General features: G+C 63.1%; 38 protein-coding genes, 1 tRNA gene and 1 pseudogene. 27 read left to right on the forward strand and 13 right to left on the reverse strand.

From position 1 onward, the window contains the following. Window positions 1-128: 128 nt before the first annotated feature. Entirely contained in the window at window positions 129-866 is a 738-nt protein-coding gene (gene phbB / locus ACEN8I_RS11075; protein ID WP_007866947.1) for an acetoacetyl-CoA reductase, read from the forward strand. Window positions 867-948: 82 nt separating this feature from the next. On the opposite strand, the gene ACEN8I_RS11080 is transcribed toward phbB, so the two are convergent. Continuing rightward, window positions 949-1,791, reverse strand: coding sequence for a hypothetical protein (locus ACEN8I_RS11080; RefSeq protein WP_413328481.1), 843 nt, complete (start codon window positions 1,789-1,791; stop codon window positions 949-951). Between the two features lie 263 nt (window positions 1,792-2,054). Here ACEN8I_RS11080 and ybaL point away from each other — a divergent pair, with 263 nt between their 5' ends. Further along, window positions 2,055-3,764 carry a YbaL family putative K(+) efflux transporter gene (ybaL, locus tag ACEN8I_RS11085; RefSeq protein ID WP_413328482.1) on the forward strand — a complete coding sequence of 570 codons (1,710 nt, stop codon included), beginning with the start codon at window positions 2,055-2,057 and terminating at the stop codon, window positions 3,762-3,764. Between the two features lie 4 nt (window positions 3,765-3,768). On the opposite strand, the gene ACEN8I_RS11090 is transcribed toward ybaL, so the two are convergent. From ACEN8I_RS11090 to ACEN8I_RS11115, 6 genes are all read right to left on the reverse strand, one after another. Further along, window positions 3,769-4,386 (reverse strand): DJ-1/PfpI family protein, encoded by a 618-nt coding sequence (locus tag ACEN8I_RS11090; RefSeq protein ID WP_413328483.1) that lies wholly within the window; start codon window positions 4,384-4,386, stop codon window positions 3,769-3,771. 35 nt (window positions 4,387-4,421) lie between these two features. Beyond that, window positions 4,422-5,048 carry a 2-hydroxychromene-2-carboxylate isomerase gene (locus ACEN8I_RS11095; RefSeq protein ID WP_413328484.1) on the reverse strand — a complete coding sequence of 209 codons (627 nt, stop codon included), beginning with the start codon at window positions 5,046-5,048 and terminating at the stop codon, window positions 4,422-4,424. Window positions 5,049-5,084: 36 nt separating this feature from the next. Beyond that, window positions 5,085-5,804 (reverse strand): glutathione binding-like protein, encoded by a 720-nt coding sequence (locus ACEN8I_RS11100; RefSeq protein WP_413328485.1) that lies wholly within the window; start codon window positions 5,802-5,804, stop codon window positions 5,085-5,087. A gap of 24 nt (window positions 5,805-5,828) precedes the next feature. Beyond that, window positions 5,829-6,356 carry a cupin domain-containing protein gene (locus ACEN8I_RS11105; RefSeq protein WP_413328486.1) on the reverse strand — a complete coding sequence of 176 codons (528 nt, stop codon included), beginning with the start codon at window positions 6,354-6,356 and terminating at the stop codon, window positions 5,829-5,831. 75 nt (window positions 6,357-6,431) lie between these two features. Next, a complete protein-coding gene (locus ACEN8I_RS11110) occupies window positions 6,432-6,827 on the reverse strand; it encodes an RNA-binding protein (protein WP_413328487.1) in 396 nt (131 codons plus the stop codon). Between the two features lie 346 nt (window positions 6,828-7,173). Further along, window positions 7,174-8,988 (reverse strand): M14 family metallopeptidase, encoded by a 1,815-nt coding sequence (locus tag ACEN8I_RS11115; RefSeq protein WP_413328529.1) that lies wholly within the window; start codon window positions 8,986-8,988, stop codon window positions 7,174-7,176. A 185-nt stretch (window positions 8,989-9,173) separates the two neighbouring features. On the opposite strand from ACEN8I_RS11115, the gene dusA reads away from it, so the two are divergent. The 5 genes from dusA (at window position 9,174) to ACEN8I_RS11140 (ending at window position 16,454) form a co-directional block, all read left to right on the forward strand. Continuing rightward, a complete protein-coding gene (gene dusA / locus ACEN8I_RS11120; RefSeq protein WP_413328488.1) occupies window positions 9,174-10,232 on the forward strand; it encodes a tRNA dihydrouridine(20/20a) synthase DusA in 1,059 nt (352 codons plus the stop codon). Continuing rightward, entirely contained in the window at window positions 10,225-11,172 is a 948-nt protein-coding gene (locus ACEN8I_RS11125; protein ID WP_413328489.1) for a DMT family transporter, read from the forward strand. Before dusA ends, ACEN8I_RS11125 begins: the two co-directional genes overlap by 8 nt. A 453-nt stretch (window positions 11,173-11,625) precedes the next feature. After that, window positions 11,626-13,548, forward strand: coding sequence for a PrkA family serine protein kinase (locus ACEN8I_RS11130; protein ID WP_413328491.1), 1,923 nt, complete (start codon window positions 11,626-11,628; stop codon window positions 13,546-13,548). 66 nt (window positions 13,549-13,614) lie between these two features. Further along, entirely contained in the window at window positions 13,615-14,883 is a 1,269-nt protein-coding gene (locus ACEN8I_RS11135) for a YeaH/YhbH family protein (protein WP_413328493.1), read from the forward strand. Beyond that, window positions 14,880-16,454 (forward strand): SpoVR family protein, encoded by a 1,575-nt coding sequence (locus tag ACEN8I_RS11140; protein WP_413328494.1) that lies wholly within the window; start codon window positions 14,880-14,882, stop codon window positions 16,452-16,454. Before ACEN8I_RS11135 ends, ACEN8I_RS11140 begins: the two co-directional genes overlap by 4 nt. Before the next feature lie 19 nt (window positions 16,455-16,473). Here ACEN8I_RS11140 and ACEN8I_RS11145 read toward each other — a convergent pair whose 3' ends face one another. Then, window positions 16,474-17,109: a GntR family transcriptional regulator gene (locus ACEN8I_RS11145; RefSeq protein ID WP_413328531.1), complete on the reverse strand. Its 636-nt coding sequence runs from the start codon at window positions 17,107-17,109 to the stop codon at window positions 16,474-16,476. A gap of 211 nt (window positions 17,110-17,320) precedes the next feature. On the opposite strand from ACEN8I_RS11145, the gene scpA reads away from it, so the two are divergent. From scpA to ACEN8I_RS11190, 9 genes and pseudogenes are all read left to right on the forward strand, one after another. Continuing rightward, window positions 17,321-19,483 carry a methylmalonyl-CoA mutase gene (gene scpA / locus ACEN8I_RS11150; protein ID WP_413328496.1) on the forward strand — a complete coding sequence of 721 codons (2,163 nt, stop codon included), beginning with the start codon at window positions 17,321-17,323 and terminating at the stop codon, window positions 19,481-19,483. Between the two features lie 73 nt (window positions 19,484-19,556). Further along, window positions 19,557-19,766: pseudogene (locus ACEN8I_RS11155) on the forward strand (GIY-YIG nuclease family protein); the annotation flags it as partial. 201 nt (window positions 19,767-19,967) lie between these two features. Beyond that, the gene (locus ACEN8I_RS11160) at window positions 19,968-20,459 is read left to right on the forward strand and encodes a GNAT family N-acetyltransferase (protein WP_413328533.1); all 492 of its coding nucleotides are present in this window, start codon (window positions 19,968-19,970) and stop codon (window positions 20,457-20,459) included. After that, on the forward strand, window positions 20,459-21,487 hold the full coding sequence (meaB, locus tag ACEN8I_RS11165) for a methylmalonyl Co-A mutase-associated GTPase MeaB (RefSeq protein WP_413328497.1): 1,029 nt from the start codon (window positions 20,459-20,461) through the stop codon (window positions 21,485-21,487). The genes ACEN8I_RS11160 and meaB overlap by 1 nt, the downstream gene beginning before the upstream one ends. Next, the gene (locus tag ACEN8I_RS11170; RefSeq protein WP_413328498.1) at window positions 21,484-22,356 is read left to right on the forward strand and encodes a hypothetical protein; all 873 of its coding nucleotides are present in this window, start codon (window positions 21,484-21,486) and stop codon (window positions 22,354-22,356) included. Before meaB ends, ACEN8I_RS11170 begins: the two co-directional genes overlap by 4 nt. A 29-nt stretch (window positions 22,357-22,385) precedes the next feature. Then, on the forward strand, window positions 22,386-23,918 hold the full coding sequence (locus tag ACEN8I_RS11175) for an acyl-CoA carboxylase subunit beta (protein WP_007866994.1): 1,533 nt from the start codon (window positions 22,386-22,388) through the stop codon (window positions 23,916-23,918). Window positions 23,919-23,925: 7 nt separating this feature from the next. Beyond that, a complete protein-coding gene (locus tag ACEN8I_RS11180) occupies window positions 23,926-24,612 on the forward strand; it encodes a hypothetical protein (RefSeq protein WP_413328500.1) in 687 nt (228 codons plus the stop codon). Window positions 24,613-24,638: 26 nt separating this feature from the next. Then, entirely contained in the window at window positions 24,639-26,687 is a 2,049-nt protein-coding gene (locus tag ACEN8I_RS11185; protein ID WP_413328535.1) for an acetyl-CoA carboxylase biotin carboxylase subunit, read from the forward strand. Further along, a complete protein-coding gene (locus ACEN8I_RS11190) occupies window positions 26,687-27,163 on the forward strand; it encodes a VOC family protein (RefSeq protein ID WP_413328502.1) in 477 nt (158 codons plus the stop codon). Before ACEN8I_RS11185 ends, ACEN8I_RS11190 begins: the two co-directional genes overlap by 1 nt. A 16-nt stretch (window positions 27,164-27,179) precedes the next feature. Here ACEN8I_RS11190 and rsxB read toward each other — a convergent pair whose 3' ends face one another. Next, window positions 27,180-27,863 carry an electron transport complex subunit RsxB gene (rsxB, locus tag ACEN8I_RS11195; RefSeq protein ID WP_413328505.1) on the reverse strand — a complete coding sequence of 228 codons (684 nt, stop codon included), beginning with the start codon at window positions 27,861-27,863 and terminating at the stop codon, window positions 27,180-27,182. Between the two features lie 55 nt (window positions 27,864-27,918). Then, window positions 27,919-29,292, reverse strand: a complete 1,374-nt coding sequence (phaZ, locus tag ACEN8I_RS11200) for a polyhydroxyalkanoate depolymerase (RefSeq protein ID WP_413328507.1) — start codon at window positions 29,290-29,292, stop codon at window positions 27,919-27,921. A gap of 281 nt (window positions 29,293-29,573) precedes the next feature. On the opposite strand from phaZ, the gene ygiD reads away from it, so the two are divergent. Continuing rightward, window positions 29,574-30,428, forward strand: coding sequence for a 4,5-DOPA dioxygenase extradiol (ygiD, locus tag ACEN8I_RS11205; RefSeq protein ID WP_413328508.1), 855 nt, complete (start codon window positions 29,574-29,576; stop codon window positions 30,426-30,428). Between the two features lie 10 nt (window positions 30,429-30,438). On the opposite strand, the gene ACEN8I_RS11210 is transcribed toward ygiD, so the two are convergent. After that, window positions 30,439-31,017 carry a nucleotidyltransferase family protein gene (locus tag ACEN8I_RS11210; RefSeq protein WP_413328536.1) on the reverse strand — a complete coding sequence of 193 codons (579 nt, stop codon included), beginning with the start codon at window positions 31,015-31,017 and terminating at the stop codon, window positions 30,439-30,441. A gap of 5 nt (window positions 31,018-31,022) precedes the next feature. After that, window positions 31,023-32,219 (reverse strand): amino acid aminotransferase, encoded by a 1,197-nt coding sequence (locus tag ACEN8I_RS11215; protein ID WP_413328510.1) that lies wholly within the window; start codon window positions 32,217-32,219, stop codon window positions 31,023-31,025. A gap of 208 nt (window positions 32,220-32,427) precedes the next feature. Between ACEN8I_RS11215 and uvrB the strand changes: the two genes are divergently transcribed. The 10 genes from uvrB (at window position 32,428) to ACEN8I_RS11265 (ending at window position 41,231) form a co-directional block, all read left to right on the forward strand. Then, complete coding sequence (gene uvrB / locus ACEN8I_RS11220; protein ID WP_413328512.1) at window positions 32,428-34,551, forward strand: excinuclease ABC subunit UvrB; 2,124 nt, start codon at window positions 32,428-32,430, stop codon at window positions 34,549-34,551. Window positions 34,552-34,815: 264 nt separating this feature from the next. Beyond that, a complete protein-coding gene (gene iscR / locus ACEN8I_RS11225; RefSeq protein WP_007867011.1) occupies window positions 34,816-35,352 on the forward strand; it encodes a Fe-S cluster assembly transcriptional regulator IscR in 537 nt (178 codons plus the stop codon). Window positions 35,353-35,454: 102 nt separating this feature from the next. Beyond that, on the forward strand, window positions 35,455-36,672 hold the full coding sequence (locus ACEN8I_RS11230; RefSeq protein WP_007867012.1) for an IscS subfamily cysteine desulfurase: 1,218 nt from the start codon (window positions 35,455-35,457) through the stop codon (window positions 36,670-36,672). 34 nt (window positions 36,673-36,706) lie between these two features. Continuing rightward, the gene (iscU, locus tag ACEN8I_RS11235; protein ID WP_007867013.1) at window positions 36,707-37,093 is read left to right on the forward strand and encodes a Fe-S cluster assembly scaffold IscU; all 387 of its coding nucleotides are present in this window, start codon (window positions 36,707-36,709) and stop codon (window positions 37,091-37,093) included. A 46-nt stretch (window positions 37,094-37,139) separates the two neighbouring features. Further along, window positions 37,140-37,463, forward strand: coding sequence for an iron-sulfur cluster assembly protein IscA (gene iscA / locus ACEN8I_RS11240; RefSeq protein WP_413328515.1), 324 nt, complete (start codon window positions 37,140-37,142; stop codon window positions 37,461-37,463). A gap of 76 nt (window positions 37,464-37,539) precedes the next feature. Then, window positions 37,540-38,058, forward strand: a complete 519-nt coding sequence (hscB, locus tag ACEN8I_RS11245) for a Fe-S protein assembly co-chaperone HscB (protein WP_413328517.1) — start codon at window positions 37,540-37,542, stop codon at window positions 38,056-38,058. 42 nt (window positions 38,059-38,100) lie between these two features. Then, complete coding sequence (gene hscA / locus ACEN8I_RS11250; protein ID WP_413328520.1) at window positions 38,101-39,963, forward strand: Fe-S protein assembly chaperone HscA; 1,863 nt, start codon at window positions 38,101-38,103, stop codon at window positions 39,961-39,963. A gap of 20 nt (window positions 39,964-39,983) precedes the next feature. Next, window positions 39,984-40,322, forward strand: a complete 339-nt coding sequence (gene fdx / locus ACEN8I_RS11255; RefSeq protein WP_007867024.1) for an ISC system 2Fe-2S type ferredoxin — start codon at window positions 39,984-39,986, stop codon at window positions 40,320-40,322. Between the two features lie 54 nt (window positions 40,323-40,376). Further along, on the forward strand, window positions 40,377-41,084 hold the full coding sequence (gene dnaQ, locus ACEN8I_RS11260; RefSeq protein ID WP_413328522.1) for a DNA polymerase III subunit epsilon: 708 nt from the start codon (window positions 40,377-40,379) through the stop codon (window positions 41,082-41,084). Window positions 41,085-41,156: 72 nt separating this feature from the next. Then, window positions 41,157-41,231, forward strand: a tRNA-Val gene (locus ACEN8I_RS11265). 72 nt (window positions 41,232-41,303) lie between these two features. Here ACEN8I_RS11265 and ACEN8I_RS11270 read toward each other — a convergent pair. After that, window positions 41,304-42,969 (reverse strand): PhoH family protein (locus ACEN8I_RS11270; protein WP_413328525.1); only part of this gene is annotated, 1,666 nt, incomplete at its 5' end.

The following is a 42,969-nucleotide window of genomic DNA, read 5'->3' on the forward strand; positions in this document are numbered from 1 at the left end:
CAATGTTCCAACCGGCACACATCGTGCATATGCAGTGACAGGCGCTGTGGCACGCGTTGGGACATTCAACGGTATTCAGGCAGTAAAAAAGTCAAAGACAGTTCACAAAATCAATCAAGGAGATCGCAATGGCAAAAAAAGTAGCGTACGTCACGGGCGGCATGGGCGGCATTGGTACCGCCATCTGCCAGCGCCTGGCTAAAGACGGTTTCACGGTGATCGCGGGCTGCGGCCCCACGCGCGACTATGCCAAGTGGCTCGATGAGCAGAAGGCGCTGGGCCACACCTTTTACGCCTCGGTGGGCAATGTCGGCGACTGGGACTCCACCGTCGCGGCCTTCGACAAGGTCAAGGCCGAACACGGCCCGGTGTCGGTGCTGGTCAATAACGCCGGCATCACGCGCGACGGCCAGTTCCGCAAGATGAGCAAGGCCGACTGGGACGCGGTGATTTCCACCAATCTCAACAGCATGTTCAACGTGACCAAGCAGGTCATTGAGGGCATGATAGAAGCGGGCTTCGGCCGCATCATCAACATCTCCTCGGTCAACGGCCAGAAGGGCCAGTTTGGCCAGGTCAATTACTCCACCGCCAAGGCCGGCCTGCACGGCTTCACCATGGCGCTGGCGCAGGAGGTCGCGGCCAAGGGCGTGACGGTCAACACGGTCAGCCCGGGCTACATCGGCACCGACATGGTGAAAGCTATCCGCCCCGATGTGCTGGAAAAAATCGTCGCGGGTGTTCCGGCCAAACGCCTGGGCCAGCCCGAGGAAATCGCCTCCATCATTGCGTGGATCGCATCCGAAGAGGGCGGCTATGCGACCGGCGCCGACTTCTCGCTCAACGGCGGCCTGCACATGGGTTGATCGCCTTCCGGGCGCTTGGTAAAAAACCCGCCTCGGCGGGTTTTTTTATGGCTCAGCGGAAAGAGGTAAGGACGCGAAAAACTCAGGGCAGAGGCTCGAAAGAAACATAGCGTCCCTTCACGTCCAGCACGGTGCCGGGCTTCTCGGCCGCTTCCGCCGCCTGCTGGAATCCCAGCGACAGGAAGATGCCGTGCTCCGGCAGCCAGACATAGTCCGAGCGGCGCTCGGCGGACTGCTCGCTGGTATGGCTGGTGCAACTGACCTTGGCGTAGGAGCCGGTGAAGCCGGTGCCTATCGCCGCACCGTCCACCTGCCCGGAGCGTTCGCAGTGCCGGCTGCTCTGGTAGCGCGTGGTCTGCAGCGTCAGGCTCTTGCCGTCGGTGTCGGACAGTCTGTCCATGACGAGATCCAGCTTCCAGGCGGCTGCGTCGGGCGTTCCGCCTTCCAGCGTGCTTTTGAGGCCTTGCACCGAGTCGTTGTACCAGCCGACCCGGCCCATGAGGTCGTGCACCAGCGGCGCGACTTCCCTGCTTCGTGTGTGCACCGAAAACAGGTTGCGAAACAGCACGTAGCGCTCCTGGTAGACCACGCTGCGGCCCCCCAGGTCGAACCAGTCGTCCTGGCGCATGACCAGGCCGCTGCCCATGGGTTGCAGGGTCACGCGAATCTCCACCTCCAGCTGGCCGGACGGCGAGGAATAGCTGCGCCGGGTGGCGTACTTGAATGAGCGTGTGACGGGTTTGCCGAACGAAGCGTCCAGCGCGGCGGCGTTGGTGACCACCTGGGGCGAGAGATCCGAGAGCGCCAGCGGCTGGTAGGGATGCAGGTAGGCGATCACCGCCAGCACCAGGGCGACCAGCGTCAACGGCGCCCACCAGTAGCCGATCCACCGGTTTCGCATGACGGATGACGTGGGGTTCGGCATGCGGCCATTGTAGGCAGGGGTGTGCGGCCGGGCCCCTGGTTTTACCCTTGATGATGGGTTTGCCGGCCTCGCCCGCGGTCCGCCAGAGCCTCTTACGGCAAACACCCTGTAAAGCTGTGGGGACTTGGCGGGTGAGCACCCAGGCGACTGTAGTAAATTAAACCAACATGTTCTACGGGGACAGCCCGCCTGCCGGGCTGCGTCGCAGGCCTTCCTTGGAGTCTTGACGGGCTCTTAACCCTCTCAGAAGGAATCCCTCTCGCATGCCCCATAGCGTCTCCCTGATCAGCACCATCGCCGCCGGCCTGGGCCTGGCCCTCATTTTTGGTTTTCTTGCGGTGCGGCTGCGTTTGCCCGCGCTGGTGGGTTACCTGCTGGCCGGCGTGATCATCGGGCCTTTCACGCCCGGCTTTGTGGCCGACGCGGAGATCGCGAGCCAGCTCGCCGAAATCGGCGTGATGTTGCTGATGTTCGGCGTGGGCCTGCATTTTTCGCTCGACGACCTGCTGGCGGTGCGCAAGATCGCCGTGCCCGGCGCCGTCGTGCAGATGACGGTGGCCACCGCCCTGGGTATGGGTCTCGCGCACTGGTGGGGCTGGAACCTGGGCGGCGCACTGGTGTTCGGCCTCTCGCTTTCTGTGGCCAGCACCGTGGTGCTGCTGCGCGCGCTCGAAAGCCGCGGCATCCTCGACTCGGTCAACGGACGCATCGCCGTGGGCTGGCTGGTCGTCGAAGACCTGGCCATGGTGCTCGTGCTGGTGCTGCTGCCGCCGCTGGGCGGCTGGCTGTCGGGCAAGGTCGATGCCGACGTCAACGCGCTATGGAAAACGCTGGGCATCACACTGCTGCAAGTGGGCGGCTTTGTGGCGCTGATGCTGGTGGTGGGGCGGCGCTTTTTTCCGTGGGTGCTGTGGCAGGTGCAGCGCACCGGCTCGCGCGAGCTGTTCACACTGTGCGTGGTGGCCGCCGCCGTGAGCATCGCCTTCGGCGCCACGGCGCTGTTCGGCGTGTCCTTCGCGCTGGGCGCCTTCTTCGCGGGCATGGTGATGCGCGAGTCCGAGTTCAGCCACCGGGCCGCCGAAGAGTCGCTGCCCCTGCGCGACGCTTTCGCTGTGCTGTTCTTTGTGTCGGTGGGCATGCTCTTCGACCCCTGGGTGCTACTCGAGCGGCCGCTGCAGGTGCTGGCCGTGGTGGCCATCATCATCGTCGGCAAGACGCTCGCGGCCGGCGTGCTGGTGCTGGCCTTTCGTTACCCGCTCAACACGGCGCTCACGGTCTCGGCCAGCCTGGCGCAGATCGGCGAGTTTTCCTTCATCCTGGTCGGCCTGGGCGCTTCGCTGGGCCTGCTGCCGCCCGAGGGGCAAAGCCTGGTGCTGGCCGGTGCGCTGATCTCCATCGCGCTCAACCAACTGGTGTTCAAGGCGGTGCAGCCGCTGCAGCAATGGATACTGGCGAAGTCGCCGCTGGCGCGCAAGCTCGAGGCGCGCGACGACCCGACCGCCGAACTGCCTGCCAGCACCGACGAAAAATATTTGTCCAATCACGTGGTGCTGGTGGGCTATGGGCGGGTGGGGCGGCGCATTGCCGAGGCGCTCAAGGCGCATCACGTCCCCTTTGTGGTGGCCGAGCAGAACCGCGAGGCGGTGGAGCGGCTGCGGGCCGAGGGCACGGCCGCCGTGTCCGGTGATGCCGTGGAGGCCGAAGTGATGGTGCAGGCCCACATCGCGCAGGCGCGCATGCTGGTCATCGCCACGCCCGACACGCTGGACGTGCGGCAGATGGTGGCGACGGCGCGCGCGCTCAACCCTGCGATTGAAATCGTGGTGCGCACCCACAACGAGGCCGAAGCGCGGCTGCTCGACAGCGAGAAGGCCGGCAAGGTTTTCCTCGGCGAGCAGGAGCTGGCGCAGTCCATGACGCGCCATGTGCTGGAGCGCTCCGGCGCTGCCGCAGCACCGGGCGCAAGCCACTAGTGCCTCAGGCTGTGGCAAGCGGCGTGTCGATGAACGGCGTGATGTTGCGCATCGCGCGCGAGACGTAATCTTCCTTTTCTCCCACGGGGGCGACGTAATGCATCGCGCTGCGGGCCTCCTCAATGCCCACCAGGCGGGCGATGACCCAGGCGGCCAGGTATTGCGAAGCCAGGCAGCCGCCCGCCGTCGCCACATTGCCCCTGGCCACAAAAGGCTGGTTCAGCACGGTGACGCCGGCTTCCTCAACCCAGGGTTTGGTCGTCAGGTCGGTGCAGGCAGGCACACCGGCAATCAGCCCGAGTTTTGCCAGTACCAGCGTGCCCGAGCACTGCGCGCCCAGCAGCTGCCGCGAGGGGGCCAGCCGCAGTTGCGCCATCAAGGCCGTATCGGCTACCACCTCGCGCGTACGCATGCCGCTGCCGACGATGACCGCGTCGGCGGCGCTCGCCTCGGCAAGCGATGCCTGCGCCTCGAGCACCACGCCGTTCATGGACTTCACGCGCGCCGAAGGGCTGGCGATTGACACCCGCCAACCCGGCTTCTTGACGCGGTTGAGGATGCCGAGCGCGATCAGCGAGTCAAGTTCATTAAAGCCTTCAAAAGTGAGGATGGCGATGTGCATGGTGGCGGTTTCTCCGTGCCGGGTTGAGGTTCAGTTCAGCCAATCGCAGTCGCCCTGGCCCGCAGCACGGCTGAGCGCACCAGTGCCAGCCTGTCGTTGCCGAAGTACATGTCTTCGCCCACAAAAAAGGTGGGCGAGCCGAAGGCGCCGCGGCGTATGGCTTCGTCGGTATTGGCTTTGAGTTGTTCCTTGACGTCGGGCCGGGCGATGCCTGCCAGGAATGCTTCGGCATCAATGCCTACCTGCCGGCAAATCGCAGCCAAGACCTCGTCCTGCGAGATGTCTTCCTCGCGCGTGAAATAGGCCGCGAAAGTGGCTTCGATGAAGGCGAGGTAGTGCGGCTGCGCCGCGGCATCCTGCGCGATCCACAGGCAGCCGCGCATGGCCTTGACGCTGTTGACCGGGAATATCCTGGGCGGGAAGGCGATCTTCAGCCCGGCTTCGCGCGCGTTGTCGCGCACGTCCTTGAGCATGTAGCGATTTTTCGGCGAGTCCATGTCTTCGCGCGCCGCGTAAATGCCCTTGTTGACGCTGTTGAAGATACCGCCCACCAGCACGGGCTTCCAGTTGATGGTCTCCTGGAGTTCGGCCGCCAGCGGCTGGATGTTGCGAAAGGCGATATAGGTCCAGGGACTGGAGCAGTCGAAGAAAAATTCAATCATGGTGTGTCTCTTGGGGCTGTTTCTTTGTTGGGAAGGTCAGGGCATCTTGTGCACGCCGTCACGCACGCTTTGCGCGGTCTGGCCGAACAGGGCTTTGCGCGCCTCTTCGGTCAGGGCCGGCGCGCGCAGCTCCTTGCCCAGATCCAGCCCGCGTTTGACGGCCAGCCTCTCAAACAAGGCGTCGTACCAGCGCTGCACATGCGGAAACTTTTGCAGCTCCACCTGCTGCGCCTTGTGGGTGCGCACCCAGGGAAAGATGGCCATGTCGGCAATGGAATAGTCGGCGCCGGCCACAAACGCGCCCGTGCGCGCCAGCTGCGCATCGAGCACGCCGTAAAGCCGGTCCACCTCCTTGCCGTAGCGGTCTATGGCGTAGGGAATCTTTTCGGGCGCGTATAAAAGAAAGTGGCCGTTTTGCCCGGCCATGGGGCCCAGCCCGCCCATCTGCCACATCAGCCATTGCAGGGCCTGGTAGCGCTCGCGCAAGCCCGTGGGCAGGAAACGGCCGCTTTTTTCTGCCAGGTAAAGCAGGATGGCACCGCTTTCAAATATCGCCACGGGTGCGCCGCCGCCGACGGGTGCGTGGTCGACGATGGCCGGCATGCGGTTGTTGGGGCTGATGGCCAGGAAGTCCGGCGCGAACTGCTCGCCCTTGCCGATGTTGACGGGGTGCAGGCGGTAGGGCAGGCCGCATTCCTCCAGCATGATGGAGATCTTCCATCCGTTGGGTGTGGGCCAGTAGTGCAGGTCAATCATGGGAATCCTCAAAAGTGAAATGCGTCAGATCAGGTAGGCCAGCTGCGGGTGGTCGGCGGCCAGACGCCGCGCTTCGCTGCCGCCTGGCGCCATCATGCTGAAGTCCGAAAAATCAAAGCCCGGCCCGACCATGCAGGCCACCAGTGTGTAGCCCGCGGCGTCGCTCGGCAGAGGCTTGGCGGCTTGCCACAAGCCGGCCGCCACGACATGCTGGGGCAGGGTGGCGGTGCTCACGGGGCCCAGGACCGTGCTGTGCAGGCGGCTGTCCGCCGCGTCCCAGGTCAAGAGATCCAGCGGCGCGCCTTCCAGGTGCACCCACACCTCGTCGGACAGCACGCGGTGCCAGCGCGAGTGCTGCGCGGTCTCGATCAGGAAATAAATAGAGGTCAGGGCGCTGCGCTCGGGCCTGCCGTCCTGCGGCGCCACCTGGCCCACGGAGCGGAACACTTCGCGGTACCAGCCGCCTTCCGGGTGGGGCTGCAGTTGCAGCTGTTCAATCAGTCGCCGGGCACGGGGCGGGGGAGTGGATACGGGATGGCTGGGCTGGGGCATGAGGCGCAGTGTGCCTCAAACCCGCCAGGGTTTTCAATCGGCAAGGATTGCCCCCCGCATCTTGCGGGGCAGCCTCTATTCCAGGTCTTCGATGGCCAGGCTGTGGTACTTCTGTGCGTAAGAGAAAGGCACTTTGCGCACCACCTCCATGATGCGCTCCGTGGCGTCCTTGTTGGGCACGGGAATCATAAGCGCATGGTGGCCTTCGCGGGCCAGGTCCACGTATTTGTGGACCGTGGCGCCCTCGGTGCCGACGCGCGGCAGGTACACGTCCGAATGGCCGTCGGCGCGGCTGAGGTCGGCGATGATGTCTTCCGGCGTCAGCAGCATGACGCCGTCGCTGCCCACTTCCAGCTCATGTGCCACCTGTTTGGCGTCTTCGGCGTCCGGGAACATGATGAAGGCGTATCCGGTGGGGTAAAACACACCGCCCATACTGAGCATTTTTTTGGTCAGCTCAAAGTGCTTCATGGCGAGTCCTTTCATGCATTGCGTTGCAACAACGAATCATTAAGGCGCGGAAACTGGGTATTTCCGGTCAGCGCTTACATCCTCTTCCTGTAAGACATGAACGTCAAGGCCCCCACGGTCGCTCACTGCGTGTAGCTCCCGAGGCCTTGCAGGCCGCGGCTCGCGAAACGCTTCGCCTCTGTCGCCCGTCCACGCCTGCGCAAGCAGACTTGGAGCCGCGGGCTCCAGCCCCTCGGGGACCGCCCGCCTGTGGCCCGGCAAAGCCGGTTCCACGGCTCATGCTTGCATGAAGAGTTTCAGTAGTGCAATGAGCTGCACGCTACCTGCAGTCATGTGGCCGTAGGAGCTAGTTCAGCTCTTCAAGCTTGATGGTGGGGTCTGCCATTACCCGCACCGTGCTTTGCAGCCCCTGCAGGATCTGGTTGGCAAAAAAACTGCTCTGGGTGTCGGGCTCCAGCGCCGCCATCACGAGGTTGGCCATGGGCTGGTTGAGCGGCACGTAGTAGCTGCCGCGCGGCACGTCGACCACGCCGCGCGCCAGGCTGACCTGCACCTTGATGATGGCGTTGCCGTCGGCGATGGCCCCGCGCACATCCAGGCGTTCGCCCGAGGTGCTGGCCGTTTCGCGGTAGCTATCGCCCAGCATGGAGCCTTGTTCGGCAACGCGCATGACCTGCACGCCGTGCAGGCGCAGCCTGTCGACGGCCACGGTGGACGCAGCCGACAGCCAGTAGCCGCAGGGGCGGGCCCGGGCCTTCAGGGTGCGCAGCGCCAGTGCTGAATCCCAGTCCACGCTGACAGCCTTGTCGGCGCCGGTGACCGGGTCCAGCATCAGCAGTTCGTACTGGGCGGCGGTGGGGGCGGCTTCGACGATGGCCTGCTCCTTGCAGGCCTGGGCGCTGACTTCCTTGTCGAGGTAGGGGCGCAGCTGCTGCAATTCATTGGCGCGCTGGGCGGTGCTGGCCAGCACGCTGGTGATGGCGGTGACCTGGGTGTGCACGCGTCGCTGGATATGCAGCCGGCCTATGCCGACACCGCGCGTCTCGATCAGCAGGCTGATGGCGTTTTTCAGCCCGTTCACGTTGCGGCCGGTGTCTGGCTGGGTGCCGCCCATGGAGATTTTTTTGTCGGCCAAGTCGCTGGAAGTGGTGTAGTACCACTCGCTGCTGAGGTTCTGGCCTTTGAGCGCGACCAGCAGCGGACGGCGGTACCACTCCTCGGCGGCCTTGGTCAAAAATTCGGGCAGGTTGGCGGTGGTGGCGTACTGGAACAGCGCGTCGAACTTCTGCACCGTGCCGAATTTCTGCAGGTAGCGGCCCACCACCGTGTATTCATGGGCATCGACCACCACGGTCGGGTTGTAGTCGCGGGCCAGCCTGGCCAGCGCCTGGGCTTCGGGCGTGTTGAGCAGCAGGTGGTCGCGGTTCATGTCCAGCCCGCCGCTGGTGGCGCGCTGGTCGATGGCGGCACCGTCGGGATTGCCGCGCGGAACGATCACCACATTGATGCGCTCCAGCACCGGCTGCAGCAGGCCCTGCGCGAGTTCACGCGCGATCACCAGCAGCGCCTCGCTGCCTGCCGGCTCGTCGCCATGCTGCTGGCCGACCAGCAGCACCGTGGGTTTGCCGGCGGCCTGCATGAGGGCCGGGTCCGTGCCGCCGGCGCGCGTGAGCACCAGCGCCTCCAGCGTTTCGCCGCGCTGCGAGCGGCCTATCGGCAGCACGCTGGCCCGTATGCCGGGCGTGCGCGTGGCGGCTGCCGCCTGTTCGCGCAGCCAGGCCTGGATTTCGGCCTGGGTGGTGAAGCTGCTGCGGCCTGCCTGCAGGCCGGGCGTGTTGTAAGTCACCGAAGGTGCCGGGAAGCGGGCGGCTACGGCGGCGCTGTAAGGTGCGGGTGCCTCGGCCTGAGCGGCGGGCGAGGAGGGCAGCGTTGCCGGGGCGACGGGTGTTACCTGCACGGCTACCGGCGGGGCGGGGCGCGGCGCGGTGGGTGCCGGAGCGACAGCGGCAGGCTGCGCCGAAGGCGGTGTCCATGGCGGCAGCGGAACCGAGGTACAGGCGGCCAATAAGGCCAGCGGCACCAGCAAGGCCAGCGGCCGCGGGCGATGAGCGTAGGGGGCGGGGCGTTGCGTTGTCTGGGTTCGCGGCATGGTGGTCGTCATGGATTTTTGCGTCTCAAGCATGGCCTGGTGCTACAAAGAATGGAGCGCTCATATTACCCGCCTTGTCGCCCCGGCAGCATGGCGGGTTGACGAAAATCGCGGGTGTGCGCACATGTAACGGCCGCGCCGCCGCGCTGCAAAACCCTTGTCGCCGCGGGCAGCGGCCTTTCTGGGAAAATGCGGCCATGCCTCTTGCGGTTTCCACTACCCCTTTCTCGCACCCTCCGGGCGCAGGCCATCCCTGGCGCCTGAGCGTGGCCCCCATGATGGACTGGACCGACCGGCATTGCCGCCACTTTCACCGCCTGCTGTCGCGCCATGCCCTGCTTTACACCGAGATGGTGACCACGGGCGCGCTGATCCACGGCGACGTGGAGCGCCACCTGCGCTTCAATGCCGAAGAACATCCCGTGGCTCTGCAGCTGGGCGGCAGCGAGCCGGCCGACCTCGCGCAATGCGCCAGGCTGGGCGAGCAGTGGGGTTATGACGAAATCAACCTTAATTGCGGCTGCCCCAGCGAACGCGTGCAGCGAGGCGCCTTCGGCGCCTGCCTGATGGCCGAGCCCAAACTGGTGGCCGATTGCGTGAAAGCCATGGTCGATGTGGTCGCCGTGCCGGTCACGGTGAAGCACCGCATCGGCATCGACAAGGGCGAGAGCTATGAATTTGTGCGCGACTTTGTGGGCACGGTCAGCGAGGCTGGTTGCAAGGTCTTTATCGTGCATGCGCGCAACGCCTGGCTCAAGGGCTTGTCGCCGAAGGAAAACCGCGAGGTGCCGCCGCTGCGCTATGAGCTGGTGCACCGCCTCAAGAAGGAATTCCCGCAACTGGTGATCTGCATCAACGGCGGCATCAACACGCAGGAAGAGGTGGCCGGGCATCTGGCCGCGCTTGACGGCGTGATGATAGGCCGCGAGGCCTACCACAACCCCTGGTGGCTGGCTTCCTGGGACAGCGCCTTCTTCGGCGCCGCCGAATCCCCGCTGAGCCGTGAGGACGTGGAGGCCCAGATGTGCGACTACATGGTGCGTGAGGCCGCCGAGCACGGCACGCCCAAGAGCGCCATCGCGCGCCACATGCTGGGCCTGCGCAACGGCCTGCCCGGCGCGCGGCGCTGGCGCCAGGTCTGGAGCGACCATCGCCTGCGCGACATGCCGCCGCACGCCGTGATGGCGCTGGCGCATGAAATGCCGGCTTCATCGCCATCGGTGTCCGCCGATGCCACCGCCATGGCCCATGCCTGATTCCGCGCAAAAACAGGCACGCCGGGCGCTGGCCCTGCTCTGGCTGGTGCCGGCGCTCTGGACGGTCAACTACATCGTGGCGCGCAAGGCGCCGGGCGTGATCGGGCCCTACCTGCTGGCCTTTGGCCGCTGGGGCCTGGCGGCGCTGCTTTTGCTGTTGCTGACCCGGTCGGAGCTGTGGCGCCAGCGGGAGCACATCGCCAAGGTCTGGTGGCAGTACCTGGTATTGGGCGCCCTGGGCATGATGATCTGCGGCGCCTGGGTTTACCAGGGGGCACGCTCTACGGGCGCGATGAACATCGCGCTGATTTATTCGGCCTCGCCGGTGCTGATAGGCCTGGGCGCGGTGATCTGGCTGGGGGAGCGACTGAGCTTGCGCCAGGGTCTGGGCGTGGTGTTGGCCATTGCCGGCGTAGTACACGTGGTGGTCAAGGGCCAGTGGACCGCGCTGGCCGGCGTGCAGTTCTCAGCCGGAGACCTGTGGATCGTGGCCGCCACGGTGTCCTGGGCGGCTTATGCCTTGCTGCAAAAGCAGTGGCCCAGCCCGCTGGGTGCCACGGCCCACCTGGCTGCCATCTGCATAGGCGGCACCTTGGTGCTGCTCCCCTTGACGGTGTGGGAAATGTCACAGCCAGAAGCCTTGCCGCTGAGCGGGTACGGCCTGTGGCTGATCGTGGTCGCCGCGATTGTGCCGGGGCTGGGTGCTTACTGGATTTACGGCTGGGCGCAAAAAATCCTCGGCGCCAGCCGCGTGGCGGTGTCGCTGTATCTTGGGCCTCTGTATGCGGGGCTGGCCGCCTGGGGTGTGTTGGGCGAACCGTTGGGCTGGCACCACGCGGTGGGCGCTGCATTGATCTTGCCTGGCGTATTTTTTGTAACGGGCGCCGGCAAGGGGCTGACGAAAAAACATTCAAGGCCCATACTGACAGAAGGAACTTGAAATTCCTGACACGCGTTGGCGACTTCAGCTTGCGTTCTGCTGTTTGTTCGTGCAACGCGTGTGCACGAGTTTTGTCTTTTGAATGCGGCCGGGCCTTGAAATCGATCGCAGCCAGCGAATCGCATTCTTCAATGAGACCTCCCGGAGCTGTCTGATCGCCTGTGCAATCAGCTATTGAAAAGATAGCAAATTCAACGGCAGGCATGACTCAGGTGCACCGCTACCGGCATGTGCACACACGCATACACATCGGTCGCATTCGTTAAAAAATACGCTGTACCTATTCGCGCATTTGGAAAATAATGGAGTCGATAGTTCGTTGGAACTTTCCATTGAAGTCTCGATCTATCAGTCACCTGGTGTGAGATAAAAGTTCGATGCATAGCGCGGAATCTGGAGCAGGTTTCCATCTCGAGTCGGGGTTCTTCGGTACCCGCGCGCAAAGGAGGATTTATGGATGTCGTCCGTAATTTTCTGACGCGTTATGAACAGACGCGAGAAGAGGAACTGTCCATCGAGGACTACCTCGATGCCTGCAAGCGCGATCCTCTCGTCTATGCCACCGCGGCCGAGCGCATGCTCGCCGCCATCGGCGAGCCGGAGCTGCTGGACACCCGGCATGACCAGCGCCTGTCGCGCGTGTTCGGCAACAAGGTCATCAAGATCTACCCGGCCTTCAAGGACTTCTACGGGCTGGAGGATCCCATCGAGCAGGTGGTTTCCTACTTCCGCCATGCTGCGCAGGGCCTCGAAGAGAAAAAACAAATCCTGTATCTGCTAGGCCCCGTGGGCGGCGGCAAGTCGTCGATCGCCGAGCGGCTTAAACAGCTGATGGAGCAGGTGCCTTTTTATGCGCTGAAAGGCTCACCGGTCAATGAGTCGCCGCTCAGCCTGTTCAACAATACCGAGGACGCTCCCCTGCTTGAAGCGCAGTACGGCATCGCGCCGCGCTACCTGCAGCGGGTGATGTCGCCATGGGCGGTCAAGCGTCTTGAGGAGTACGGTGGTGACATACGGCGCTTTCGCGTAGTCAAGCGTTTTCCTTCCATCCTGAAACAATGCGCCATCTCCAAGACCGAGCCCGGGGACGAGAACAATCAGGACATTTCCTCGCTGGTTGGCAAGATCGACATCCGCAAACTGGAAACCTATGCCCAGGACGATCCCGACGCCTACAGCTATTCCGGCGGCCTGTGCCTGGCCAACCAGGGTTTGCTGGAGTTTGTCGAGATGTTCAAGGCGCCCATCAAGGTGCTGCACCCCTTGCTGACCGCTACGCAGGAGGGCAACTTCAAGGGCACGGAAGGCTTCGGCGCCATTCCCTTCGACGGCATCGTGATGGCGCACTCCAACGAAAGCGAGTGGAAGGCCTTCAAGAACAACAGGAACAACGAGGCTTTCCTGGACCGGATCTACATCGTCAAGATTCCGTACTGCCTGCGCGTGTCGGAGGAAATCCGGATTTATGAAAAGCTGATCCACAACTCCTCGCTGCACGAGGCCATCTGCGCGCCCGGCACCCTGAAGATGATGGCGCAGTTTGCCGTGCTGACGCGCCTGAAGGAGCCCGAGAGTTCCAGCATCTTCAGCAAGCTGCAGGTGTACGACGGTGAGAACCTCAAGGACACCGACCCGAAAGCCAAGAGCTATCAGGAATACCGCGACTACGCGGGTGTGGACGAGGGCATGAACGGCATCTCGACGCGTTTTGCGTTCAAGATTCTGTCCAAGGTGTTCAACTTCGACTCCACTGAAATCGCGGCCAACCCGGTGCACCTGATGTATGTGCTGGAGCAGCAGATAGAGCGCGAGCAATTCCCGCCGGAGACCGAGCAGAAGTACCTGGCCTACATCAAGGAAATCCTGGCCATGCGTTATGCCGAGTTCATCGGCAAGGAAATCCAGACGGCCTACCTGGAGTCCTATTCGGAATACGGCCAGAATATTTTCGACCGCTACGTGACCTACGCCGACTTCTGGATCCAGGACCAGGAATACCGCGACACCGATACCGGGGAAATCTTCGACCGCTCGGCGCTCAATGCCGAGCTCGAAAAAATCGAGAAGCCGGCCGGCATCAGCAACCCGAAAGACTTCCGCAACGAGATTGTCAATTTTGTGCTGCGCGCGCGTGCAAACAACGCCGGCAAGAACCCCTTGTGGACCAGCTATGAAAAGCTGCGGACCGTGATCGAGAAAAAAATGTTCTCGAATACCGAGGACCTGCTGCCGGTGATTTCCTTCAATGCCAAGGCCAGCGCGGACGAGCAGCAAAAGCACGAGGACTTCGTCAACCGCATGGTCGCCAAGGGATACACCACACGCCAGGTCCGCCTGCTGTGCGACTGGTACCTGCGGGTGCGCAAGAGTTCCTGAGTCGACGGCGCGCCGCGGCGGGCGCGCCATGTGTCATGTGTCATGTGTATGTGACCGGAGATCAACGTGCTCCAGCAAGTCATTGACAGGCGGTTGTCGGGCAAGAACAAGTCCATAGGCAACCGCGAGCGTTTCCTGCGGCGCTTTCGCGAGCAGATACGCGATACCGTGCGCCGCGCCGTCGCCGGGCGCAGCATCCACGACATCGAACAGGGCGAAGACGTCACTCTGCCTCGGCGCGACGTTTACCAGCCGGTGTTCGAACATACCGGCGGCACGCGCGAGAGCGTGCATCCCGGCAACCGTGAATACGTGCGCGGCGACCGCATCGCAAAGCCGCAGGGCGGCCGCGGCGGCGGCTCGGGCGGCGAGGCCAGCCCCGATGGCGTGGGTGAAGACGACTTTGTCTTCCGCATCACGCGCGAAGAGTTCATGCAGTACTTCTTTGACGACCTTGCTCTGCCCGACCTGATTCGCACCCAGCTCTTGCCCGATGCGCCGGAATGGAAGTCGCGCCGCGCCGGGTTCATCTCGGACGGAACGCCGACCAACCTGCACATCGTGCGTTCGCTGCGGGTTGCGCTGAGCCGGCGCATCGCCATCGGCGGGGAAACCCGGCGGCAATTGCATGAGCTGGAGGCGCAGCTGGCGCTGGCCGAGCGCGGGGCGCCTGGCTTGCCGGGTGAGATTCTGGCCCTGAAAACGCAGATCGACACGCTTCGCCGGCGGCTCAAGACCATTCCGTTTTTTGATCCCTTCGACCTGCGTTACCGCAATCGAGTCAGGGTGCCGCAGCCCAGCGCTAAGGCGGTTATGTTCTGCCTGATGGATGTCTCGGGTTCCATGGACGAAACGCGCAAGGATATCGCCAAACGGTTTTTTATCCTGCTCTACCTGTTCCTCAAAAAGCATTACGAGAGGACGGATGTCGTCTTCATTCGCCACCACACCCAGGCGACCGAGGTGTCCGAAGAAGAGTTCTTTCAGTCGACCGAGACCGGCGGCACCGTGGTGTCCAGCGCCTTGGCCCTGATGCACCAGATCATCCAGGAGCGTTACCCGCCCGGCGACTGGAACATTTATGGCGCCCAGGCCTCGGACGGCGACAACTGGCACCAGGATTCGGCCCGCTGCCGCGAGCTGCTGGTCGGCAAGCTGCTGCCGGTGTCGCGGTATTTCGCTTATGTCCAGGTCGGTGAAGAAGACCAGAACCTCTGGGAGGAGTACACCCAGGTGCAGGAGGAGAACCGGAACTTCGCGATGCGCAAGGTCGGCGCTGCCGACGAGATCTTTCCGGTGTTCAGGGAACTGTTCAAAAAAGGCGTGAAGCCATGACAAAGACCAGCGCGAAAAAGCCTGCCGAAGTCGCGGCCCCCGGTTTATCCGGTTTGCCTGGCGCGGGGCGCCGGCGCGCCTGCCTGCCCAGTCCGTCCGACTGGTCCTTCGAGTTGATCGAGCTCTACCACGGCGAAATTGCGCGGACCGCGAAGTCTTTCGGCCTGGACACTTACCCGGTGCAGCTCGAAGTCATCACCGCCGAGCAGATGATTGATGCCTATGCGTCGGTGGGCATGCCGGTCAACTACCGGCACTGGTCCTTCGGCAAGCAATTCATCTCGACGGAGAAAAATTACCGCCGCGGCCAGATGGGGCTGGCTTACGAAGTCGTGATCAATTCCAACCCCTGCATCGCCTACCTGATGGAAGAAAACACCATGCCCATGCAGGCGCTGGTGATGGCCCATGCCTGCTACGGCCACAACTCCTTCTTCAAGGGCAACTACCTGTTCCAGATGTGGACCGATGCCGCCGCCATCATCGACTACCTGGTCTACGCGCGGGCCTACATCAGCGAATGCGAGGAGCGCCACGGCTGGGAGCCCGTCGAGCAGTTGCTGGACTCCTGCCATGCGCTGATGAGTCATGGTGTGGACCGCTACCAGCGTTCGCAGAAGCTGTCGCTCGCGGAGGAAGAGAGCCGGCGCAAGGACCGCGAGGCCTATTTGCAGCAGCAGCTCAACGACTTGTGGCGCACGGTGCCCAGGTCAGCCGACAAGCCGGCCGAAAAGCCCAATCGCCGCTTCCCGCCGGAGCCGCAGGAAAACATCCTGTACTTCATCGAAAAAAATGCGCCCCTGCTGGAGCCCTGGCAGCGCGAGGTGATCCGCATCGTGCGCAAGATAGGCCAGTATTTTTACCCGCAGCGCCAGACCCAGATCATGAACGAGGGCTGGGCCACGTTCTGGCATTACACGCTGCTCAATACCATGTACGAAGAGGGCTTGCTGACCGACGGTTTCATGATCGAATGCCTGCGCTCCCACACCAACGTCATTTACCAGCCGCCGGTGACGCACCCGGCCTATAGCGGCGTCAACCCCTATGCACTGGGTTTTGCCATGTTCACCGACCTCAAGCGTATTTGCCAGTCGCCCACGGATGAAGACCGGCTGTGGCTGCCGGACGTCGCGGGCTCGGACTGGCGGGAGACGCTGGACTACGCGATGCGGCATTTCCGCGATGAGAGTTTCATCGGGCAGTACCTGTCGCCCCATTTGATACGCGAATTCCGCCTTTTTTCCGTGGTGGATGATGCCGGCCAGCCTGAGCTAGAGGTGGCCGCCATTCATGACGCCGACGGCTATCGGCATGTGCGCGAGGCGCTGTCGCGCCAGCATGACCTGAACTACCGTGAGCCCAACATCCAGGTCTGGGACGTCGACGTGCGCGGGAACCGCTCTTTGACCCTGCGCCACAGCCGCCATAACGACCGGACGCTCACCGACGACGTCCAGGAAGTGATCAAGCATGTCGCGCGCCTCTGGGGTTTCCGCGTGCTGCTTGAAAGCGTGGACAAGCACGGCAAGGTGGTGCAGCACTGGGAGGCGCAGCCGCCGCACGCCTGACGCAGGTCGGGCCTGTTGTTCAGGCCGCCGCTTCCAGCCCGTTCCTGAAATGCTCGCGCATGCGCTGCGCGGTGGCCTCGGCGTCGCGCGCGGCCAAGGCCTGCATGATGGCGCGGTGCTCGGCCAGGGATTCTTCGATGCGGCCGCTCTTGAGCAGCGAGTTATGGCGGTTGAGCTTCATCACCTTGCGCAGGTCGGCCACCATCTGGTCGCGCCAGCGGTTATTGGCGATTTCGAGCAGGCGCATGTGAAAGGCCTCGTTGATCTCGAAAAAGCGCTCGCGGTTGCCGACGGCTTTTTCAAGTTCCTCGTGCAGGCCCTGCAGCTCCTTGAGCTGGGATGGCGTCGCCTGGGTGGCCACCACGCCGGCCGCGTCGCTCTCGAGCAGGGCGAGCAGGTGGTAGACGTCGGCCAGGTCGCGTTCGGAGACTTCCGTCACATAAGCGCCGCGCCGCACTTTCATGGTGACCAGGCCCTCGGTGGCCAATACTTTCAGGGCCTCGCGCAGCGGCGTGCGGCTGATGCCGTATTCCTCGGCCAGCTTGAGCTCATCTATCCAGCTGCCCGGCGCCAGCTCGCGGCTGAATATGCGCTGACGCAAGAGCTCGGCGACTTCTTCATAAAGCGCTCGGGGAGTCAGGGACACGGCGGCCATGGACATAGGGTGTTTTTTTGGAGGGGGCAAGAAGCTTCCGACGGGCGCTGCTTCCTGTCAGCGCTGACGCCATCTTAACTGAAACTGAATTTTGCATCAATAATTATAAATGATGTAAACTTGCCTCCGATTCATGTATTCACCTCGGCTTGAGCCTATGCTGCTTGCATCGCAGCCCCGGCCTGAAGCCTTGTACGGTAAACACCATCCCATGTCCAAGCCCCATTCCGAACCTGAATTTCCCGCCGCCAGTCTTGAGGCCTGGGCCAAGGCAGCCGCCAAGTCGGCGCCTGGCGGCGATCTGGGCGCGCTCAACTGGCAAACGCCGGACGGCATCAGCGTCAAGCCGCTGTACACCGCCGAGGACGTCAAAGACCTTCCCCATACCAATACGCTGCCGGGCTTTGAGCCCTTCATTCGCGGCCCGCAGGCCACCATGTATGCGGTGCGGCCCTGGACGATCCGCCAGTACGCGGGTTTTTCCACCGCCGAAGAATCGAACGCCTTCTATCGCAAGGCGCTGGCCGCCGGCGGGCAGGGTGTCTCGGTGGCCTTCGACCTGGCCACACACCGCGGCTATGACAGCGACCACCCGCGTGTGACCGGCGACGTGGGCAAGGCCGGCGTGGCCATCGATTCAGTCGAGGACATGAAGATACTGTTCGACCAGATCCCGCTGGACAAGGTCAGCGTCTCCATGACCATGAACGGCGCGGTGTTGCCTGTGCTGGCCGGTTATGTGGTGGCGGCCGAAGAGCAGGGCGTGAGCCAGGACAAATTGAGCGGGACCATACAGAACGACATCCTCAAGGAGTTCATGGTCCGCAACACCTATATCTTCCCGCCCCAGCCCAGCATACGCATCATCGGCGACATCATTGAATACACGGCGCAGAACATGCCCAAGTTCAATTCGATCTCGATCTCGGGCTACCACATGCAGGAAGCCGGCGCCAACCAGGCGCTGGAGCTGGCCTTCACCCTGGCCGACGGGAAAGAGTACGTGAAGACCGCGCTGGGCAAGGGCCTGGATGTGGACGAGTTCGCCGGGCGCCTGAGCTTCTTCTGGGCCATAGGCATGAACTTCTACCTGGAAGTCGCCAAGATGCGCGCCGCGCGCCTGCTGTGGTGCCGCATCATGAAGGGCTTCAATGCCAAAAGCCCGAAGAGCCTGATGCTGCGCACGCACTGCCAGACCTCGGGCTGGAGCCTGACCGAGCAAGACCCCTACAACAATGTGGTGCGCACCACCATAGAAGCCATGGCCGCGGTCTTCGGCGGCACGCAAAGCCTGCACACCAATTCCTTTGACGAGGCGATTGCCTTGCCCACCGAGTTCAGCGCCCGCATCGCCCGCAATACCCAGCTCATCATCCAGGAAGAAACCCACATCCCCCATGTCATAGACCCCTGGGCCGGCAGTTACATGATGGAAAAGCTGACCCAGGACATGGCCGACGCCGCCTGGGCCATCATCGAAGAAGTCGAGGCCATGGGCGGCATGACCAAAGCCGTGGACAGCGGCTGGGCCAAGCTCAAGATCGAGGCCGCCGCGGCGGAAAAGCAGGCGCGCATCGACAGCGGCAAGGACGTCATCGTCGGCGTCAACAAATACAAGCTCAAGACTGAAGATGCGATCGAGTCACGCGACATCGACAACGTGGCCGTGCGCGAGGGGCAGATCAAGAGGCTCAAGGCCATCAGGGCCGGCCGCGACAATACGGCGGTGCAGGCCGCGCTGGACGCCTTGACGGCGGCCGCCGAAAATAACAACGGCAACCTGCTGGACCTCAGCATCAAGGCCGTGCGCCTGCGCGCCACGGTGGGCGAGGTCAGCGATGCCCTCGAGAAAGTCTACGGGCGCCATCGCGCCGATACACAAAAGGTGACCGGTGTGTACGCTGCCGCTTATGACTCGGCCGAAGGCTGGGAAACCCTCAAGACCGAAATCAATGCCTTTGCCGAGGAGCAGGGCCGTCGCCCGCGCGTGATGATCTCCAAGCTGGGCCAGGACGGCCACGACCGCGGCGCCAAGGTGGTGGCCACGGCCTTCGCCGACCTGGGCTTTGACGTGGACATGGGGCCGCTGTTCCAGACGCCCGAGGAGTGCGCGCGCCAGGCCATTGAAAACGACGTGCATGCGGTGGGCGTTTCTACGCTGGCTGCCGGCCACAAGACGCTGGTGCCGGCCATCATCGCCGAGCTCAAGAAGCAGGGCGCCGACGACATCATCGTGTTTGTGGGCGGCGTGATCCCGCGCCAGGACTACGACATGCTTTACGAAGCCGGCGTGAAGGGCATCTACGGCCCGGGTACGCCGATTCCGGCGAGTGCCAAGGATGTGCTGGAACAGATACGGGCTGCGCTGAAGTGATCCCCGTGTCGTTTCATTCTGAACCCAACACCGTTCGGGCTGAGCTTGTCGAAGCCTTTATCGCCCTACGCGCGTGAAACCTTTTTTCGTCTATCTGCTTAAGTGCTCGGATGGCTCCTACTACGGCGGCCAGACGGACGATATGGGCGCACGCATGTTTCAACACGATTCGGGTGAAATCGGCTATACGTCGACGCGCAAACCGGTTGAGCTGGTCTGGCAGGGGGAGTTTGAAACACGCGCTCAAGCCATTGCTTTTGAGCAGCAGATCAAGGGCTGGTCGCGGGCGAAGAAGGAGGCTTTGATTGCAGGAAACTGGCATCGGATCCAGGAACTCGCAAAATCTAAAGCAAAACCCGTTCGCCCTGAGCTTGTCGAAGGGCTTGAGGAGGTAGGGCTTCGACAGGCTCAGCCCGAACGGTTGCGGGCCACAGCCGAGGTCGAGGAGTCCGCCCGCACCGACCATCGTGCCCAGGGGGTCGAGATGGCCGCGCTGTCCCATACGGGGAAAACCATGCGCCTGTCCCTGCAGCCGGTTGTGGCCGCTGACTTCGAGGACATGCTGGCCTTGCGCATAGACGCGATGCGGCCCAGCCTGGAGCGCGTCGGCCGCTTTGACCTGGCACGCTCGCGCGAGCGGCTGGCGGCAGGCTTTTTTCCGGCTTACATGCAGCACATCCTGCTGGACGGCGAGCGTGTCGGTTTTTTCACGCTCAAGCCCGAAGGCGCTGAAGGTGAAACGGCCCTGCGGCTTGACCATCTGTATCTGCGCAGCAGCGCCAGCGGCCAGGGCATAGGCTCCTGGGTGCTGCGCCAGGTGCTGGCGCAAGCGCGCGAACGCGGCCTGGCCGTAAAGCTGACCGCGCTCAAGGAAAGCGATGCCAACCGCTTCTACCTGCGCCACGGTTTTGTGCTGCGGGGCGAAGAGGGCGTGGACCTGCACTACGAGTGGCCCGCGGTGGAGCGCGTGGCGTGATGGCCGCGCCTGACTTCCTCCAGGCCATCCTGGGCCCGGACGCGATGGCCAAGCGCCGTGCGATCGCCAAGGCCATCACGCTGCTGGAGTCCACCCGCGCCGACCACCGCGCCCAGGGCGACGAGCTGCTCACGGCCTTGCTGCCCCACACCGGCAAAGCCATGCGACTGGGCATCAGCGGCGTGCCCGGCGTCGGCAAGTCCACTTTTATCGAGGTGCTGGGCCTGTACCTGATTGCGCAGGGTCATCGCGTCGCGGTGCTCACCGTCGACCCTTCTTCCTCCGTTTCGGGCGGCTCCATACTGGGAGACAAGACCCGCATGGAAAAACTCTCGGTCCATGAACGCGCCTACATCCGGCCCAGCCCTTCGAGCGGCAACCTGGGCGGCGTGGCCGAGAAAACGCGCGAAGCCATGCTGGTCTGCGAAGCCGCCGGTTACGACGTGGTGATTGTGGAAACCGTGGGCGTAGGCCAAAGCGAAACCGCTGTGGCCAACATGACCGACATGTTTGTGCTGATGCAACTGCCCAATGCCGGCGACGACCTGCAGGCCATCAAAAAAGGCGTGATGGAGCTGGCCGACCTGGTCATCATCAACAAGGCCGACATCGACGCAGACGCGGCCATGCGGGCCGAAGCCCAGATCACTTCGGCCATGCGCCTGTTCGGCCTGGTCAACAATGCCATGAGCGGCGAGCAGGCCGCCAATTTCGACAAAAGCTGGCACCCGCAGGTGATCCAGCTCAGCGCGCTGCACAACAAGGGTGTGGACCTGTTCTGGACGGCCGTGACGCGGTTCAAGGGCTTGCAGACCGCCAACGGCCAGTTCGTCGAGCGGCGCAGGCAGCAGTCGCTCTCCTGGATGTGGGAGCGCATAGATGCCGGCCTCAAGCAGGCCTTTCGCCAGGACCCGCAGGTGCGTGAGCGCCTGCCCAGGCTCATCGCCGAGGTGGCGCGCGGTGAAGTTGCGGCATCAACGGCGGCCCGGAGTTTGCTGGCCCTGGCTGCCAAGGGATGGGATCGATGAAAAAGGCGGCCATCTTTTGCGCATTGCTTTTGCAGGCCTGCATCGCCTGGGCCGGCGACCTGGCAGCCGGCGAACCGGGCAGCTTTGTCTTCACCGACAAAGGCTTTTTCGCGGACAAGCCCGTCACCGTGTATTACTACAAGGCGCGCAGCGCCGGGCCCGATGCCCGGGTAATGATGGTGATCCACGGCGCCGAGCGCCAGGGCTCGCGCATGCGCGACAACTGGCAGCCTTTTGCCGAGAAAAACAAGCTCATCGTCCTGGCGCCGGAATTCGACGAGGCGCGGTTTTCCTCGCGGCTGTTCAACATGGGCGGCATCGAAAGCCGTGACCGTAGTCAATGGTCCTTCCAGATCGTCGAGCATCTTTTTGATTTTGTCCGCGCCGATGAGGGGCTGTCGGCAAGCGACTACTTGCTGTTCGGCCATTCGGCGGGCGGGCAGTTTGTGCACCGCTTCATGTTGCTGGCCGAGGCGCCGCGCGTTTCCGTCGCCGTGGCGGCCAATGCCGGCAGCTACACCATGCCCAGCTACCCTGGCGTCATGGACGACAAGTTTCCTTATGCGCTGAACGAGAGCATCGTCAGCCCCGACAAGCTCAAGCAGGTTTTTGCGCGCAAGCTGGTCGTGCTGCTCGGCGAGGCCGATACCCAGACCGACGCGGCCAACCTGCCCAAGGCCAGGCAGGCCACGGCCCAGGGTGCGAACCGCTTCGAGCGCGGCAGCAACTTCTTCGCGCAGGCCCAGGCGCAAGCGCAGAAACTGGGCACGCCGCTGGCCTGGGAGCGCGTCACCGTGCCGGGCGTGGGGCACGACTCGCGCCGCATGAGCCAGGCCGCCGCGCGCCTGTTGTTTGAACCAGCCCGGTAAATTTTTTCGTCCAAATAGCGGAACACACCATGCAAGAAATCCTTGAACAACTCGAAAAGAAACGTGCCGCGGCCCGCCTGGGCGGCGGGCAAAAGCGCATAGACGCGCAGCACGGCAAAGGCAAGCTCACGGCGCGCGAGCGGCTGGAGCTGCTGCTGGACGAAGGCACGTTTGAAGAATGGGACATGTTTGTCGAGCACCGATGCACCGACTTCGGCATGCAGGACAACAAGATTCCCGGCGACGGCGTGGTCACCGGCTACGGCATGATCAACGGCCGCCTTGTGTTTGTCTTCAGCCAGGATTTCACGGTGTTCGGCGGCGCCTTGAGCGAAGCCCATGCCGAGAAGATCTGCAAGGTCATGGACCAGGCCATGAAGGTGGGGGCGCCCGTCATCGGCCTCAACGATTCGGGCGGCGCCCGCATCCAGGAAGGCGTGGCCTCGCTGGGCGGTTATGCCGACGTGTTCCAGCGCAATGTGATGGCCAGCGGCGTGATTCCGCAGATCAGCATGATCATGGGGCCCAGCGCCGGCGGCGCGGTGTATTCGCCGGCCATGACGGACTTCATCTTCATGGTCAAGGACAGCTCCTACATGTTTGTCACGGGCCCCGAGGTCGTCAAGACCGTGACGCATGAAGAAGTCACGGCCGAGGAACTGGGCGGCGCCACCACCCACACCACACGCAGCGGCGTGGCCGACCTGGCCTTCGAGAACGACGTCGAGGCGCTGCTGATGCTACGCCGCCTCTATAACTACCTGCCGCTGAACAACCGCGAAAAAGCCCCGGTGCGCCCGAGCGCCGACCCGGCCGGCCGCATGGACCTGAGCCTGGACACCCTGGTGCCCGAGAACCCGAATAAGCCGTACGACATGAAGGAGCTCATCGTCAAGACGGTGGACGACGGCGACTTCTTTGAGATACAGCCCGAATACGCAAAAAATATCATCATCGGCTTCGCCCGCATGGAAGGGCAGACCGTGGGCATCGTCGCCAACCAGCCGCTGGTGCTGGCCGGCTGCCTGGACATCAAGAGCTCCATCAAGGCCGCGCGTTTTGTGCGCTTTTGCGATGCCTTCAACATCCCGGTGATCACCTTTGTCGACGTGCCCGGCTTCATGCCCGGCACCAGCCAGGAATACGGCGGCATCATCAAGCACGGCGCCAAGCTGCTGTACGCGTATGCCGAATGCACCGTGCCCAAGATCACCGTGATCACACGCAAGGCCTACGGCGGTGCCTATGACGTGATGGCCTCCAAACATTTGCGCGGCGACGTCAACTTCGCCTGGCCCAACGCCGAGATCGCCGTGATGGGAGCCAAGGGCGCGGTGGAGATCATCTTCCGCGAAGACAAGGGCGACCCGGCCAAGCTGGCCGCCAAGGAAGCCGAATACAAGGCCCGCTTTGCCAACCCCTTTGTGGCGGGCGCGCGTGGTTTTATCGACGACGTGATCCTGCCGCATGAAACGCGCAAGCGCATTTGCCGCTCGCTGGTGATGCTGCGGGACAAGAAGATCGAAAACCCGTGGCGCAAGCACGGCAACATTCCGCTGTGAGCGCGACGTGATCAGCCACTATCCCCGATTCCGCGAAGGCGCGGCCCCCGGCCTGGTGCCCAAGCTGGGCGGCCTGCCCTGGGGGCTACCCGCGCGCCTTTGGCCCGTCTGCAAGGAGTGCGGGCGGCCCATGAGCCATCTTGCGCAGCTGCCGGCCGCCGCGCCCGAGCTGCCGCTCGCGCAAGGCGAGGTGTTGTTTCTTTTCAAGTGCGAGTGGGACAGCGTCTGCAGCTTCTGGGAGCTTGATGCCGGCGCCAATGCCGCTTTCACCGTGCCGCAAAGCGAGCTGGGCGCGCTGGCCACCGAGCCGCCTGCCGACGCCAAGGACGGGCCGCCGGCCGTGCTGCCCGAGTTGGGCGTCGTGAGCTGGCGTGCTGACGACGATGGCGCGCCGCCCGAGCTTGAAGAGGCCTTCTACGACGACACCCGCTTTTTTGAGTTGCCGCAAGAGCTTGCGCATCCGCACAACTGGGCCAGCGCCTGGCGTACCAAGAGCGGGGGTGTTCCCTATTGGACGGCCAATGGCGTGCAGCAAAGCCCGCCCGGCAGGATGCTTTTGCAAATCGACAACTGGGTGGAACTGGAAGGCGGCGGCACGGCCGAGGTCGCCAACTTCTGCTCGGACGGCACTGCCTATGTGTTTGTCGACCACTCACAGAGTCCGCCGGCTTACTCCATGTTTATCAACCGCTGAGGCGGTCAACAAAAACAGGTTCAATGATGTTTACAAAAATCCTGATTGCAAACCGTGGCGAGATTGCCTGCCGCGTGATCAAGACCGCCCGCAAGATGGGCATCCAGACCGTTGCCGTGTATTCCGATGCCGACAAGGACGCGCGCCATGTCGAGCTTGCCGACGAGGCCGTCAACATAGGCCCGGCGCCCAGCCGCGACAGCTATTTGCAGGCCGACAAGATCATCGCGGCCTGCAAGCAGACGGGCGCGCAGGCGGTGCACCCCGGCTACGGCTTTCTGAGCGAGAACGCGGGTTTTGCCAAGCGGGTGGAAGAAGAGGGCATTATCTTCATAGGCCCCAAGCACTATTCGATTGCCGCCATGGGCGACAAGATCGAATCCAAAAAACTGGCCGGCGCGGCGGGCGTCAACTGCATCCCGGGCGTGAATGACGCGATTGAGAGCGCCGAGAAGGCCGTGGAGATCGCCAGGGCCATCGGCTACCCGGTGATGATCAAGGCCAGCGCGGGCGGCGGCGGCAAGGGTTTGCGCGTGGCCTTCAACGACAAGGAGGCCCTGGAAGGTTTTACCTCCTGCCGCAACGAGGCGCGCAACAGCTTTGGCGACGACCGCGTCTTTATCGAGAAGTTTGTCGAGGAACCGCGCCACATCGAAATCCAGCTGCTGGGCGACAGCCACGGCAATGTGGTCTACCTCAACGAACGCGAATGCTCGATCCAGCGGCGCCACCAGAAGGTAATTGAAGAGGCGCCGTCGCCTTTCATCAGCGACGCAACGCGCAAGGCGATGGGTGAGCAGGCGGTGGCGCTGGCCAAGGCCGTGAAGTACCAGAGCGCCGGCACGGTGGAGTTTGTGGTCGGCAAGGACCAGAGCTTTTATTTTCTCGAGATGAACACCCGGCTGCAGGTGGAGCACCCGGTGACGGAATGCATCACCGGGCTGGACCTGGTGGAGCTGATGATCCGCGTGGCGGCCGGCGAGAAGCTGCCGATCGCGCAGAAAGACGTGCAGCGCAATGGCTGGGCCATCGAGTGCCGCATCAATGCCGAAGACCCGTTCCGCAGCTTTTTGCCGTCCACCGGCCGGCTCGTGCGTTTCCAGCCGCCCAAGGAAACCATGTTCGCGGCCGACACTTCGCAACTGCAGGGCGTGCGTGTCGACACCGGCGTGCAGGACGGCGGTGAGATTCCGATGTTTTACGACTCGATGATCGCCAAGCTCATCGTGCACGGCAAGGACCGCAAGGATGCCATCGCCAAGATGCGCGAGGCGCTCAATGGTTTTGTGATCCGCGGCATTTCCAGCAACATTCCCTTCCAGGCAGCCTTGCTGGCGCATCCCAAATTCGTTTCGGGCGATTTCAACACCGGCTTCATCGCCGAGAACTACAGCAAGGGCTTTCACGCCGAGGACGTGCCGCACGAGGATCCGTCCTTCCTGCTGGCGCTGGCGGCTTACGTGAACCGCCGCATGCTGGGCCGCGCGGCCGGCATCAGCGGCCAGCTGCCGGGCCATGGCGTCACGGTGGGCGAGGAGTTCGTCGTCGTCAGCCTGGGTGCGGCGGGGCAGAACACGCCGCACCCGGTGACGGTGGGCAATTACCAGGCGCAAACCGGTTCAGGCACGGTGGAGGTGGGCGCAAAGCGTTATGAAATTTGCAGTAACTGGCACCTGGGCGGCGCGCGCATTCGCGGCACCGTCAACGGCCAGCCTTTCGCCGCACAGGTGGAGCGGGGTGTCGGGCGCAATCCGCTGGCCATCCGCATCGCGCACAACGGTACCCGGCTGGATGCCCTGGTGCTGTTGCCGCGCGCAGCGCAGCTGCATGCGCTGATGCCCTACAAGGCGCCGCCCGACATGAGCCGCTATGTGCTTTCACCCATGCCCGGCCTGCTGGTGGATGTGGCGGTGCAGGTGGGCCAGAAAGTACAGGCCGGCGAGCGCGTGGCGGTGATTGAGGCCATGAAGATGGAGAACGTGCTGTTTGCCGTGGCCGATGGTGTGGTGGGCAAGGTGCTGGCGAACAAAGGCGAGTCGTTGAGCGTGGACCAGCCGATTGTGGAGTTCCAATAATGAGCGCCGTACGTCCCTTTAAAGTTCTCGGAATCCAGCAGATCGCCATCGGCGCCACAAGTAAAGACCGACTGCGTACGCTGTGGGTCGACATGCTGGGCCTGGAAGTGACCGGCAATTTCGTCAGCGAACGCGAGAACGTGGACGAAGATATCTGCGCCATGGGCAGCGGCCCCTTCAAGGTCGAGGTCGACTTGATGCAGCCGCTCGACATGGACAAGAAGCCCGCGGTGCACACCACGCCGCTCAACCATGTGGGCCTGTGGATAGACGACCTGCCCAAAGCCGTGGAATGGCTGACAGCCAAAGGCGTGCGCTTCGCGCCCGGCGGCATACGCAAGGGTGCGGCGGGTTTTGATATCTGCTTTTTGCATCCCAAGGCCAGCGAGGAATTTCCCATCGCGGGCGAGGGTGTGCTGGTCGAGATGGTGCAGGCGCCGCCTGAAGTCATCAAGGCGTTTGCCGCCCTGGGCTGAAAGCCGGCTACCCGGTTTACTCTTTTGTGCGCTGTGCCCGGGCCCGGGCCAGCGCGGCTTCGATCACGGCGCGTTTGCGGTCCGCCACGGCGGGGTCGCTTTCAGTGCGTGCGGCTGAGGCTGCCGGCGCGACGGATGTTGCACCGGCGGGCTTGCCGGCGTCCATGCCGCCGGGAGGCTTGCCTTCTTCTTTCTTGTGCCGGGCCTTATGGCCTTCATAGCGCGCCTTGGCAGTGCCCGCCTCTTGCTGCGACCAGGCCTGCCAGCCGGTGCGTGCGCCGGTGACGTTTTCCAGGCTGATGCAATCGACCGGGCACACCGGGATGCACAGCTCGCAGCCCGTGCACCAGGGCTCGATCACGGTGTGCATCATCTTGTTGCTACCCATGATGGCGTCGGTCGGGCAGGCCTTGAGGCACAGGGTGCAGCCTATGCACCAGTTCTCGTCGATGACAGCTAGGGCGCGCGGACCTTCCGTGCCGTTGGCTGGATTCAGGGGCAGGGCGGGCAGGCCGGTGATGGCCGCAAGGCGCTGCACGCCTTCGGCGCCGCCCGGCGGGCATTGGTTGATGGCGGCCTCGCCCGAGGCCATGGCCTGCGCGTAGGCCGCGCAGTCAGGATAGCCGCAGCGGGTGCACTGGGTCTGGGGCAGGGCGGCGTTGAGGCGCTCAAAAAGGCGCAAGTCGGTGGGGGAGCTCACCGGCCTATTGTCCTACCAGTCACGGCCCTGTGGTCCGGCCGTGCCGCACAGGCCTTCAGGCTTGTTTGCCGCGCGCCGTCTTTTTGGCCGCCGGCTTTGCAATGGACTTGGCCGTGGATTTTGCGGTGGTTTTTGCCGCTGATGCCCGCTTGGCTGGAGCCGAAGGCCGGTTGTTCGCCTGGATAAAGGCCTTGACCTGCGGGTAGACGATCTCGCGCCAGCGGCGGCCGCTGAAGATGCCGTAATGGCCTGCGCCCTTGACTTCCAGGTGCTTTTGCAAGGCCTTGGGGATGTTGTGGCAAAGGCTGTGGGCCGCCTCGGTCTGGCCTGAGCCGGAGATGTCGTCCAGTTCGCCTTCGACGGTGAAGTGGGCCGTGGTCTTGATGTCCTGGGGCCGCACGCGCTCCAGTTCTCCGTCCAGGTTCTTGACGTCCCAGGTGCCGTTGACCAGCTTGAACTCCTGGAACACCGTCTTGATGGTGTCCAGGTAGTAATCGGCGTCCATGTCGAGCACCGCGTTGTATTCGTCGTAGAACTTGCGGTGCGCCTCAGCGCTGGCGTCGTCGCCCTTGATCAGGTCCTTGAAGTAATCGTAGTGGCTGCTGGCGTGGCGGTCGGGGTTCATCGCGACGAAGCCGGTGTGCTGCAAAAAGCCGGGGTAGACACGGCGCCCGGCACCCGGGAAGTTGCTGGGCACGCGGTAGATCACATTGTTTTCAAACCACTCGTAGCTCTTGTTCATGGCCAGGTTGTTGACGGCGGTCGGCGACTTGCGCGCGTCGATGGGGCCGCCCATCATGGTCATGCTCAGCGGCGTGATCTCGCCGCGCGAGGCCATCAGCGACACCGCCGCGAGCACCGGCACGGTGGGCTGGCACACGCTGATGACGTGGCAGTTGCCGTAAATGCCCTGGATGTGGCGGATGAATTCCTGCACGTAGTTGACGTAGTCGTCCAGGTGGAAGGAGCCGTCGGACAGCGGCACGGTGCGCGCGTTTTTCCAGTCGGTGATGTAGACCTTGTGGTCCTTGAGCATGGTGCGCACGGTGTCGCGCAGCAAGGTGGCGTAGTGGCCGGACAGCGGCGCCACGATCAGCACCGCGGGTTCGCCCTTCAGGCCTGTCAGCGTGGCCGGGTCGTCGGTGAAACGCTTGAAGCGGCGCAGCTCGCAAAAGGGTTTGTCGATTTCCACGCGTTCGTGGATGCTGACCTCGGTGCCGTTGACGTCGACGGTGCGGATGTCAAAAGCCGGTTTTTCGTAATCCTTGCCCAGCCGGTAGATCAGGCTGTAACCGGCCGCCACGCGTTGGGCAAAGGGGTTCTGCCCCAGCGGCGACAGGGGGTTGCCGTAAAGCTTGGCGGCGGCCTGCGCGAAGTCGACAAAGGGCTCCATCAAGGTGCGCTGGGTTTCATAGACTTGGTACAGCATCGGGGGTCAACCTTGGGTTATGTCGTTGTGATGTCGTTATGACAGGTAAATCGTAGTATGTTGCAGTGCAATATAACAGGGGCTGGCCGCACTGTTTTGAGGAAAACCACCAATTCCGGGCTCTTTTCACGGCTTTGGTGCCAAAGCACCACGAGGCGGCGGCCGGACTTGTTTGGCGATAAACCGTCGCCACCTGCGGAATTGAAGGAACACTTACTATTTTGCCTTCCGGCCAGCGGTTTTGACCGCCCCGGCGCCCTTCCCGAATAGGAAACAACAATATGCTCCCCACTATCGACGCCTCCGCGCTGGACAGAATCGCCTCCCTGAAGAAATCCGACAGGATGCCGGTGGTTTTTGTGGGCCACGGCAGTCCCATGAACGCCATAGGCGACAACGAATACCGGCGCAGCTGGCAGGCGCTGGGCGCCGAATTTGGGACGAAATACCCCAGGCCACAGCTGATTTTGTGTATTTCGGCCCATTGGCTGACCGAAGGCTGGTGGTTGACCGCCATGGACAAGCCCAAGACCATCCACGACTTCGGCGGCTTTCCGCAGGAGCTGTTTGACCAGCAGTACCCGGCGCCCGGCGATCCGGCCGCCGCGCAGGCCATCAGCCAACTGGTACGCCAGCGGGCCTCGGCGCCGCTGGGACTGGATGAGGCCGAGTGGGGGCTGGACCATGGCGCCTGGTCGGTGCTCAAACCCATGTTCCCGGACGCGGACATTCCGGTGATCCAGCTCAGCATGGACTACGGCCGCGCGCCCGAGGACCACTATGCGCTGGCCAAGCAGCTCAAGGCCTTGCGCGAGCGCGGGGTGCTGGTCGTGGCCAGCGGCAATATCGTGCACAACCTGCGCCAGATGCAGCGCGGCGCGACCGGTAGCCAGGCTTACGACTGGGCATTGGAATTCGACCAGATCACGGGCGGCTATATGCAGCAAGGCAATCTCGACGCGCTGCAGAGCTTCCAGAAGCTGGGCCAGGTCGCCAAAATGGCTCACCCCACTTATGAGCACTACCTGCCCTTGCTGTATGCGGCCGGCGCCGCCGACGGCAAGGAGCCCATGCGCTTTTTCAATACCAGCTTCCAGGCCGGTTCGATTTCGATGCGCTCCGCGGTCTGGGGCTGATCAGCCCGGATCAAGCCTGGATTTGCAGCCAGGGCCAGCGCTCCTGGTAGGCGGCGGCTTTTTTCTCAAACAGCGGCCGGTGCGGGCACAGCGGATTCGGGCTGAGCCGACCCTGGTAGAGCTCGTCCAGGCCGTTGGGCGCGTAAAGCGCCAGGCCTGAAGCGCCGGCTTGCAGTCCCACGCAGGTGCTGGTGACCAGGAAACGGTCTATGCCGTCCCGGGAATTGCGCAGGGCCGGGTAGGGAAAGCCGAAGTAGTCCTGGTACCAGGTGTGGACGCGGGCCTGGTTTTTGGCTTCCACCGTGATGCCCAGGCCGGAAAAAGCGGACTGGGCACGCGCATTGACCCGGGCCTCGGCCGCCTCCGAAAGATCGGCGGGGTCGAAGTAGAACAGGTCATAGTCCTTGATATGGGCTTCAGGCGGATTGCCCGAGCGCAGGTTCCAGACCGTCTGGAAGAGGCAACCCGCGACCAGCCAGACATCCGGCAGGCCCAGGGCGGGCAACTGCTGCAGGATGCGCTGGTTGTGGCGGTTTTGCAGGGCGTCCCGGATGAAACCATCCGGGCTGGGAGGCAGAGAGATCGACAGGGAAATCAGACGACCTTGGCGATGGACGCGCAGACGTAGTCGATGTTCTTGCTGTTGAGCGCGGCCACGCACATGCGGCCGGTGTCGGTGCCATAGACGCCGAATTCGTTGCGCAGGCGCACCATCTGGTCCTTGCTGAGGCCGGAATAGCTGAACATGCCGATCTGGGCGGTGATGAAGCTCATGTCCTGCTTGACGCCGGCGGCCTTCAGGCCGTCCACGAGCTTTTGGCGCATGGCCTTGATGCGCACGCGCATTTCCGCCAGTTCCTGCTCCCACTGGGCGCGCAGCGCCGGCGTGTTGAGCACCATGGCCACCACCATGCCGCCGTGGATCTGCGGGTTGCTGTAGTTGGTGCGAATGACCAGCTTGAGCTGCGACAGCACGCGGTCGGCTTCTTCCTTGGACTCGCAGAGCACCGACAGGGCGCCCACGCGTTCGCCATAGAGGCTGAAGCTCTTGGAAAACGAGGTCGACACAAAAAAGCTAAGGCCGGCAGCGACAAACTTGCCGATGACGGCGCCGTCTTCCGCGATGCCGTGGCCGAAGCCCTGGTAAGCCATGTCGAGGAAAGGCGTGAGCTTGCGCGCTTTGACGGCGGCGATCACCTGGTCCCACTGGGCGGCGGTGATGTCGTAACCGGTCGGGTTGTGGCAGCAGGCGTGCAGCACGACGATGGTGCCTTCGGCTGCGGCATTCAGGGCGGCGAGCATGCCCTCGAAGTTGACGCCGCGCTTGGCGGCATCGTAGTAAGGATAGCTTTCAACGGCAAAACCGGCCTGGCTGAACAGCGCGCGGTGGTTTTCCCAGCTTGGGTCGGAAATCAGCACCTTGGCGTTGGGGCTGAGCTTTTTGAGGAAGTCGGCTCCGACCTTGAGGCCGCCCGTGCCGCCTATGCCTTGCACGGTGGCGACGCGGCCGCTCTTGACCGGTTCGCTGTCGGCGCCGAAGACGAGGCCCTTGACCGCCGCGTCATAGGCGGCGATGCCGTCAATCGGCAGGTAGCCGCGGGCCTTGGGAGATTCCATCATTTGCTTTTCGGCCGCCTGCACGCATTGCAGCAGGGGCAGCTTGCCGTTGTCGTCGTAGTACACGCCCACGCCCAGGTTGACCTTGTTGGGATTGGTGTCGGCATTGAACTGCTCATTCAGGCCCAGGATGGGGTCACGCGGGGCCATTTCGACAGCGGTAAACAAAGACATGAAATATCCTCAGAAAAAGTGAAAAAAGGCGAAAGCGACGGTACGGGATTCAGCTCAAAAATTTAGGTCACAAGTTGACCGGAAAAAAGGCTACAAGAGCATCAACACGGCGGTCGGAGGGCGATGGGGGATTGCAATTCCCATTTTCGGCCGAATGTCGTATTCTGTTTGGTTGCCCCGAATTTTAACGGGGCTTGATCGAGGTTTTATGCCAGAAGCTATTGAAGTCATAACCGAGGTGGCGGATCCGGCCCCGCGCGAGGGCCAGTTTGTCCGTTTCCCGGATTCGCCGTTCGAGTTGTTCCAGCCCTATCCGCCGGCGGGTGACCAGCCGGTGGCGATCGAGCAGCTGGTCGAGGGCGTCAGGGACGGCGAGGTATTCCAGACCCTGCTGGGCGTGACCGGCTCGGGCAAGACCTTCACCATGGCCAATGTGATCGCTCGCCTGGGCCGCCCGGCCATCGTATTCGCGCCCAACAAGACGCTGGCGGCGCAGCTGTACAGCGAATTCCGCGAGTTTTTCCCCAAGAACGCGGTCGAGTATTTCGTCAGCTACTACGACTACTACCAGCCCGAGGCCTATGTGCCGCAGCGCGACCTTTTCATCGAAAAGGACTCGGCCATCAACGAGCACATCGAGCAGATGCGCCTGTCGGCCACCAAGAGCGTGCTGGAGCGGCGCGACACCATCATCGTCGGCACGGTCAGCGCGATTTACGGCATAGGCGCGCCCGAGGATTACACGCAGATGCGCTTTATCGCCCGCATAGGCGACAAGATGGGCCAGCGCGACGTGATCGCGCGGCTGATCCGCATGCAGTACACGCGCAACGAGCAGGATTTCGCGCGCGGCACCTTCCGGGTGCGCGGCGACGTGATCGACGTCTTCCCGGCCGAGCATTCCGAACTCGCCATACGCATAGAGCTGTTCGACGACGAGATCGAGTCGCTGCAGCTGTTCGACCCGCTGACCGGCCGCATTCGCCAGAAAATCCCGCGTTTTGTGGTCTACCCCAAGAGCCACTACGTCACGCCGCGCGACAAGGTCATGACGGCGGTGGAGACCATCAAGCTGGAGCTGTCCGAGCGGGTGGCCCAGTTCGTCGCCGACGGCAAGCTGGTGGAGGCCCAGCGCATAGAGCAGCGCACCCGCTTCGATCTGGAGATGCTCAGCGAAATCGGCCACTGCAAGGGCATCGAGAACTACACCCGCCACCTCAGTGGCTCGCCGCCGGGCGCGCCGCCTTCGACACTGTGCGACTACCTGCCCAAGGACGCGTTGATGTTCCTGGACGAAAGCCACGTCATGATCGGCCAGCTCAACGCCATGTACAACGGCGACCGGGCGCGCAAGACCACGCTGGTGGAGTACGGCTTTCGCCTGCCCAGCGCGCTGGACAACCGGCCGCTCAAGTTCGAGGAATTCGAGTCCAAGATGCGGCAGGCCATTTTCGTGTCGGCCACGCCGGCCGCCTACGAGCAGGAGCATGCCGGCCAGGTGGTGGAGCAGGTCGTGCGGCCTACGGGCCTGGTCGACCCGCAGGTCGAGGTGCGACCGGCCACTCACCAGGTCGACGACGTGCTACAGGAAATCCGCATCCGGGTCGAGAAAAACGAACGGGTGTTGATCACCACGCTGACCAAGCGCATGGCCGAACAGCTGACCGATTACCTCAGCGACAACGGCGTCAAGGTGCGCTACCTGCACAGCGATGTGGACACGGTGGAGCGCGTGGAAATCCTGCGCGACCTGCGGTTGGGCGCTTTTGACGTGCTGGTGGGGATCAACCTGCTACGCGAGGGGCTGGATATTCCCGAGGTCTCGCTGGTGGCCATCCTGGACGCCGACAAGGAGGGCTTTTTGCGCGCCGAGCGCAGCCTGATCCAGACCATAGGCCGGGCGGCCCGCAACCTCAACGGCCGCGCCATCCTGTATGCCGACCGCATCACCGACTCCATGAAAAAGGCCATGGGTGAGACCGAGCGGCGGCGCAACAAGCAGATTGCCTTCAACCTTGAGCACGGCATCACGCCGCGCAGCGTGGTCAAGCGCATCCGCGACCTCATCGACGGCGTCTACAGCGAGAAATCCGGCAAGGAAGCCGAAAAGCTCGAGATGCAAAAGGCGCTGGTCGAGGACATGAGCGAAAAAGACATTGCCCGCGAAATCAAGCGCCTGGAAAAGCAGATGATCGAACATGCCAAGAACCTGGAGTTCGAAAAAGCTGCCCGGGTGCGGGACCAACTGCACAGCCTCAAGGAACAGGCTTTTGGCGCTCCCGGCGTCGACAACGTGCTGCCTTTGCCCTCGACGGGCCAGGCCCGAGCCTGAGCTGAAATGTCTCTTTACCGTCAAGTGCACCGATATGGTGCATTTGACGGTAAGACTACGGGTTAGTCCTCATGTTTTTGGGGCGCCCAGCGGGAAAACCCCTGCTTGTGTTAAACTTGACGAAAACAGTCAAGAACAATACCAGAACAACAAAAAGCCCCCGCGATACCGGTTGACTGACCTGGGCGGCTGGAGGAAGAGTTCCCTGTAGGCCACAAGTTTGCAGGGTGAAAACGACAGTCAAGCCATTTAAAGGAGCTTGTTATGCGCCTCACAACCAAAGGCCGCTTTGCGGTCACTGCGATGATTGATTTGGGACTGCGCCAGAACAACGGCCCGGTGACCCTGGCCGCTATCAGCCAGCGCCAGCAGATTTCCCTGTCCTATCTCGAACAGCTGTTCGGCAAGCTGCGCCGCCATGAGCTGGTGGAGTCCACCCGTGGTCCCGGCGGCGGTTATACCCTGGGCCGCAAGGCTTCGGAGATCACCGTGGCCGACATCATTGTCTCGGTGGACGAGCCGATCGACGCGACCCAGTGCGGCGGCAAGGAAAACTGCCTGGGCGAGGGCGGGCGCTGCATGACGCACGAGCTGTGGGCATCGCTGAACAGCCGCATGGTGGAGTTCCTGGATTCCGTGACCCTGCAAAAGCTGGTGGAAGACCAGCTTGCCAAGGGCGTGGTGATCGAAAACACTCCGCAGGTCAAGAAGGCCATCTTCACGGCCCCGGCCGTCAAGCCGGTACGCGTGAATGCGCCCAACTCGGTCTTCGCACTGGGCAATGCGTTCTCCAAATCCTGATGGAGCCGGGCCGGCATTTGTCCGGCCCCATTCCTTTGCGAACTGATTGCATGACCTTAGATCGCGCTGCCAGCCAGCCTGTGAATAAAAAGAGCTAGCCACATGGACACCCCACACTTTCCCATCTACATGGACTACAGCGCCACGAACCCGTGCGACCCGCGGGTGGTGGACGCCATGATTCCCTGGTTGCGCGAACACTTCGGCAACCCCGCTTCGCGCAGCCACGCCTGGGGCTGGGAGGCGGAAGCCGCCGTCGAAAAGGCACGCGGGCAGATCGCCGATCTGATTGGCGCCGACCCGCGCGAGATCGTCTGGACCAGCGGCGCTACCGAGTCCAACAATTTGGCGCTCAAGGGGGCGGCCCATTTCTACAAGACCAAGGGCAAGCACATCATCACGGTCAAGACCGAGCACAAGGCCGTGCTGGACACTTGCCGCGAGCTGGAGCGCCAGGGTTTTGAGGTGACTTATATGGACGTGCAGGCCGACGGCCTGCTGGACCTCGAAGCACTCAAGGCCGCCATCCGCCCCGACACAATCCTGGTCAGCGTCATGTTCGTCAACAACGAAATCGGCGTGATCCAGGACATCCCGGCCATTGGCGCCCTGTGCCGTGAAAAAGGCATCATCTTCCATGTGGACGCCGCCCAGGCGACCGGCCGCATCGATATCGACCTGGCCACCTTGCCGGTCGACCTGATGAGCCTCACCTCGCACAAGACCTACGGTCCCAAGGGCATAGGCGCCCTGTACGTGCGCCGCAAGCCGCGCGTGCGGCTGGAAGCGCAGATGCACGGCGGCGGCCACGAGCGCGGCATGCGCTCGGGCACGCTGCCCACCCATCAGTGCGTGGGCATGGGTGAGGCCTACCGCATCGCCAAGGCCGAGATGCACGAAGAGAACAAGCGCATACGCGCCCTGCACGAGCGCATGCTCAATGGCCTCAAGGACGTCGAAGAGGTGTTCCTCAACGGCCACGCCGACAAGCGCGTGCCGCACAACCTGAACATGAGCTTCAATTTCGTCGAAGGCGAGTCGCTGATCATGGGCATCAAGGGCCTGGCGGTTTCCAGCGGTTCGGCCTGCACCTCGGCCAGCCTGGAACCCAGCTACGTGCTGCGCGCCCTGGGCCGCAGCGACGAACTGGCGCACAGCAGCCTTCGCATGACGATTGGCCGCTGGAGCACCGAAGAAGAAATTGACTACGCGGTCGCCACCATCAAGGAAAACGTGGCGAAACTGCGCGAACTGTCTCCCCTGTGGGAGATGTTCAAGGATGGTGTCGACTTGTCCACCATCCAGTGGGCTGCACACTGAGCAGCGCGCCCGACAGCTTAAAGAGGTAAACAAAATGGCATACAGCGAAAAAGTGGTGGACCACTACGAAAACCCCCGCAACGTCGGCTCCTTTGAAAAGGGCGACGAATCGGTAGGCACCGGCATGGTCGGCGCGCCGGCTTGCGGCGACGTGATGAAGCTGCAGATCAAGGTCAACCCGGTGACGGGCGTGATCGAAGATGCGCGTTTCAAAACTTATGGCTGCGGTTCCGCGATCGCTTCCAGCTCCCTCGTGACCGAATGGGTCAAGGGCAAGACGCTGGACGAAGCGGCCAGCATCAAGAACAGCGCGATCGCCGAAGAACTGGCCTTGCCGCCGGTCAAGATTCACTGCTCCATCCTGGCGGAAGACGCCATCAAGGCCGCCGTGAACGATTACAAACAAAAGCACGCGCACTGACCAAAACCCCATTACCCGTCACCTGTTTCATTTCCGAGCGATTTAAATGTCCGTAACCCTCACTGATGCAGCCGCAAGGCACGTGACCCGCTACATGACCAAGCGCGGCAAAGGTGTTGGTGTGCGCCTGGGCGTCAAGACCACCGGCTGCTCCGGCCTGGCTTACAAGCTGGAATACGCCGACGAGATCGCGCCGGAAGACATCGTGTTTGAAGACAACGGTGTCAAGGTGCTGGTCGACCCGAAAAGCATGGCTTACATCGACGGTACCAAGCTGGACTTTGTGCGTGAAGGCTTGAACGAAGGTTTCAAGTTCATCAACCCCAACGAGCGTGACCGTTGCGGCTGCGGCGAAAGTTTCCGGGTTTGACGGGCGAGCGGCCTTACGCGTGCCGCACCCTTAACCAAGCCGCCTCCACTGATGGTGCTGGCGGCTTTTTCTCGGCATGAATCTTCAATCCACTGATTTCGAGCTTTTCGGCGTGCCCCAGCGTTTCGCGCAGGATCGCGCCGCGCTGGACGCGCGCTGGAAGGATCTGCAGCGCGAGGCGCACCCGGACAAGTTCGCGGCCCAGGGCTCGGCGGCCCAGCGCGTGGCCATGCAGTGGTCGGTGCGCATCAATGAGGCCTACCAGCGCCTGAAAGACCCGCTGAAGCGGGCAAGCTATCTGTGTGAGCTCAACGGAGCGCCCATCGACGCCGAGAAAAACACGGCCATGCCGCACGACTTCCTGGTGCAGCAGATGCAGTGGCGCGAAGCGCTGGATGAGGCCGAGACCGCCGAGGATTTTGAGGAAATCGCCTCGCAGGCCATGTCGAGCGGGCGCGAGAAGTTGTCAAAAATAGCGCAATTGCTGGATGTGGACAGGGACTTTCCCGCAGCCGCCCGGCAGGTCAGAAGCCTTATGTTTATTGAGCGCTTTGCCAGCGAAGTCGATGCGCGCATCGACCTGCTGGGACAATAGGAACCTGTTCAAGGCATTACAGAAAAAGTACGACAAGCACGCATGGCACTCCTGCAAATTTCCGAACCCGGCCAGACACCCGACCCGCACCAGCGGCGCATCGCGATTGGCATCGATCTGGGCACCACGCACTCGCTGGTCGCCAGCGTGCGCAGCGGCGTGTCCGAATGCCTGCCGGACGAGCAGGGAAGGGTGCTGCTGCCCAGCGTGGTGCGCTATCTGGAGGGCGACAAGCGCCAGATCGGCTATGAGGCGCTGGCAGCGCAGGTCGAGGACCCGCGCAACACCATTTCTTCGGTCAAACGCCTGATGGGCCGCGGCATTGACGACATCGGCAGCCGTACCCAGCTGCCCTACGAGCTCAACGACAAGCCGGGCATGGTTACGCTGCAGACCGTCGCCGGAGAAAAAAGCCCGGTCGAGATCAGCGCCGAGATTCTGGCCACGCTGCGCTACCGCGCCGAGGATACTTTCAACGACGACATCTACGGTGCTGTGATCACCGTGCCGGCCTACTTCGACGATGCCCAGCGCCAGGCCACCAAGGACGCCGCGCAACTGGCGGGCCTGAATGTGCTGCGCCTGCTCAACGAACCCACGGCGGCCGCGATTGCCTACGGCCTGGACAACGCCAGCGAAGGCGTTTACGCCGTCTACGACCTGGGCGGCGGCACTTTCGACATTTCCATCCTGCGCCTGACGCAAGGCGTCTTCGAGGTGGTGGCGACCGGCGGCGATTCGGCGCTGGGCGGCGACGACTACGACCGCGCGCTGGTCGACTGGGTGCTGGCCAAAGCAGGCCTGGCGGCCGATACCCTCGCGCCGACGGACAAAGCCGCCCTGCTGCGCACCGCGCGAAATTGCAAGGAGGCCCTGTCGGCCGCCGACCTCGTGCCTTTTTCGGTGCAACTGGCCAAGGCCCTCGTCAATTTCGAGATGAAGGCCGAAGACTTCGAAACCGCGACAGCCCACCTGACCCAGCGCACGCTGACGGCTGTTCGCAAGGCGCTGCGCGATGCCAAGCTCGCCAAGGAAGACATCCAAGGCGCGGTGCTGGTGGGGGGCTCCACGCGCATGCCCCAGGTGCGCAAGGCGGTGGCCAGTTTCTTCGGCCGTGAGCCGCTGGTCAATCTCAATCCCGACGAAGTGGTGGCGCTGGGCGCGGCCATTTCCGCCAACCAGCTGGCCGGCAACAACACCGGTGATGAGTTGCTCTTGCTCGACGTGATTCCGTTGTCGCTGGGCATAGAGACCATGGGCGGGCTGGTTGAACGCATCGTGCCGCGCAACCAGACCATTCCCACGGCCATGGCGCAGGACTTCACCACCTACCAGGACGGCCAGACCGCCCTGGCCCTGCATGTGGTGCAAGGTGAGCGCGATCTGGTGGCCGACTGCCGCAGCCTGGCCCGCTTCGAATTGCGCGGCATTCCGCCGATGGTGGCCGGCGCCGCGCGCATTCGCGTGACCTTTACGGTCGATGCCGACGGCTTGCTCAGCGTCAATGCGAAAGAGCAGGTCAGCGGTGTCGAGGCGCGCATTGACGTGAAGCCTTCCTACGGCCTGTCCGACGAAGACATCGCGCGCATGCTGCAGGACAGCTTTTCGACCGCCCAGCAGGACATGAATGCCCGCGCCCTGGCCGAGGCCAAGGTCGATGCGGATCGCATGATTCTGGCCACACAAAGCGCGCTGGCCGCGGATGCCGATTTGCTGAGTCCCGGTGAACGCGCACAGATCGACAGCCTGATCACCGGCCTGGCCGACACGCGCGCGCACGGCGACGCGGCCGCGATAGAGGCGGCCACCCAGGCCCTGGCCAAAGGCACGGAGGCCTTCGCCGCCCAGCGCATGAACCGGGGCATCAAACAAGCCCTGGCCGGTAAAAACATCGAGGCGGTTTGAGCCGACTGACTGAGACAACCATGCCCATCATCAAAATACTGCCTCACCCCGAATACTGCCCGCAGGGCGCCGAAATCAGCGCGCCGGCCGGCACCTCGATCTGCGAAGCTCTGCTCGACAACAAGATCAACATCGAGCACGCCTGCGACTTGAGCTGCGCCTGCACCACCTGCCACGTTGTCGTGCGCGAGGGCTTCAACTCGCTCAACGAGCTCGACGAAAGCGAGGAAGACCTGCTGGACCGCGCCTGGGGGCTGGAGCCCAATTCGCGCCTGAGCTGCCAGGCCGTGCTGGCCCAGACCGATGTGACGGTGGAAATACCCAAATATTCGATCAACCACGCGAAAGAAAACCACTGAGTTTTCGGGAAAAGCCGGGCAGGGACTGCCCCGCGCGGAGGCGATAATCGAGCCATGCGCCAAATCGTTCTTGACACTGAAACCACCGGTCTTTCCGCCGAAAATGGCGACCGCATCATCGAAATCGGCTGCGTGGAGCTGGTGGCCCGCAAGCTCACCGGCAACAACCGCCACTTCTACCTGAACCCTGAGCGCGACAGCCATGAGGACGCGCTCAAGGTCCACGGCATCAGCAACGAGTTCCTGAAGGACAAGCCCAAGTTCGCCGCCGTGGCCGACGAGCTGCTGGAATACCTGCAGGATGCCGAGATCATCATCCACAACGCGCCCTTTGACGTGAGCTTCCTCAACAAGGAGCTCGAACTCATAGGCCGGCCGCCCCTCAAGCACTGCGTGGCCAAGGTCACCGACAGCCTGATGATGGCCAAGGAGCTGTTTCCGGGCAAACGCAATTCGCTGGACGCTTTGTGCGACCGGCTGGAGGTCGACAATTCAGGCCGTACCCTGCACGGCGCCTTGCTGGACGCTGAACTGCTGGCCGACGTCTACATCAACCTGACCCGCGGGCAGAACGCGCTGGTCATGGACGTGGGCGACACGGCCCAGGAAGGCGACAACAACGTACCGCAGATAGACCTGAGCGTGTTTGAACTGCCTTTGCTCGCGGCCAATGAGCAGGAAGCCGCCGAACATGAGAAGTTGCTGGCCGGCATCGACAAGGCCAGCAAGGGAAAAACGGTTTGGCGTGCCCTGGCGGCCTGAACTGAAACGCAATTCAGGGGGGTGGATGGCAAAATCGACCCAAAACAGCTTATAATCGTAGGCTGACCGATAGGGCGGTTAGCTCAGGGGTAGAGCACTGCATTCACACTGCAGGGGTCGCAAGTTCGAAACTTGCACCGCCCACCAGAATTTGACGAAGAAAAAGGCCAAGTCTTGCGACTTGGCCTTTTTTTCATTGGGCGCTGTTTTTTCGCGGACTTAGAGTACTTCGCTCGCGAAATCAGCCAGGCGCGAACGCTCGCCGCGCGCCAGCGTGATGTGTCCGCCATGCGGCCAGCCCTTGAAGCGGTCGACGGCAAAGGTCATGCCCGAGGAGCCTTCGGTCAGGTAGGGCGTGTCGATCTGCGCCAGGTTGCCCATGCAGATGATCTTGGTGCCCGGCCCGGCCCGTGTGATCAGCGTTTTCATCTGCTTGGGCGTCAGGTTTTGCGCCTCGTCGATGATGACGTACTTGTTCAGGAAGGTACGGCCGCGCATGAAGTTCATGCTCTTGACCTTGATGCGCGAGCGGATCAGCTCGTTGGTGGCGGCTCGGCCCCATTCGCCAGAGCCACTGTCGGTCTTGCCCAGCACTTCGAGGTTGTCGTCCAGCGCACCCATCCAGGGGCCCATTTTTTCCTCTTCGGTGCCCGGCAGGAAGCCGATGTCCTCGCCGACGCTGACCGTGGCCCGCGTCATGATGATTTCGGTATAGCGCCGGTCGTCGAGCACTTGCGTGAGGCCGCTGGCAAGCGCCATCAGCGTCTTGCCAGTGCCCGCCGTGCCGGCCAGCGTGACGAAGTCCACTTCCGGGTCCATCAACAGGTTCATGGCGAAATTCTGCTCGCGGTTGCGCGTGGTGACGCCCCAGACGGCGTTTTTGAGGTGGTTGTAGTCCTTCAGGGTCTTCAGTACTGCGGTTTTGGCCCGGATTTCCGTCACACGGGCATACAGCGGCGGCTCGCCCGGGGCCTCAAAGAACACGAACTGGTTGATTAGCAGGCTGCCCACGATGGGGCCGGTGATGCGGTAGAAGGTGTGGCTGCCCTGTTGCCAGCTCTCGATGGTCTTGCTCTGGCGCGTCCAGAAGTCCGCCGGCAGGGCCAGCGAGCCGGAATACAGCAGGTCGCCGTCTTCCAGGGTTTTGTCGTTCTGGTAGTCGTCAGTGGCCAGGCCCAGGGCACGTGCCTTGACACGCATATTGATGTCCTTGGACACCAGGACCACTTCGCGCGGCGCATATTCCTTGCGCAGGGCCTCCACCACACCCAGGATCTGGTTGTCGGCCTTGCCCTGCGGCAGGCTCATGGGCAGCGTGTAATCCAGCGGTTTGGTCTGGAAAAACAGGCTGCCGCCCGCTTCCGGGTGGCCGGTGGTATCCAACTTCAGGCCCTTGCCGATATCGGCGCCCTGGGCGCCCGCCAGCGCGTCCAGCGTGCGGCTGGTCTGGCGGGCGTTGCGCGCCACCTCGGTCATGCCCTTTTTATGGCCGTCGAGCTCTTCGAGCACGATCATGGGCAGGAAGATGTCATGTTCCTCGAAGCGGAACAGGCACATCGGGTCGTGCATCAGCACATTGGTGTCCAGCACGAACAGCTTGGCCGGGCCCGTGCGTTTGGGCTTTTTCGGCTTGGCCGGCTCGGGCAGGACGATGCTTTCTTTTTTACGGCTGTTCGAGGGGATTCTGTCCGGGTTGGCGGGCTCTCTGCCTTTGAAGGCCACCGGGTGGCTACCTTCTCCTGCCGCGCGGCTGTCAAACAGGTCCATTACCGGGGGTTTCTGGGCGGATTCGGTGCGCTCCGTTTTCCGGGCGACTTTCGAAGGCGAGCGGGCGGGCGCGTCGAGCGCATCAGGCGAGAGCAGGGCGGCACGTTTGGTCGGGGCG

Source organism: Polaromonas sp. CT11-55 (genome assembly GCF_047303325.1).
Classification (GTDB): domain Bacteria; phylum Pseudomonadota; class Gammaproteobacteria; order Burkholderiales; family Burkholderiaceae_C; genus Polaromonas.

Excerpts from the sequence above, each read along its gene's own strand:
- scpA (WP_413328496.1), top strand. The coding sequence starts at position 17,321 with ATGTCCAAGCCCCATTCCGAACCTGAATTTCCCGCCGCCAGTCTTGAG.
- ACEN8I_RS11175 (WP_007866994.1), top strand. The coding sequence starts at position 22,386 with ATGCAAGAAATCCTTGAACAACTCGAAAAGAAACGTGCCGCGGCCCGC.
- phaZ (WP_413328507.1), bottom strand. The coding sequence starts at position 29,292 with ATGCTGTACCAAGTCTATGAAACCCAGCGCACCTTGATGGAGCCCTTT.
- dnaQ (WP_413328522.1), top strand. The coding sequence starts at position 40,377 with ATGCGCCAAATCGTTCTTGACACTGAAACCACCGGTCTTTCCGCCGAA.
- ACEN8I_RS11185 (WP_413328535.1), top strand. The coding sequence starts at position 24,639 with ATGTTTACAAAAATCCTGATTGCAAACCGTGGCGAGATTGCCTGCCGC.
- ACEN8I_RS11100 (WP_413328485.1), bottom strand. The coding sequence starts at position 5,804 with ATGATTGACCTGCACTACTGGCCCACACCCAACGGATGGAAGATCTCC.
- fdx (WP_007867024.1), top strand. The coding sequence starts at position 39,984 with ATGCCCATCATCAAAATACTGCCTCACCCCGAATACTGCCCGCAGGGC.
- ACEN8I_RS11160 (WP_413328533.1), top strand. The coding sequence starts at position 19,968 with ATGGCCGCGCTGTCCCATACGGGGAAAACCATGCGCCTGTCCCTGCAG.
- ACEN8I_RS11090 (WP_413328483.1), bottom strand. The coding sequence starts at position 4,386 with ATGCACATCGCCATCCTCACTTTTGAAGGCTTTAATGAACTTGACTCG.
- iscR (WP_007867011.1), top strand. The coding sequence starts at position 34,816 with ATGCGCCTCACAACCAAAGGCCGCTTTGCGGTCACTGCGATGATTGAT.
- iscU (WP_007867013.1), top strand. The coding sequence starts at position 36,707 with ATGGCATACAGCGAAAAAGTGGTGGACCACTACGAAAACCCCCGCAAC.
- ACEN8I_RS11140 (WP_413328494.1), top strand. The coding sequence starts at position 14,880 with ATGACAAAGACCAGCGCGAAAAAGCCTGCCGAAGTCGCGGCCCCCGGT.
- ACEN8I_RS11190 (WP_413328502.1), top strand. The coding sequence starts at position 26,687 with ATGAGCGCCGTACGTCCCTTTAAAGTTCTCGGAATCCAGCAGATCGCC.
- ACEN8I_RS11110 (WP_413328487.1), bottom strand. The coding sequence starts at position 6,827 with ATGAAGCACTTTGAGCTGACCAAAAAAATGCTCAGTATGGGCGGTGTG.
- uvrB (WP_413328512.1), top strand. The coding sequence starts at position 32,428 with ATGCCAGAAGCTATTGAAGTCATAACCGAGGTGGCGGATCCGGCCCCG.
- ACEN8I_RS11080 (WP_413328481.1), bottom strand. The coding sequence starts at position 1,791 with ATGCCGAACCCCACGTCATCCGTCATGCGAAACCGGTGGATCGGCTAC.
- ybaL (WP_413328482.1), top strand. The coding sequence starts at position 2,055 with ATGCCCCATAGCGTCTCCCTGATCAGCACCATCGCCGCCGGCCTGGGC.
- ACEN8I_RS11095 (WP_413328484.1), bottom strand. The coding sequence starts at position 5,048 with ATGATTGAATTTTTCTTCGACTGCTCCAGTCCCTGGACCTATATCGCC.
- ygiD (WP_413328508.1), top strand. The coding sequence starts at position 29,574 with ATGCTCCCCACTATCGACGCCTCCGCGCTGGACAGAATCGCCTCCCTG.
- phbB (WP_007866947.1), top strand. The coding sequence starts at position 129 with ATGGCAAAAAAAGTAGCGTACGTCACGGGCGGCATGGGCGGCATTGGT.
- hscA (WP_413328520.1), top strand. The coding sequence starts at position 38,101 with ATGGCACTCCTGCAAATTTCCGAACCCGGCCAGACACCCGACCCGCAC.
- ACEN8I_RS11145 (WP_413328531.1), bottom strand. The coding sequence starts at position 17,109 with ATGGCCGCCGTGTCCCTGACTCCCCGAGCGCTTTATGAAGAAGTCGCC.
- ACEN8I_RS11170 (WP_413328498.1), top strand. The coding sequence starts at position 21,484 with ATGAAAAAGGCGGCCATCTTTTGCGCATTGCTTTTGCAGGCCTGCATC.
- ACEN8I_RS11115 (WP_413328529.1), bottom strand. The coding sequence starts at position 8,988 with ATGACGACCACCATGCCGCGAACCCAGACAACGCAACGCCCCGCCCCC.
- ACEN8I_RS11105 (WP_413328486.1), bottom strand. The coding sequence starts at position 6,356 with ATGCCCCAGCCCAGCCATCCCGTATCCACTCCCCCGCCCCGTGCCCGG.
- ACEN8I_RS11125 (WP_413328489.1), top strand. The coding sequence starts at position 10,225 with ATGCCTGATTCCGCGCAAAAACAGGCACGCCGGGCGCTGGCCCTGCTC.
- ACEN8I_RS11230 (WP_007867012.1), top strand. The coding sequence starts at position 35,455 with ATGGACACCCCACACTTTCCCATCTACATGGACTACAGCGCCACGAAC.
- ACEN8I_RS11130 (WP_413328491.1), top strand. The coding sequence starts at position 11,626 with ATGGATGTCGTCCGTAATTTTCTGACGCGTTATGAACAGACGCGAGAA.
- iscA (WP_413328515.1), top strand. The coding sequence starts at position 37,140 with ATGTCCGTAACCCTCACTGATGCAGCCGCAAGGCACGTGACCCGCTAC.
- ACEN8I_RS11215 (WP_413328510.1), bottom strand. The coding sequence starts at position 32,219 with ATGTCTTTGTTTACCGCTGTCGAAATGGCCCCGCGTGACCCCATCCTG.
- hscB (WP_413328517.1), top strand. The coding sequence starts at position 37,540 with ATGAATCTTCAATCCACTGATTTCGAGCTTTTCGGCGTGCCCCAGCGT.
- dusA (WP_413328488.1), top strand. The coding sequence starts at position 9,174 with ATGCCTCTTGCGGTTTCCACTACCCCTTTCTCGCACCCTCCGGGCGCA.
- meaB (WP_413328497.1), top strand. The coding sequence starts at position 20,459 with ATGGCCGCGCCTGACTTCCTCCAGGCCATCCTGGGCCCGGACGCGATG.